The organism is Corynebacterium glyciniphilum AJ 3170, assembly GCF_007673095.1.
Lineage (GTDB): Bacteria > Actinomycetota > Actinomycetes > Mycobacteriales > Mycobacteriaceae > Corynebacterium.
The window spans coordinates 55,081-111,052 of sequence record NZ_VDYZ01000008.1 but is presented as its reverse complement, the minus strand read 5'-3'; the positions used below and the strand labels follow the sequence as shown (position 1 = coordinate 111,052).

The window sequence follows — 55,972 nt, the reverse complement described above, 5'->3', positions numbered from 1 at the left end:
CTGACCGACCTGCTCGCCGCCCAGGTGGGCGAGGTCGACAGCACCTTCGATGTCGAGGATCCCGCCACCGGCGAGGTGCTCGTCACCGTGCCTGACCGTTCTGCCGACGACGCGCTCGACGCCCTCGGCCGGGCCGTGGATGCCCAGAAGATCTGGGAGAACGTCCCCCCGCAGCGTCGGTCGGACGTCATCACACGCGTCTTCGACATCATCAACGAGCGCGCCGAAGACTTCGCCACCACCATGACCCTGGAGATGGGCAAGCCCCTCGCCGAGGCCCGCGGTGAGGTCACCTACGGCAACAGCTACTTCCGGTGGTTCGCCGGGGAAGCTGTCCGCATCCCGGGACGGTTCACCCAGGCACCCGCCGGCAACGGACACATCCTCGTCTCCAAGCACCCGGTGGGCCCGGTTCTCGCGATCACCCCGTGGAACTTCCCGCTGGCGATGGCCACCCGCAAGATCGCCCCGGCCCTGGCTGCAGGGTGCCCTGTGGTGGTCAAGCCGGCGAAGGAGACCCCGCTGACGATGATCCTCGTCGGCGAGGTCATCCGGCAGGCGCTCGACGAGGTCAGTGACGAGTTCGGGGACCTCTCCGGCCTGGTCACCATCGTTCCGTCGACCCACTCCGGTGCAATCTCCGAGACGCTGATGGCCGATGACCGACTGCGCAAGGTGACCTTCACCGGCTCCACGCCGGTCGGGGCGACCCTGGTCCGCCAGTCCGCCGACCAGCTGCTGCGTACCTCGATGGAGCTCGGCGGTAACGCGCCCTTCGTCATCGCCGCCGATGCTGACCTCGACCTCGCCCTGTCCGGGGCGATGGCGGCGAAGATGCGCAACGGTGGCGAGGCCTGCATCGCCGCGAACCGGTTCCTCGTCGACGCGTCCGTCGCCGAGGAGTTCACGCAGCGGTTGACCGAGTCGATGTCGCAGGTCACGATGGGGCACGGCATGGACGAGGGCACCACCCTCGGCCCGATGATCACCGCCAAGCAGCGTGACGGAATCGCCGAACTCGTCTCCGAGGCCGTCGAGGCCGGGGCGACGGTCACCACCGGTGGCGAGGTGCCGGACGGCCCGGGCCACTTCTACCCGGCGACCGTCCTCAAGGACGTCCCGAAGGACGCCCGGATCCTCCGCGAGGAGATCTTCGGCCCCGTCGCCACGGTCACCACCTTCGACACCCTCGAGGAGGGGGTGGCGATGGCCAACGACACCGAGTTCGGCCTGGCTGCCTACGGTTTCGCCAGCTCCCTGGAGAACGCCCAGTACCTGGCCGCGAACCTCGAAGCCGGCATGGTCGGCATCAACCGTGGTGCGATCTCCGATGCCGCGGCGCCATTCGGCGGCGTGAAGCAGTCCGGTTTCGGACGGGAAGGCGGCAGTGAGGGCATCGAGGAGTACCTGGAGGCGCGGTACATCGCGCTGAACTGAGGTCGGCGCGGGGCGTGCGCGACCGACGCCGGCTTTTTCCGAGTCTGCTGACGCTGGGTTCGCCGACTCGGCGCCGTAAGACTCGGAAACCGCCCCTTGCCGATGCCAGCGGCGCCAGCGATGCCAGCGCCGCGTCGGCGCAAAACCGGGCCCGGGGGCTGTGAGTTCGACCGTGACTCACGGCCCCCGGGCCCGTTCTCGTGCCTGGTGAACGGTGGAGTCTCATCGGTTAGGGACGAAGAAATATTGCTCACTAAGCGTTTATTCGCTAAGATACTTTGCGACCATCACCTGACGGAGAGAGTAGCCATGTCTGACGTGTCCACCGACCACCCGTACAGCCCCGCGAAACGGGCGGGCGATCACATCTACGTGTCCGGGGCATTGTCAGTCGATGCTGACTACCGTCCAGTTCCTGGTCGCAGAGAGTCGCTGGACGCTGCGCTGCGGCGTATGACGGAGCGATTGGCCACTGCTGGTGGGCGCCCTGATGATGTCGTGAAACTGACCTATTACGTCACTGACCTGTCGCTCCGGGAAGAGGCCAACCAGCAGTTCCGCGAGAACTTTGCTGCCACTGGGGCTGCCAGGACCTTCCTTGAGGTCTCCAGACTTCCTTACGGCGCCTCCGTCGAGATTGATGCAATTGCCGTGACATCGGAAGGCGGCGAATGAAGACTGAGGGGGCAGTGGACTATGTCGACCACATTGTCGACCAGTGGGGTGCTGTCGACCCCGGCCTCGACGTCAGTCCTCTCGAAGTATTCGGCCGTCTGCACCGGACCTACCTGCTTTACAGCCACATCATCAGTGAGACGTTCGAAGAGTACGGCATCAATCAGGCTGGCTTTGATGTCCTGGCGTCGCTGAAGAGAGCAGGTAAGGGGGCTTCTCTCACGCCGTCGCAACTGTCCGAACAGGCGTTGGTCACGTCCGGTGGGGTTTCCCTGAGGCTCAATCGGCTCGAGGACGCGGGGCTCGTGGAAAGGATACGCGGGCGTAAGGACCGCCGAGCTGTGAGTGTGCGACTCACGGAGTCGGGCGAGGAACTGATTGCGCGGGTGTCCCGCCGGCATTTCGCCAGGGAGGCGGAACTGCTTGAGGGGCTGGACGACGTAGACCGCGAACATCTGGCCGAACTGCTTCGTAAGCTCTTTGCGTCGCTTGACGGTGACGGGGACGAGTAGTCGGGCTGAACTTTTCACCCCTGGCCTATGTGGTCGTCCTATGATCGTCTGGGCGCTGCATCGTGAACTTCTGCTCACTGTCGAGACCGAAGTAGTCACCCGGTCCGCCCGCCCGTAGGACGGGTTTTGCCAGCGCTGTCTGGTAGATTCCGTCGACGAGCAGCTCCCGGGCGATGTGGATGCCGACAACTTCGCCGAAGACTACGCGGGTCTCCGTGACTGCGCCGGTCAGAGTCTGGAGGGGGATGACCTGTGTGGTCCGGCATTCGAAGACGACAGGGGACTCGGCGACGTGGGGTGCACCTACGATTCGTGAGGTGCAGGGCGTCAGCCCGGACAGTGTGAATTCGTCGACTTCCGGAAGAACTGGTGCCGAGGTGATGTTCATCGCCGAGGCAAGAGCGTCCGTCACGAGGTTCCAGCAAAACTCCCCCGTGGTTTCCGCATTGGCGAGAGTGTCTTTGGGGCCGTTGCTCGCGAAGCCGATGATCGGCGGTTCGTAGTTGAAAGCGTTGAAGAAGCTGAACGGCGCAAGGTTGAGGACTCCGTCGGTCGACTGGCTGGAAATCCAGCCGATCGGCCGCGGCGCGATGATCGCGTTGAAAGGTGAGTGGGGGAGCCCGCTGTCGGAACCTGGTTCATAAAAATGGGTGCCGCGGACCGCATCGGTCGAGCTGCCTGTCATCGCCTGTGCTTTCGTCGTCGACGCTGGACACCTGGTACCTGCACTGAGCAACGGTGCCAGCGGAGTTTACGTATACCGACAGTCGCATTCTACATTCCGGTGCCTGGGGACACGGATGACCATGGTTGTGCCCGGTGAGTTGGTGTACTTCCAGATCAGCGGGTACGGGCCCGGCGTCGCCCTGATGGACGACGTCGAACCGGGGGTGGAAGAAGGGGGTGATTCCCGACGATGGGGCAAATATTTCTTTCCGGTTAACATCTTAGCGCTGAACAGTACTTCTTAGGGGGAGCTGACCCTAAGAAGATGATTTTGGAGGGGCAATATATCGCCACCCCTATTGAGTGCCGTCGGTCACGCCAATAACATTGCGCAAAATAGTAAAGCGGTAAGTAATCAAGCGGATCTAAGAGGAGCTGACCACGTGACCACCACGACCGAGAGGACGAGCCAGGGGGCGGCCCAAGGGGTACAGCGCCTCGCAGCTCCGCTCGTCACTGATGCGTTCCGGCTGGGCGGTGATTGGGTCACCGGCGACGGCGGTTCATTCACGGTCATTGACCCGGCTACGGGGCAGGCAGTACAGACAATCCACCAGATCTCAGCGGACCAGGCCACGCAGGCCATTGATGCGGCTTCCGAGGCCTTCCTGCACTCCGGGTGGAAGGAGCTGTTGCCGCATGAGCGCGGTGGTTATCTCCGCGCGATCGCGGACCTCATGGTGGATAACCTGGACCGGTTGGCCACTATCCAGACACTGAATACCGGCAAGACCCTGTCGGAAACCCGCAAGCTCGTTGCCAGTGCTGCCGGTACGTTCCGTTACTACGCGTCGGCTGTGGAATCCCGCGAGGAGCCCGTCACGCCACGACGTGGCCCGTGGCAGACGGTGAGCGTTCTTGAACCGCTCGGGGTCGTCGCGGCGATCACCCCCTGGAACTCCCCGGTCGCCTCGGACGCACAGAAGATCGCGCCCGCACTTGCGGCAGGAAACGCTGTCGTCCTCAAACCGGCGGAGTGGACTCCGCTCGTTGCGATGGCCTTGATGGAGCTCGTGGTGGAGTCCGGGATACCGGAAGGCCTTGTCACGGTGCTACCAGGGAAGAGCTCAGTGATCGGTGACGCCATCACCAGCCACCCCGCCGTCGCCAAGATTTCCTTCACCGGTGGCACCTCCGCAGGCAAATTGATCGCGCATCAGGCAGCCGAGCGCCTTATCCCGACGACGCTGGAGCTCGGTGGCAAGTCCCCGACAATCGTCTGCGAGGACGCGGACATCGAACAGGCTCTCCAAGGTGTGCTGTTCGGTATCTTCTCGTCGAGCGGGCAGAGCTGTATCGCCGGATCACGGCTCTTCGTCCACCAGTCCCTCTACCGGGACTTCGTCGACGAACTCGTCCGTCGTACCCGTGCCCTGCACATTGGCCCTGGCATCGACCCGGCCACGGATGTCGGACCGCTCGTGCACCGTAGTCATCGGGATTCCGTGGCCTGGTACGTGGACAGAGCCCGCAGCGAGGGCGGCGCCATCCTGTGCGGCGGGAAAGCCCCTGACGATCCGGCACTTGCCGCCGGTACGTACTACGAACCCACCGTCATCGAGGGACTCGGCAATTCCAGTGCCACCTGCCAGGAGGAAATCTTCGGTCCGGTGCTCGTCTGCCTTCCCTACGAGAATGACGACGATCTCATCACTCAAGCCAACGACACTGTTTACGGTCTCGCGGTCGGCATCTGGACACCCGACTTCCTCCGCGCGCACCGACTTGCCGGCGCGATCGATGCCGGCACCGTCTGGATCAACACCTACAAGCAGTTCAGCATCTCCACCCCGTTCTCCGGGTTCAAGGAATCCGGGCTGGGGGTGGACAAGGGAATGGATGGCCTCGCCGAGTACTCGAAACGGAAGAGTCTCTACTGGGGACTCGAATCGACCCCCATGACCTGGGGAAAGCACTGAGTGACCAATCACCACCAAAGGAGACATCATGACTACCGCCTATCAACCACCCATCGCGCAGTTGCGAAAGGTCCGCTTCGTCGAGCTGCGCACCAGCGCACTCTCCGACTCCGCCGACTTCTACTCGGGCGCATGGGGACTCGACGTCGTTGAACAGGAGGAGGGGAGCTCCTGGCTCCGGGGAACTGGGTCCGAACACCACATCCTTCAGCTGACCGATGCTCCGAAGAACGGTCTGGGACGTATCTGCTTTGCCGTCGGGACTCCGGCCGAGGTCGACGAGGCTGCCCGCCGTCTCGAAGCGAGGAACATCCCGATCGTCTTCGGCCCCGGTCCTGCGGACAACGCAGGCGCAGGGTACAGCGTCAGCTTCCTCGATCCCGAGGGCCGCCTCATAGAGTTGCTCGCCGACTTCTGGGCTGTGCCGGAGAGGTATACCAGCGACGCGATCCCCAAGAATATCGCGCACATCGTGCTCAACACCGCGGATATCGACAAATCAGTGGACTTCTACCGCGATGTTCTGGGGATGAGGGTATCCGACTGGTCGGAGCATCAGATGGCCTTCATGCGATGCAACACCGACCACCACTCCATCGCCTTCAATCAGGCGGAGTGGGCGTCCGTCAACCACGTTGCCTACGAGATGCCGACCGTCAACGACTTCATGCGCGGTATCGGCAGGCTTAAGCAGACCGGTGTGACCCCACTGTGGGGTCCGGGGCGGCACGGTCCCGGGGACAACACCTTCTCCTATTTCGGTGATCCGGCAGGGCTGGTCTGCGAGTACACCTCCGAGATTGCCCAGGTCGACGAAGACCAGTGGTTGTGCAAGGTGTGGCGCCGGACACCGGAACTGTCCGACACCTGGGGCACCGCCGGCCCACCGAGCAAAGATGTCCGCTCCCACATGGCCGGCGTCCCTGACGAGGGTTCCTTCCACCTGCTACCAGCGGACAAAGCTAGTTGACGAAAGGATGACGACGATGACCACACATTCGGGTCCCTCCGTGAGGGAAGGCCCCCTTGGGATCCATCTCACGGAAACCGGTGAAGGAATCCCCCTGTTCATGCTCCATGGTATCGGGAGCTCCGGCGACGTGTTCCACGGCCAACTTCCGCTACTGTCTGATGAACACCGTGTCGTCACCTGGGATGCACCGGGATACGGACGGTCGGCTGATCCAGACAAACCCATGACCATGGATGACTTCGCCGATGCCACCGCTGAGTGCATCAGGGCATGTTTCACTGACGGTGCCCACATCGTCGGAATGTCCTGGGGCGGAGTCATCGCCACACGACTCGCACTGCGCCATCCTGATCTGGTCCGGGGCCTGGTCCTGGGCTCCTCGACTGTCGGTTCCGGAACCAGCGCGGAACAGGCTGAGAACATGCGCACGAGGCCCGACGATATCGAGCGCACCGGTGTGGAGGCGTTCTCCCGGCAACGGGCGGTCCGCCTCGTCTCCCCGGAAGCCAGCGAGATGATCAGAAATCGCGCGGTGTCACTCATGGCGAGCTCGATCCGTCTCCCCGGTTACCGGTATGCCGCCGAATCCATGGCGACGACCGACAACACCGACGACCTCGCTGGAATCACCAGCCCCACCCTCGTCCTGTGGGGTGAGAAGGACACCGTCACCGGACGGAAGGCGGCGGTCCCGCTCATTGCCGGGATCCCCGGGGCGGTCGGGGTGGAAGTCCGCGAAGCCGGGCACCTCGCCAACCTCGAAGCTCCGGAGAGCTTCACCACCTGGGTCTCCTCGTTCGCTCTTATCGCTGAACGAATGCGGGAATCCGAAAAATACCGCAAGTCAACCCCACTCGCTGCTGCAACTCCGTAACGGCGAACCATCAGAAAGGGCTCAAGACCATGACCTCCACTGCAGAACTCACCTACGACAACTCCAACCTCGAGGAGTTCACTGACTCACTCGTTCTCACGCGTGATTCCCGCTATGAAGACTGGGACACTCTCAATTTCCAGACGAAGGCGGGCGACCAGTTTGCCCGCGCCCAGATCCGCTACGTCGGCTCCGGTGCCACCGGTAACCACGACACTGATTCCCGGACGATCCAGTCCCGCGGGTTCACTTTCTCGAATATGCTGCTTCCGGCCGGTGCCGAGGGGCCCGAGCACACCCACAATGACGTTGAAGAGGCGTTCTTCGTCCTCGAGGGCGAGGTCGACGTCAGCGTCCACCGCGGTACCGACGTCGTGACGCGCACCCTGGGGTACCGGGACATGATCGTCGTCCCTGCCGGTGTGCCCCGCAGCCTGAAGAACAACACGGATAAGCCGGCCCTCTTCTGTGTCATCATCGGTGCACAGAAGCCGGAGATCCCCACGTACCCCGAGACATCCGCAATGTACGGGATCACCAGGGACTGAGAACGATGACGATTCCACGGACACTTCTCGTCACCGGAGCGGGGCGCGGCCTCGGACGGACAATCGCCCTGGATCTCGCCCGGTGCGGCTGGCATCTCTGGGTCGCCGATATACGGCAGGACGCAGTGGAAGACACTGCACGCCGGATTATCAACGCAGGAGGGTCGGCATCCCCAGTGGCCGTGGATATCTCGGACCCGGAGTCGGTCGCGGAACTCGGCAAAGATCTGAAGGAAGCGGGACCGCTTCACGGTCTCGTGAATTGCGCGGCACTGGCGGACGGAGTCGGCGGCTCTCCGGTACACGAGATTCCCATCGAAGACTGGGACCGCGTCGTGTCGGTGAACCTGCGGGGCACTTTCCTCATGACCCGGACCGTCGCACCGCTGATCATCGAGGCCGGTGGCGGTTCCATCGTCAACATCGGTTCAGACGCTGCGACGAACGGCTCCGCGAATCTTGCACACTACATAGCGTCCAAGGGTGGGCTCGCAGCTCTCACTCGCGCCAGCGCCACCGACCTCGGGCCGTACGGCATCACCGTGAATACCGTCTCGCCGGGGCTCACACACTCGGAGTCTGCTCTGAAGGTGCCGGAAAAGCGTCACGAGGAGTATCGCCGTCAGCGTGCACTGCCCCGGGACCAGGAACCCAATGACATCACAGGTGTCGTACGGCTTCTTCTCGATGACCAGGGAAGTTTTATTACCGGCCAGGAAATTCTCGTCAATGGTGGATTTGTCTTCCGCTGAAGCTTCGGCGGCTACCCGAAACAAAGAAAGGAGGGACAGACAATGGACCTGAATCTCAGCGGAAAGACGTTTGTAGTGACGGGAGGGAGTTCCGGCATAGGACTCGCGACCGTCGATGTTCTGACCAGGGAAGGCGCGAATATCGTCACCTGTGCCCGGAACCTCGAGAATCTGCGGCGCGCCCTTCCCACCCTGTCGAGACCTGACCTGGTGACCGCCGTTGAGTGTGATGTGCGTTCGGAAACCGACATGCGCGCGATGGCGGAGAAAGTCAGTGAGCGGTTCGGGATTCTCGACGGTGTGGTGAACAACGCCGGCGGGTCCCGGATGGTTCCGCTTTCTGACATGACCCCGGCGGACTGGCAGGACGAACTCTCGCTCAAGTTCACCCCGGTGCTCCACAGCGTTGAACACCTGATTCCGCTCATGGCGGAGGCGGAAGCTCCGGCAATGGTCAACCTCAACGCTGTGCTCGCCCGCCAACCAGAACCTGCGCTCGCCGCGACCTCCGCTGCACGTGCCGGGCTACTGAACCTTACGAAATCTCTCTCTCAGAGTCTGGCGGCTGATCGCATCCGTGTGAACTCAGTCTGCCTCGGTCTCATCGACACCGGCCAATGGCGGCGTCGTTTTGAACAGATGAGTGACTACCCCAGTTACGAGGCCTTTTCCCACGAGGTCGCCAACGACCGGGGCATCGTCCTCGGACGCTTCGGACGGGCCGACGAGGTCGCGCCCGTCATCTCATTTCTGTTGTCCCCCTGCGCGTCCTATATCACCGGTGCCACCATCGACGTCGCCGGAGGAGTAAATCGATATGTCTGATTCAATGTCCCCGACCACGTACCGTAACGGCGGTGAACTCCTGTCCGACGTCTTGGCTGATGCCGGGGTGGACACCGTGTTCGGTGTCATCTCCGTCCACAACCTCCCTCTGGTGGAAGAAGTGTCACGCCAGCTCCGGTTCGTCCCCGTCCGCCATGAAGCCGCGGCCGTCAACGCCGCAGACGGGTACGCCCGTGCCAGTGGCACCATCGGATGTGCACTGACCAGCACCGGTACCGGAGCCGGTAACGCAGCGGGATCATTGATCGAATCGCTGAGTTCGGCGACCTCGGTCCTGCACATCACCGGCCAGATTCAGAGCCGTTACCTGGGATCGGGACGGGGTTTCATCCACGAAACTCGGGACCAGAAAGGCATGCTGGATGCCGTCTCCCGGGCCGCCTACACGATTACCAGCGCTGATGAAGCAGCCTCCGTCCTTCGCAATGCGGCCTGTCTGGCAGCGGATGCGGTCGGCGGCCCTGTCAGTGTCGAGTGGCCGATCGATCTACAGTTTGCCGCGACGAGCGACCCGGGGACCCCGCGGGAGGACCTGCTCACCCCGGTCAGTACCCGTGACCCCGCCGACACCGATCTCGACCGTATGCTCGCAGTGCTCTCCTCCGCTCGTCGGCCCCTGCTGTGGCTTGGTGGTGGAGCTACCGGTCGCGATGCCCGTCGTCTCATCACCCGGTTGTGCGAGTCCTGGGGCGCGGGTGTACTTACCAGCAACTCCGGGCGCGGAGCGATCCGTGAGGACCATGACCTGTGTATCGGGAACTACGCTTCCAGTCCCGTGGGGCGCGAGCTGCTCGCGGAGGCGGACTGCCTCCTGACCATCGGAACCCACTTCCGGTCCAACGAGACATCAGATTATTCAGTGGAGATGCCCACCGTCCACGTCCAGGTTGACCAGGATGAGGACGCTATCGGGCGCGTGTACCCGGCGACCGCCGGTGTGCACGGTGACGCGGCGGCCGTCCTGGACTATCTCGTCGAGAACCGGGGCAAGCTCCACTCCGACAAGGACTGGCGGGGCCGTGTCACGGCAGCACGGCAGGAGTGCCGCAGTCGACAGCGCACTGCGATTGGCGCACATGCAGAATTCGTCGATGCAATTCGGGAGGTCGTTCCAGCGGAGTCTCCAATCGCCCGCGACGTGACTATCGCGTCCAGCTCCTGGGGCAACCGGCTGCTGCCTATGCCCGTCCCGGAGGTCAATATCTTTCCCCGCGGCGGTGGCATCGGGCAGGGGCTGGGGATGGCTATCGGGGCTGCAGCCGCTGTTCCCGACCAACCCGTCGTCGCCATCTGCGGTGACGGGGGACTGGCTGTCCACCTGGGCGAAATTCTGACCTTGGCACAGGAGAATCCCTGGCTGATCCTGATGGTGTTCAACGACTCTGGTTACGGAGTGCTGCGAAACATGCAGGACTCCATGGGCAATGAACGCGCCGGGGTCGACCTGACTACACCCGATTTCAGGATGCTCTCCGCGTCCTGCGGACTCGACTACGCCCGGATCAGCACACCGGCCGAGGTCCGTGAGGTCCTGCGTGACGCCGTGGCCCTGAAATCTGCCGTCGTTGTCGAGGTTGACCTCGCATCCTACGGGGACATGCCGGCGCCGTTCACCCCACCTGTCACCGTCCCCGATAACGAGTTGGCGGAGGTGGACGACGATGAGTGACCTGTGCACGATCCCGGTGATGATTCGCTCGATGCGAGTCGAAGCCGAAGGGGTGCTCTCCCTGGAGCTGATCCGGACGGACGGCAGCGATCTGCCGGAGTGGACGCCGGGCGCACACGTCGACATCGCGGTCGGCGACGGTCTGATCCGGCAGTACTCCCTGTGCAGCGACCCCGCCGACACCAGCCACTACAGGATCGCCGTTCTCAGGGAAGTGGTGGGCCGTGGAGGCTCCCGCCATGTCCACGACGTCTTGCGCCCCGGCGATGAGGTCGTGATCTCCGAACCCAGGAACAATTTCGAGGTCAGCGACAACGGTAAGCCTCTGATCCTCATTGCCGGCGGAATCGGAATCACCCCGATTCTGGCTATGGCCCGGGCCGCTGCCGCCAGTGGCCGGGAGTTCCACCTGCACTACGGCGGACGTAACAGGGCCTCGATGGCGTTCCTGGACGAGCTCAGCGAACTGTCCGGACGGTTCACCGTTACCTCCGACGACCGGGAAGGTGTGCTCGATCTCGACACCATCCTCGATGGCGCAGACAGCGGAGAACGGGAAGTGTACGTCTGCGGTCCCGGTGGCCTCCTCGACGCCGTCGAGAAGAGAGCAGACGACTGGCCCGCCGGCACCTTCCACTGTGAACGTTTCGTCGCCAGGACGATCGAGCCGCCGCCCGAGGGCGAGCGTGAGTTCGCGGTCCGCTGCATCGACAGTGACGTGGAGGTGAACGTCCCGGTCGGCTGCACCATCATGGAGCAACTCGAAGCCGCGGGCATCGACGTCCCTCACTCCTGCCGGGAGGGAACCTGCGGAACCTGCGAAACCGACGTCATCTCCGGTGTCCCCGACCACAGGGACTCTTTGCTGTCGTCGGAAGAGAGGGAATCCGGGGAGACGATGCTCCTCTGCGTGTCCCGGGCTAAAACCGACGTCCTTGAACTCGAGATCTGACAAACCACCCGCATCTGCCACCACCAACCACCACGAACCTGAAAAGGACTTCACGGCTATGACCCGATATCTCGAACCGACACAGGCCCGGGACGGTGCACCGTCCAACTATGAACTGCAGCTGGCGCACGCCGTCGAGCGCCTGTTCGCCGCCGGCTCCGATTCGCCCGAATCTCTGGCAGAAGGACTTAACGACGCTGACGTCCCGGGACCGGGCGGCGCCCCGTGGACTGTGGAGAGTTTCCGAAACGAAATGGCACGACTGGGAGAGTGAATGACCAATGGCCAACTACTACAGCCCCGAAATTTCCGAGGACTTCCTGTACAGAAACGGTCTCCGTGACCGCTGGTACGCGGTGTGCCCGTCATCCTTCATCGAGCCCGGACGGATTGAGAAGCTCCGCCGGCTCGGGCAGGACTGGATCCTGTACCGCGATACCGCTGGAAAAGTGAGCATGTTGGAGGACCGGTGTCCCCATCGTGGTGCTCCGCTGAGCCAGGCCACCCACCTGGGCGACCGCGTCGGATGCAAGTACCACGGTGTCCAGGTTGACGGCACCGGAACTGTGCGGGCAGTACCGGGCATGCCCGGATGCGAGATCGAAGGCCAGCGTCTGGTGACCGCTCCGGCTGTCCGGGAGCACGCAGGTGCGGTCTTCGCATGGTTCGGTACTGACGCCGACGCGGAACCCGCTGAACTGACCTTCCCTGACCCGCTCACCGACGACGGGATCTCCTCTTTCCTGTGCTACGCAGAGTGGGACTGCAACTGGCGCTTCGGCCTGGAGAACCTGCTCGACCCGATGCACGGGACATTCCTCCACCATGATTCGCACTCGATGTCGGAGGGCGATACGAAGGCGAAGTTCCAGATCCGTGAGTCTGATCGGGGGTTTTTCTTCGAGAAGACCGATCAGGTCGGCGTGAACTTCGACTGGGTGGAGTTGTGCGACACCGGTGCCGACTGGGTCGACCTTTCTATTCCGTACCCGCCGTCGGCCGGCCCCGGTGGTGCATTCGGCATCGTCGGGATGGTCATCCCGATCGACGCGACCAGCTGTGGAGTGTTCTTCTGGCGTTACCGGAAGGTCTCGGGTTGGCTCCGCGACACCTGGCGCTTCCTGTACAAGACCACCCTGGAGCCGCGGCACTGGGAGGTGCTCGAACAGGATCGGATCATGCTCGAGGGGATGGCGCCGGACGCCGATGCCGCCGAGAACCTTTACCAGCATGATCTCGGGGTGATGCGGATTCGCCGGCTGTTCCGGAAACAGGCGAAGCGACAGGCGAAGGCCATGGCAGGCAGCGGCTCGTCCAGCGGTGCTCGCGCGAGGCCTGCCAGGACCAGGAACACGACGGAAGCAACAGCTGCAACCGCTTAACAGGACAACCGGCGGATGACGACACCACCGGTTCCGGCAGACTCAAGGAGAAGAGAATGAAGACAGCAATCGCAGGTGGTGGTGTCGGCGGACTCGCGCTGGCACTGGGCCTGATCCAACGCGGCATGGACGTCGCGGTGTACGAACAGGCTCCGGAGTTCGGTCAGGTCGGTGCGGACGTAAACCTGACGCCGAATTCGACACGCGCTCTCGACGGGCTGCACGCCGAGGTCGGTGCGACGCTCCGGACCACGGGCGCCCGACCTCGGCGACGGTTGAGCCGTCGTTGGGACAGCGGAGAGGTCACATCGGATCTCCCGATGGGGGATTCGGCGGAGGAACGGTACGGGGCACCGCAGTTGACGGTGCACCGAGCCAGCCTGCTCGACGCCCTCCGCACATTGCTTCCTGATGATGTGCTCCACCTCGGGCATCGTCTTGACCATGTCGAGAACCTCGACGACTGCGTGCGACTGCACTTCAGCAGCGGCCAACCGCCCGTCGAGGCCGACATCCTGGTCGGAGCGGACGGTATCCACTCCGTGGTGCGTGACAGTCTGTTCGGGGAACAGGACGCCGAGTACACCGGACTCGTCGCCTACCGGACGGTCGTCCCGGGTTCCCGGCTGCCTGGTGTGCCGAACCTGGACTCGTTCACCAAGTGGTGGGGTCCGGACTCTGAACGGCAACTGGTCACGTTCCCTTTGAACCGTGGCCAGGATCTCTTCGTCTTCGCGACGGCCGGTGAGGAGGAATGGACCGCGGAGTCATGGACTACCACGGCCAACGCGACTGAGTTCCGTGAGCAGTACGCTGACTTCCATCCCGAGGTGGCGGAGATCCTCGGTGCCTGCGATCAGGTGATGAAGTCTGCACTGAGGGTACGCGATCCGATGCCACGGTGGAGCGACAACCGGGTCACCCTTCTCGGGGACGCATGTCACCCCATGACACCGTTCATGGCGCAGGGGGCCGGCCAGGCAATCGAAGATGCGGTGGTGTTGTGCCGGGCGCTGACTGAAGGGGGCGACATGCCGGTTCCCGCGTGTCTCCGTGTGTACGAGGAGGCACGTCATGAGCGCACCGCCCGTATCCAGTTGACCTCCCGTGCCAACGACTGGCTCAAATCCGGGGACGAGGCCGACTGGTTGTACGACTACGACGCATGGCACGTTCCACTCGCCCTGCTGGTGACAGAGAGGAGCGACCAGTGAAAGTCGTACGTGATCCTCTTTCCACTCCCAGTGCAGTCGGACTCGGCATCCTCGGTGTCGTCGGCAGCGGCCTCGTTGCCGAGGGCATCCTGCGGTCCGGCATCATCACCACCGAGGGGCTCCCGATCCCGAGCCAGGTCATCGGAGGCGCGATCGAACTCTTACCCGATTCCGGGTTCTGGAGCGAAGTCCTGTTCACCTTGGGGGAGTGGGGGTTGGGGATGCTCCTGGCCTGCATTGCCGGTGTGGTGCTGGGGGGTCTGATGGGTGCCTTCTCAGCGTGGCACACGGCCTTTGAATGGCCGGTGGAGGCGTTCCGCGTATTGCCGTCGGTCGCGCTGGCGCCGATCCTCGTGCTTCTCGCCGGACGAGGGATGATGTCCCTGTCCATTGCCGTTGCACTTGCCTGTGTGTGGCCGATCCTGCTCAACACGATGTACGGGGTGCGTGGGGTGGACCCCACGTCAGTGAACACCGCCCGTACCTTCGGCCTCACCAGCATGCAGATCCTGGCGAGGATCAAGATCCCCGCCGCACTCCCTTTCGCGTTCACGGGCATCCGCATTTCAGCATCTATCGGTTTGCTCGTCGCGGTGTCGGTTGAACTCCTCGTCGGGGACGGGTCCGGCATCGGCGGCTTCATCCTTACCCAGTCGGCGAATGCTGTGAACCTGGACGCGGTCTACGCGGCGACCGTCATTGCCGGCATCATCGGCGTGATCGTCAATCTGGTGCTCGCGCAGGCCGATTCCCTCCTGTTCGCCTGGAAGAGAGGACTGGAACAATGACCGATCTCAACACGCCCCCTCGGACGACAGGGAACCCACACGTCGGGACAGGAACGATGGAGGTGACACCGGGACGCGCAGACGGCCGGAGGAGTCCGGCTGAAGCGTCCCCGCAGTCACAGACGTCGGGCGGCCCTCGGTCCCGGACGGCAGCTGCGGGACGAACGGTGTTGCTACGGCTCAGCGTGCCGGTCCTCATTGTCGTCGCCTGGTGGATAGTTTCACTGGGAGAGACCAGTGGGCTCTTCGTCCCCACCCCCTTCGAAGCGGTCCAGACATTCTGGAACGAATTCATCCTAGGCACCGCGGTGGTGGACCACACTCTTCCAAGCCTCTACCGTGCGCTCATCGGACTCGGCTTGGCGATCATCGTCGGCATCGTCGTCGGTGTGGCGCTGGGCATGTCCACGATCCTCACCGGACTGTTCCAGCCGCTGGTGCACCTGGGGAGGTCTTTGCCGTCCCCTGCACTCCTGGGAGTGTTCTTCCTGCTGTTCGGCATCGGGGACGCGCCAAAGATCTTCCTCATCGCATTCGCCGTAGTGTGGCCGATTCTGCTCAACACCATTGACGGTGTCGGTGCGGTGGGAGAGGCACGGTCGCAAGCCGCACAGGTCTTTCGTATCCCGGCTTACCGGGTGCTCATCTTCATCGTCCTTCCCGGTGCTGCACCCAAGATCTTCGCCGGAATCCGTACCTCCATGTCCTACTCGTTGATCATGATGATCATCTCGGAATTACAGCGTTCGGAGAACGGGCTTGGCTTCCTGCTCATCCAGTCTCAGCGCAACTTCGATTTCGGAACCTTCTTCGCCGTACTGATCATGCTCGTCATCATCGGTGTGGTCTTCAACGTCATCTTCAAGACCATTGAACGCCGCGTCCTGGCGTGGCACAGAGGAGTCACTGCTCAAAATGACTGACACAACTGCTACAACGGCAACGACCGCCCTGGCTCCTCCGGAGCTTGAGCTGGACGGTCTGTCCAAACAGTACGGAGATAACCTCGCGGTGCGGTCGATTACGGCCACTGTCCCCGCCCACAAGATCACGGTGATCGTCGGCCCGTCCGGGTGTGGGAAATCCACGCTGTTGCGGATGATCTCCGGGTTGGAGAAACCCAGCGAGGGCACCGCCGTCTTCGAAGGAGAACAGGTCAACGGGGTCCCCGAGGGGCTGGCGATGGTTTTCCAGGACTATTCGCGTTCCTTGTTCCCGTGGATGCGCGTCGACAAGAACATCGCGTTCCCGATCCGCAGCCTGCCCGCCGAGGAGCGGAACAGAAGGGTCCGGGAGAGCATCGATGCCGTCGGACTCGCGGGAAAGGAACAGCTTTACCCGTGGCAGATGTCCGGTGGCATGCAACAGCGGGTGGCAATAGCCCGCGCTCTCGCCTCACAGCCGAAGTTACTGTTGATGGATGAACCCTACGCCTCCGTGGATGCGCAGACCCGCGCTGACCTGGAGGATCTGCTGATGACCATCCAGGCCCGGTTGGGGGTCACTGTCCTGGTCGTCACCCACGATATCGACGAGAGCGTCTACCTGGCGGACCAGATCGTGGTGTTGTCGAAACCGCCGAGCGTCGTGGCGGAGGTGATTGACGTCGGCCTGGAGCGCCCACGGGATCATCTCAACACCAAGACCTCGAAGGAGTTCATCGACATTCGTGCACGCGTCACTTCACTGCTCCGCCCGTCGGCTACTGCGGCGGAGATTCGTCACACCTGATCACACTCGCGACTTGCGGTCTTCTGTATGTCGCATCGACTTTGGAGGAAGAATGTTCAAGACAACGAGAGCGGTCGGTGCGATGGGCGCGGCGACTCTTCTGATCACCGCATCTGCATGTGGAGGAGGAGCTGATTCCTCGACGGGAGGCGCTGGCCCCAACGGTATCGAGCAGACCGATATCAGTGTCGGTGCGCTGCCGCTCGCCGACTTCTCCACGCTGTGGTGGGCCGAGGAGAACGGGTTCTTCGAGGATGAGGGCCTCAACGTTTCCATCGAAGCTGTGCAGGGTGGGCCCGTGGGGGCACAGATGGTTGCCAGCGGCGAGCTCGATTTCACCACGTCGACCACGTTCAACACCGTGAGTGCTACCGACAATGGCATGCCGATCGAGACTGCGGCGCTTGTGAGTGGATCGGCTGACAACTCTATCGCAATGTATGTCGATTCGGATTCAGATATCAAGGGCATTGAGGATCTGGACGGAAAAACGATCGGTATCAACAACACCAACAATACCGGTGACGTGACGTTCAATGCGCTCGCAGATTCCCTGGGATTGGACGTGAAGCCCACATTCATCGAGGTTCCTTTCACCGAGATGCTCACCGGAGTCCAGTCTGGCGCGATTGACGTCGGCTACTCGCCGGAGCCGTTCCTCAGCGCAGCGTGGGGTGCTGGCATGCGTCAGATTATTGACCTGACCGACGGCCCGAACAATGAGATCGCCACGTCGAATATCGTCTCCAGCAAGAAGTTTCTAGGCGATAACCCGAAGACGGCGTCGGCGTTCGCACGTGCGTTGTATGACGCGAATGAAGACATTCTGGCGAATGAACAGGCCTGGAGAGACTGGATACCGTCTATCGCCAAGATGGATGAGGGGACTGCTCAGGACATACCGATGCCGGTCTTCTTCACTGAGATGGATGAGGAGGCGTTGCAGCACATCGCCGATCTGATGATCGACCAGGACATCATCAGTGAAGACTATGATGCCTCTGAATTTGCCTGGACGGCCGGGAAGTAGTCCTCTCTTGGACAGGCGCGGTATATCGCGCTGAACTGAGGTACGCGTGGGGCGTGCGCGAGCAACGCCGGCTTTTTCCGAGTCTGGTAACGCTGAGTTCGCCAACTCAGCGCCGTCAGACTCGAAAACCGCCCCAGACCGTCGGCGCCGGCGTCTGAGTCTCTCCTAGAGCCGGCGGCGCAGCCAGGCGGAGAACTGGTCCACGAGCACGACGAGAATGAGCACCATGATGATGTACGTGAACATCTCGTCGAACTGGAAGGTCTTGATCGACCGGTTGATCAGAAGCCCGATCCCGCCGGCGCCGACGAGCCCGAGGACCAGCGAACTGCGGACGTTCACGTCGAAGCGGTAGAGCAGGAGGCCGGTGATCTGCGGCAAGGACATCGGCACTGTGGCGTGAGTGATCTGCTGCAGGCGGGACGCCCCGGCGGTGCGTAGTGCGGTCTGGGGACCCTGGTCGGTGTCTTCGACAGCTTCGGCCCAGAGTTTGCCCATCACTCCGGTGTTGTGGAGGATCAGCGCCATGACCCCGGCGAAGGGGCCGAGTCCTACCGCGGTGACGAGGATCAGCGCGAAGACGATGTCGGGTACGGCGCGCAGGAAAGACAGGATGCTGCGGCACGCCTGGTAGATGATCCTGTTGGACGTCACGGTGCGGGCGGCTCCCATGGCGAGCACCGCGGCGAAGGGGACGGAGAATGTCGTGCCGAGCAGGCCGATCCACAGTGTGGTGAGCAGGCCGTCCAGTCCCGGCCGGATGACGTTGTCCCAGTCGAGGTCCGGCGGGACGGCTTCGGCGAAGAAGCTGACGATATTCGACCAGCCGGCGGCGAGCCGTTCCAGGTAGAAGTCGGTGCTGCTGACCGCCACCCAGTGCACGGCCACCAGGGCGAGGAGCCCCACTGCCCAGCCGATGTTCCTGCGGGTGTTGTCCTGTCGGGGCACGGGAGAGGACGTGACGGGGGAAGGGGCTGTGGTGGTCATCGCTGGTTCTCCGGTTTCCCGTCGGTGGTGTATAGGCGTGAGATGGTGTCGAGATCGGTCAGCGTGGACGGTTGGTTGAACGCAACCCGTCCCTGGTGCAGCCCGATGACGGAGTCGCAGTAGTTCAGTGCGAGTTCCGGTTGATGGACCACCGCGATGCAGGCGACGTCCGCGTCACGGGTGATGTCACGGAGCAGTTCCATGACCTGGTGGGCGGCGGTGGGGTCGAGAGCCGAGGTCGGTTCGTCGGCGAGGATCACCGAGGCGCGTTGACACAGTGCCCGGGCGACGGCGACGCGTTGCTGCTGACCACCGGACAGGGATCCTGCCCGGTGGTGCGCACGGTCGGCGAGGCCGACACGCTCCAGGCAGCCCATCGCTTCCTCCTTGAGTGAGGTCGGGAAGGTCAGTGGTGTCAGGCTGCGCCAGCCGGGGACGTGGGCGAGGCCGCCTGCACAGACGTTGTCCAGGACGGTCCGGCGTGGGACGAGGTGCACCTTTTGGAAGATCATCGCGGTGCCGACACCTGCGGGGACGGAGACGTCGCCGCGGTCATGGGTGTCGAGGCCGGCCATGATGCGGAGGGCCGTCGACTTTCCGCTGCCGTTCGCCCCGAGCAGGGCGACCATTTCGCCGCGGTGGGCGTCCAGCGAGATGTCGTGCAGGACGTGGTTGTCACCGAAGCACTTGGAGATGTGGGTGACACGGACGAGACGTTCGGTGGTGAAGTCGGTGGGATGGGGCATGGTGGCGGCTGTCTGGTCGGTCATTCGACGTCCTCAGGGGTCATGCCGAGTTCATCGGCGAGGTGGAAGAGCGAGCGGTAGTCGTCCTTGGTGACGGTGACGAGAGGGCCGGGAGGATCGACGTCGAGGAAGGCGGCGACCTCGGTGACGGTCTCCGGGCTGAGGCTGGTGAGCGCTTCACGGAGATTCTTCTTGAGCTCGGGGTTGGCGTCGCCGGGGATGGTGATCGGGTCGTTGGGGATCGGGTCGGATATCCAGATCCGGCGGAAGTCGTCGGGGTTGAAGGTGCCTTCGGCGGTGGCGCTGGTCAGCGTCTGCGAGTTGATCTGGGCGGCGTCGACGGCACCGTTCTTCAGTGCGAGCAGTGCCTCGGGGTGCCCGCCGGTGTAGTCCATGGTGAGGTCGTCCTCGGAGAGGCCGGCTTCAGAGACGGCCATGCGGGGCAGGGCGTCGCCGGAGGTGGAGCCGACTCCGCCGAGGGCGAGTTGCCGATCCCGTAGATCTGCGATGCTCTGGACGGGGGAGTCTTTCGCCACCCAGATTCCGGCGGTGTAGGTGGAGAGCTTCCCTTCGGCGTCCCCGAAGGAGACGATGGGTTCGGCATCGGCGATGCGGTCGGCGAAGACGTACCCCAGGGGCCCGAACTGGCCGAGGTTGAGCGAGCCGTTGCGCATGGCGAGTACCTCGGCCGAGTAGTCTTCGACGATCTGGACGTCGACCTCGCAGTCGAGGGTGTCGCTGAGGTCGTCGGCTATGACCTGGTAGGCGGGTTCGAGTTTGTCGGGGGCTTCGTAGGGTTCGATGCCGAAGGCGATCTTGCCGTTCGGGCAGACGGGATCGTACGGCCCGTGGCCGCCGGGGGCGCAGGCGGTGGTGGCGAAGAGGGCAGCGAGCACAGTGAGCACAGTTGCGGGGACGGTGGCGCGGCGTACGGTCGGCATGGTGGTGCCTTTCACGGGGGGCGGTTATTTCCCCGGGGCGTCGGCCCCGGTGAGGATGAGGTCGGCGATGCCGAAGGAGAGGGTCATGCCGATGCCGGAGGTGACCACGGCGACGGTGGTGCGGTCGTCCGGCCGGTGCAGGACGAGGTTCGTCGAGGGGGAGTCGGCGTACCGCCCCTTCCAGCGTTGACGCACGACGGGCCGTGAGATGCCGAGGTAGCGGGTGGTCCGGTCGAGCAGCAGGTCGGACTGTGCTGCGTCGATGAACGGGTCGGGGGAGGTGTCGTAGTCGTGGGAGTCGCCGACGAGGATCCCGTCGGGAACGGCGGTGGCCATGACGTTGGCGATGGCCTCGGTGAGGGCGGGTTCACGGTCGACGAGTTCATGCCGGAGATCGTCGACCGAGGGCATCGCGGCGATTCCGTCGTACCTGGTCATGGAGGTGCCGGTGAGCATCGCGAGGTCATCCGGTGTGCCGGAGGGGCGGTCGATGAGGGCCATGGTGAGCGTGCAGGTACGGATGTCGTGGTCTGTGACGAGGCCGGGATGGGTGTCGTTGAGGTGTTCACCGGGGCAGACGACGATCTGCGGTGCGCGGAACACCCCGCGGCTGGTGAACGCTTCACCATCCCCGACGGCGTGCACGGAGGTCCGCCAGCTGAAGCGCACGCCCCGGGTCGCGAGGTGTCGGGCGAGCGCGGGCGCCGCCTCGCGGGGGTTGACGCGCATGTCCCGTGGCAGGTGGGCGCCTCCTGCGCAGTCGAGGTCTGGATTGCCGAGGAGGCCGCGGACGGTACCGCGGTCGATGAGTCGGACGTCGTCACCACGGTGGGCGTGGAACTCCTCGAGGACCTGCATTTCTGTCGGGGTGACGGCGGGCAGGACGGTGCCGGGACGGGTCGCCCGGAAGCCGGCGTCGGCCGCGGCGGCGGCCCAGCCGTCGGCGGAGACGGCCCCGAGGTCCTGGAGGTCGTCGGCCTGGGCGGTGAAGCAGGCGTGCCCGAAGTTCTGGATGGATGCTCCGACGGGTCGGTCGGCGCGGTCGATGACGTGGACGGAGAGTCCGTGACGGTGTGCTCTCCAGGCCGTGGCCAGGCCGAGGATGCCGGCGCCGACGACGATGAGGTCTGCTGTGTCGGTCATGGTCTTCATTGTGGGGCGGTGGGCGGGGCCTGTCCACACTTGTACGTACAAGTTCATGAACAGTTCACGTGTTCACTGTCCATTCACGACCTATTCCCCGCAGGTTCTCCCGCTGACGGGGACATTATGCAGGTGGATGCTGCTAACCTCGACGACCATGTACTCCGACCGTGCTCCGAACTTGCACGTACAACTCCAGGACTATCTCCGTGACATGATCACCTCCGGTGAACTACGCCCCGGCGACCCGATACCCAGTGAGGCTGAACTCTGCCGTCGGTTCAACTCGTCACGCAGCCCCGTCCGGCAGGCCGTCACGGCACTGCGGCACGAGGGCCTGTTGTCCGGCGGGCAGGGCCGTCGCTCGATCGTGCAGTCCCGCGCCAGTTCACAGAGCTTCACGACACTGCTCTCCTTCACCGAGTGGTGCCGCTCGATCGGGGCAGTGCCGGGACAACGAACCCTGGAACTGGCACGGCGTCCCGGGGAGGACGAGGCCACCGCGTCATTCGGACTGGAGCCCGGTTCCTCCGTCGTCGAGGTCCTGCGGCTGCGCACCATGGACGGTACGCCTGCGATGCTCGAACGCGCAGTCTTCCCGCCGGAGGTCGGACGGCATCTCTTCGACTTCGACACGGACACCGGCTCGATCTACGAGCACCTCACCGGCCGTGGCGTGGAACTGTACCGGGCGGAGAACCGCATTGACGCCCTCGGTGCCCCGGACGCCGACGCCGACCAGCTCGGTGTGGCGCCGGGTGCCCCGCTGCTGCGGGTGCAACGCCGTACCAGCGACCCGCGGGGCCAGCTGCTCGAGATCGCCGATGACCGGTACCTGCCCGACAGGGCGGCCTTCACCGTGGTCAACACCCGTTCCGGAGCTGCGGGTCTCTCGCGGTTCCCCACCACCGACAGGACAGCATCATGACTCTCATCGTCTGCGACATCGCAGGAACCACCGTCAACGAGGACGGGATCGTCTACCGGCAACTCCGTGCCTGCGTGGAACACCGCGGTGTGGAGGTGACGTCCGACCAGGTCAACGCGGTCAAGGGGACCGAGAAGAGGTCGGCGATCGCCACCCTGCTCAGCGCGGGCGGGCGCGACACCTCCGACGGTGAGGTCGCCGAGGCGTTCGCCGACTTCATGGACGGGCTCCGTCATGCGTACGCTGACCAGCCACCGCGGCCCGTCGAGGGGGTTGAGGACGCCCTGTCACGGCTGCGTGCGGAGGGGGGCCGGATCGCGCTGACCACCGGCTTCCAACGGTCCATCGCCGATACGGTCCTGGAGGCGTGCGGGTGGGCCGTGGCGGGCACGAGCGGGGAGAGCGGAGCCCGCTTCGTGGTGGATGCGCTGGTCACCTCGGACACGGTGGCCGCAGGCCGTCCGGCCCCGTACCTGATCCACCACGCCATGGAGTTGACCGGCGTGACCTCGGTGGACGAGGTCGTCTCCGTGGGGGACACGGTTGCCGACCTGCAGGCGGCGGCGAACGCCGGGGTCCGCGGCATCGGTGTACTCACGGGGTCCGTGCCGAGGGAGACCCTGGCGGCGCAACCCCATTCACTGATCCTCGACAGCCTCGCCGACGTTCCCGAGCTGGACCAGGTGCCGCGGCAGAGGTGACCGCGGGACCCGAACTTCTCGCCCGGGTAATTCCCGGGTAACCCGGGGGAAACAGGGGGCGTCGACACTGTGTCCCATGACAACACCAGTGACACCGATCCCCGCGACCGTCACGGTTGAGGAGTTCAACCGGGTGGCGGCCGTCGACACCGCAGCGCTCGTCGACCGGCTGGCGGAACTCTTCGCCAGCAGGACACTTGCGGCAGCCCTCGTCGACGTCCGACCGTTCGCCACCGTCGACGCCCTGTGTGCCACAGCATCGGTCCTGCTCCAGGAACAGGACGAGGCGGAGATCCTGGAGTCGGTCAACGCCCACCCGCCCATCGGGGGTGCGGTCACCGCAGGGAGCCTGTCCGCCGCCGAGCAGACGGCAGCCACGGAACAGGGGTCAGCCGGAGGGGAGCTGCAGGCGGTCCGGAACCTGCAGCCCACCTACCGGGACAAGTTCGGGTGGAACTTCCTGGTCCGGGCAGCCGGACGGGACAGCCGGCAGATCCTCGACAACCTCGTCGAGCGACTCGCCCACGAGCCGGAGGAGGAGTGGCCGGTCGTCGTCGACAACCTGGACGCCATCAACCAGGTGCGGTTACGGGGTTTCGTGTCCGGCGCTGAGCGCGGTGAGGACGAGGCATGAGTCTGTCCACCCACGTCCTGAACACCGCCACCGGGGTCCCGGCAGCAGGGCTCACGGTGGACCTGTACGCCGGGCAGGCCACCCTGCTTGAATCCGGGGCCACCGACGCCGATGGCCGTCACCGCTTCGTCGCGGACCTGGAGCCCGGAGCGTACCGTCTGCGCTTCGACACCGGCGCGTATCTCGCGGAGGTCGGCACATCGTCGCTCTACCCCTACGTCGACGTCACCTTCCACGTCACGGCTGAGCGCGGCGGCGCAGACGGGCATCTTCACATCCCGTTGCTGTTGTCACCGTTCGGTTACTCGACCTACCAGGGAAGCTGAGGTCGCAGGGTGGAGAGAGCAGAGAGAGCAGAGAGCGTACAGAAGATCCCCGGCACGATCGGTGCCGTCTCGCCCGACGGCACCCACCCCGTCGACCAGCGTCCGCCACTGGTCAGGACGTTCATCCTGGGCCTTCAGCATGTACTGGCGATGTACGCCGGCGCTATCGCCGTCCCCCTCATCGTCGGCGGGGCGCTCGTCGCCGCCGGTGAGTTCGACGCCGGGGACATGCACCACCTCATCGTCGCCGACCTGTTCGTCGCCGGTGTCGCCTCGGTGATCCAGTCCCTCGGGTTCTGGCGGTTCGGTGCACGGTTGCCGTTGATCCAGGGTGTGTCGTTCGTGTCGGTCGCGCCGATGATCTCCATCGGGTCGGAACACGGCATCACGGCGATCTACGGGTCGGTTATCGCCACCGGCGTGGTCATGATGCTCGTCGCACCGTTCTTCGCCAAGGTCGTGAAGTACTTCCCGCCACTGGTCATCGGAACGATCATCACCGTGGTGGGGCTGTCCCTGCTGTCGGTCGCCGCCGGGTGGCTCTTCAACCAGAACGGGCCTGCGGAGGAACAGGGAACGGGCCAGAACTTCCTGCTGGCGCTGGGTACACTCGTCACCGTGATCTGCATCCACCGTTTCGCCCCGGCGGCGTGGACGTCGATGGCGGTGCTGGGCGGCATCATCGTCGGTACCGTCGCCGGTGTGTTCGTGGGGGCCAGCGACTTCTCGGCGGTGTCGAACGCGGACTGGGTCGGTGTTCCCGCGCCGTTCCAGTTCGGCACACCCACATTCGACATCGCCTCCATCCTCACTATGGTGCTGGTCGGCCTGGTGATCATGACGGAGACCAGCGGGGACATCGTCGCCGTCGGCGACATCACCGGTCGTCGTGCCACCGGACGCACCCTCGCGGACGGTCTGCGCGCCGACGGTCTGGCGACCTTCCTCGGTGGCGTCTTCAACACCTTCCCCTACTCCGCCTTCGCACAGAACGTGGGGCTGGTGTCGCTGTCGCGGGTCGCCAGCCGGTTCGTGGTGACGGCGTCCGGCCTGATCCTCATTGTTCTCGGTCTGCTGCCGAAGGTCGGTGAGATCGCCACCGGCATTCCGTCCCCTGTCCTCGGTGGCGCGGGTGTCGCCCTGTTCGGCATGGTCGCCGCGGCGGGCATCAGGACGCTGTCCACCGTGATCTGGACGGAGACCCGCGCACTGATCGTCGGTGTGTCCGTCGCCGTGGCGATGCTGCCCACCGTGTTCGACGGACTGTACGCGAATCTCCCGTCCGGCCTGGAGATGATCCTGGACAGCGGGATCACCGTGGGTGCAGTGACCGTGATCCTGCTGAACCTGCTGCTCAACCGGCAGGGCGGCGGTCACCTGGCGGAACCGTCCTTGCCGGACGGGGACGGTGCCGTCGATGTACCGGACGAGACGGCTGCGCAGGCGGTCCGATGACGGCCGGCACACGCCCGACCGTCGTCCTCGGTCACGTGGTCACCCCGACCACGTCCGGCACCGACGGTCTCCTCGACATCCCGTCCGGCGCGGTCGCCCACACTGACGGCACGATCCTGGACGTGGGCGACGTGCAGGACGTCCTGGCCCGGTACCCCGGTGCGCTGGTCGAGGACCACGGTGACCGGTTCATCGTGCCGGGTTTCGTCGACGCCCATGTGCACTATCCTCAGATCGGCATGATCGCCTCGCCAGGTCTGGAACTGCTTGATTGGTTGGAACGGTTCACCTTCCCCGCCGAGGCGCGCTTCGCCGACGACATCCACGCTGACCGGGTGGCGGACTTCTTCACCGACCAGCTCGTGGACAACGGTGTGACCACCGCCTGCGTCTACGCCACGGTGCACCCCGGGAGTGCGGAAGCGCTGTTCCGGCAGGCTCAGAGGAAGAACCTGCGGGTCATCACCGGCAAGGTGTGTATGGACCGTAACGCTCCCGACGACCTGCTCGACACCCCGTCCTCCGCGGTGGAGGACAGCGTCGCGCTGCTGGAGAGGTGGCACGGCGTCGGGCGTCTGGAATACGCGATCACCCCACGCTTCGCGCCGACGTCGTCGGACGCCCAGCTCACCGCCCTCGGCGAGCTCGCCGCGTCCTACCCGGACGTCGTGGTGCAGACGCACCTGTCGGAGAACACCGCGGAGATCGAGCAGGTGCGGAGTTTGTTTCCTGGTACACGTGACTACACCGACGTCTACGACAGGGTGGGGCTGGTCCGTCGGCGGTCGGTCTTCGGTCACGGGGTCCACCTGTCGGACCGGGAACTCCGATGTCTGGGGCAGGTGGAGGCGTCCGTGGCGCACTGTCCCACCTCCAACTTCTTCCTGGGTTCGGGCATGTTCGGGGTCGCCCGGGCTCAGTCGGTGACGGGCCTGCGTGTGGGCCTGGGGTCGGACGTGGGGGCGGGGACGAGCCTGTCCCCGCTGGCCACCCTCGGCTCCGCGTACCAGGCGTCGCGCATGCTCGGTGCGCCGTTGGGCGTCGGCCAACTGCTGCGCCTGGCGACCCTGGGCGGTGCCGAGGCGCTGGGGGTCGAGGCATCCGTCGGTTCGCTGGAGGCAGGCAAGGACGCCGACCTGGTGGTCCTCGACCCCTCCGGCCCGCAGAATTCGGCGATGCTGCGTAACCGGGTGGACGGGGCGGAGACCCTCGAGGAGATCCTGTTCGCCACCATGGTGCTCGGCGATGAACGCGCCGTGGCACGGACCGTCGTCGCCGGAGTCTGACGGTGTGGCCTAACAGACACCACGACGGGGGTGCAGGAAGAATGGTCCCGGACGGATAATAGTGTCATGAGCGAAAACAACGGCGCCATCCGCCTGACCGACGAAGAAGCCCTTGACCGTCTCTCCACCACCTCCCTCGGCCGTGTGGTCGTCAGTAGAAGTGACGACATCGACCTGTTCCCGCTGAACTACGTGGTGAACGCGGGGAAGATCTACTTCCGCACCGCCGAGGGAACGAAACTGTTCACCCTCACGCAGGTCAACTCCCGTGTCCTGTTCGAGGCCGACCACGTGGACGCCGATGGTGACGGTAACCCTGCTCAGGCCTGGTCCGTGATCGTGAAGGGGGAGGCTCGTGTGTTGACCAGTGCCGACGACATCCACGCCGCCGACGACCTGCCTCTGAAACCGTGGCTGCCGACGCTGAAGTACAACTACGTGGAGATCACGCCGTCCGAGATCTCCGGCCGTGACTTCTCCCTCGGAGAGGAACCGGAGCGTTACTGAGTCCTCTACCGTGGACGTTAGCGACCAACGGCGAGGACGACGGGGTAACCTGACTGCACATGGCAGAACGTGCAGACAGCCGCATCACCCCGATCTTCCGCGCCCAGTACCAGGCGGCAGTTGGCAGTAAGGTGCCCGCGCCGGTCCGGGTCAGTACAGCCGACGGCGAGTTGTGGATCCGTGCCGTGCCGATGCCGGGCGCAGGTGTGATGAACAGCGTGTTGTCCACGATCCACCTCGGTGACCGGGGAGTCACGGTCGTTGACCCGGGGTGGGCCGGCAGCAAGGCGAAGGACGCGGTGGGCAACGTCCTGCGCCCGCTGGACGCGTTCCTGCGCGAGCGGGGGAGACGTCTGGAGGAGATCACCGACGTGGTGGTGACCCATGCGCACCCGGACCATGTCGGAGCGACAGCGGAGATGCTGCAGGCGACCGGGGCGCGCTACCACCTGGGGGCGGTGGAACAGCGCACCGTGGACGCCGCGCGCACAGGACGTTCGCAGGACGACTACGCCGTGGAACGGCACACCATCGGAGCGCCGGACGGTGTGCTCGACAAGTTCCCTTTCCCACTGGCGGCGAAGGGGCTGCCACCGTTCATTCCGCGCCAGCGTCCGGACGTGACGAACGGGGACGGGGACTTTCTGCCGGATCACGGCATCACCGGGGAACTGGGCTGGCGTGCGGTACTGACGCCCGGGCATACCCCGGGGCACCTGTGTTTCGCCGACGACCGGCGGAAGCTGCTGATCGCGGCGGATCATGTGCTGCCGGAGATCTTCCCCGGCATCGGCCTGGGGGTGGCGTCCCTGGGCGGTAACCCGGTGAAGGACTACCTCGCGGCACTGGACCGGCTGGCGGAGTTCGACGACTACACGGTGATCCCCGGTCACGGGTACTGCTTCACCGGGTTGGCGGCCAGGCGACAGGAGACCCGCGAGCACGTCATGGAACGTGCCGATGAGGTGGCGCAGGTACTGGAGTGGAACCCGGAGATCAGCGTGTGGCGCCTCGCGGGACGTCTGACGTGGAGCGGCGGGTGGGAGTCGCTGGCGAACTCTCCGATGGTGTGGTCGGCGATCCGTCAGACGATGATGTACCGGGACCTGGTGCTGGAGAAGGCATGACACAGCGTTGGTCTCCAGCAGCTCGTCGGTGACCGGATGCCGCGAAGTAGGACGTGTGACTCAGGTGCCAGAACCGGTCGTGTCAGAGGCATTGCAGTGACCGATTCTGACACCTGAGTCACGCGGTGGGTGACTGCGGCCGGCCGGGAGTCCGCAACTGTTTACAGTGCCTTTTCTACGGCGGCGATGATCTCCGGCGCATCCGGGACGGTGGCAGGCCGGAAGCGGGCGAGCACCTCGCCGTCCTTACTGACGAGAAACTTCTCGAAGTTCCACTCGACGTCGCCTGCCTTGCCGTCAGCATCAGGAGTTTTCGTCAGTTCAGCGAAGAGCGGGTGGGCGTCCTCGCCGTTGACGTTGAGCTTCTCCGTCAGGGGGAACGTCACGCCGTAGGTGGCGGAGCAGAACTCCGCGATCTCCTCGGGGCTGCCGGGCTCCTGACCCATGAACTGGTTGCAGGGTGCGCCGAGGACCGCCAGCCCCCGGTCACGGTAGTCCTCGGCAAGCTTCTCGAGTGCGGTGTACTGCGGTGTGAGCCCGCACTTGGACGCCACATTCACGATCAGCAACGGGCCGTTGAAGTCCGTGAGATTGAGTTCACTGCCGTCCAGGGCGCGGACGGGGATCGTCTTGATGTTGGTGGTGTCGGTGCTGTCTGTGGAAGTCATGTGCGCGATGGTACGCGTCTGACGACGGAGGAGATCTGGGCCGTCACACGGGGCATAAAACCGCCGGTTCCTGCCCCCAGCGACGGCTCAGATCACACGGGGTCCGCAGTCCAGCCAGTCAACGCTTGTCCGGGCTGGCAGCACGGAACACCCAGAAATTCTGCAGCAGGAAGTTCAGCGTGGTGGCCACTCCCTGTGAGACGAACCAGGACCAGAAGATGACGCCGGGCAAGGATGGGAAGGTATGCCGTAGGAGCAGGTCGACGAGTACGGCGGCGGTGAAACAGATGACATAGGACGCTGCGGCGCGGGCCTTCTCCGCCAGGGACCGTTCACCGCTGAAGGTGAGGTAGCTGTTCAGGTAGTAGGCCACCGTGCTGCCGACGATGTAGCTGCCACCTCGAGCGAAGACGCCGGGCGCTCCGAGGTACAGCAGCAGCGTTCGGGTTGAGAGATCCACGATGGCACCGATGACGCCGACCATGCCGAAGCGCAGGATTTTCCGGTACAAGAGACTCCTCGGTCGGCGTGGTGTTTACTGGCGCCACCGGGTGGTGGCGACCCGACTACCGTACCGGGGAGCGTCCTCCGATTCGACCGAACGATCTGAGTCACCGCTCAGAACGATTATGCGCCCGGAATCGTTCTGAGCGGTGACTCAGTACCGTGGCGCGACCGGGAACCACGGCTCGTCGTCACGGTGCCGGCCCACGTTGCCGACCTCTTCGTGTTCGAAGGCCTGGAACCCGGCGAAGAAGTCCGGCCAGTTCTCCCTGGTGATATCCGTGGCGACGCGGTTGGCCAGGCGGGTCAGCCCCGCATAGATCCCGGAGAGCTGGTTGCCCGCCACTGCGTGGGAGGCCCGTGCCCCGGTGGACAGGTGGAACAGTCGGGGGATGTAGGACCCGGCATCGGGCGATGCGTCCTGTTTCGCCTGGAACTGGAAACCGTCTCCCAGGTACGGGCACCGGCCGAGCGGGTGCCCGGACGCTTGAGGGAACCGGTCGGACCACAGGGCGATGTCCGGCAGAAACTCGCGCAACTCGGGACGCAGTCCCAGGTCCACCGTGTAACCCGTCGCCGAGATCACGACATCGCCGACGTGCACCTTGCCGTGGTCGTCAGTCACCGTTACCTCAGCTCCAGCCGTACCGTCGTGTACGTCGGCAGAGACCCACCGCGTGTCAGTGAGCAGTCGGAAGTTGTCGTGGGCGAAGGCACGCCACACCGATGCCTGGGTCGGCGGCTGGGGCAGTCCGCCGTTGAACAGGGAGAACTCCCACTTCTCCTCGTCGCTGAGATCGAAGAAGTGCTCCTGCATGCCGGGGAACTCCATCCAGCGCAGCGAGTTCTGCCGGGGAATGTCCGCACGCCGGACGTGCATCTCCACGCTCGCGGCACCAGCTTCCAGCGCGGCGGAGGCATTGTCGAAACCACTGGCACCGCCGCCCAGCACGATCACCCGCTTGCCCCGCAGTGCGGCGAAGTCGATCGAGTCCTCCGTGTGCGCCCGGAACTGCGGCGGCAGTGCCTCTACCAGCGGCGGCAGGAACGTCCCGCCGCCGCCGACGAGTCCCATGGCGAAAACGATGCGGCGGGCGCGGTAGGTCACGGACGTACCGCCGTGCACAGCCGCGACATGGAAGTATCCGTCGTCGTCGGGCCTGGTCACCCCCGTGATACGGGTGTGGAAATCCACGTCGGCACCGATGGTCTCCCGGTACCAGGTGAGGTACTCGTTCCAGTCCTCACGGGGAGTCAGGTCGGTGGCGGCCCAGGCTTCGGCACCGTACTTCGCCTCGAACCAGCGTTCGGTGTGCAGCGAGGGGATGTCGAGTTCGATGCCCTTCATGTTCTTCGGGCTGCGCAGCGTGTGCATCCGGGCGTAGCGGGTCCAGCAGCCGGCCTCCTGCGGCGGGCCGGCCTCCAGCACCTTCACACCGTCGATCCGGTGTCGCGACAGGGCGAACGCCGTCCCGAGACCTGCCTGGCCACCACCGATCACCAGCACGTTCCAGGCACCTTCTGCGGGAGCAGGAACCCAGTCATGGTTGTGGCCGGTCAGCGCCATGTCGGCACGTGCCTGCGCGGCCAGGGACTCCAGGTTCGCCTGGGCCACGTCCTCCGGCAGAGGTGCCGGACGGTGGCGTCGGGGGATCACACGGGTCATCGGTCGATCGGCTCCGTTCTCGTCGTCGGCGCCCGGAGTGGGCGGCTGTCAGAAACGAGAGTCTAGGAACCGGCTGTTTCGACGGAGTTTCGCGGAGATGTTCCCGTTGTTCCGAAGGGAAGCCAGAGGGGATCCAGAGGGGAAGAGCCCTTTTACCAGCGGCTTTCGATGTCGAGTTGGCCGTTGTCGGTCAGCTCGCCCCACACGCGCAGCCGGGAGATACCCCCGTCGGGGTAGACGTCGGCACGCACGGCGACGATCGGCGTCGGTCCGGTGGTGCCCTCGGCGGTGTCGGACACGGCGAAGCGGTGCCGGGTGTCCGGCAGCACCCTCGTCTTACCGACGAGTTCGACCTCTTCACCGTCGGCGGTGATGCCGGTCAGCTTCACGTCACCGGGGGCGTTGAACACGAAGTAGGACGTGTCGAACTCGATCCAGCGCACGCGCCCTTCCCCGGCGAGCTGGACGGTGACCGAGTCGTTGCCGTCGTCACGACGTCGCGCATTCTCCCAGCCGCCGCCCATGTTGTGGGCGCGTCCGATCGAGATGATCTGGTTCGGGTGTGAGTAGAACATGTTCGTGCATTCGGTGACCCGTCCACCGTTCTCCACGGCAGCCAGGTCGATGGTGCCGGTGATGAAACGCGGGTCCGGTGCGGGTTGCCCGTGGACGCGCAGGCGGGAGATACCGCCGTCGGGGATCATCTCGAGCTTCACGTGCGTCACGCGACGGGCGGCGGCGTCTCCTGCGGGGAAGATCTCGACGTGGTGCTTGTGGTCGCCCTTGGCGTCCATGGGGGCGACGAGGGTGAACCAGCGGTCGTCGGGCAGGGCGGCCAGCTCCTCGCCTGTGAGGTACTCGTCGCAGGTCAGTCCGTGCACGGCGATCTGGGGCGGGTAGTTCCCCTTGAACCAGGCGGTGTCGACGACGATGCCTTTGATGTGGCCCGGGACGCCGAGGCGAACGATGGCGGCGTCATTCTCACCGACCTCGTCGTGGCGCCGGCGCCGGGTCTCCCACCCGTCGTAGACCTTGCCCTTGTTGCCGAACTCGTTCGGGTCGAAGGCGGGCTCGTGCGGCATGATGAGGTTCTCGCGCTCGGCGAAGGATTCGTCGGACGCCCACACCACGGAGCCGGCCAACGCGCGGCTGGCGAGGTCGGGGTAGGACAGGAAGTCGTAGTGCTCGGTCATGGTGATCCTCAGGGTCGGAGGGTGAAGGGGCGGACGTCGGCGGGGAAGACAGCGTCGTCGTCCAGCTCGACTGCGGGGACGTGCGGGGTGGCGGGGCGGACGTAGACGGGCTTGCCGCCGATCCAGGTGCGGGTCACGACACCGGCCAGGGCCCGTTGGGCGTAGGCGGTGACCTTGTTGCGCTGGTGCAGTTCATCGGGCAGGACGACGAATGCGTCGTCGGCGCTCACGGTGGCCAGGTCGGCGCGGCGGCCTTCCTGGATGGCGCCGCGGTCGTGCAGCCCGGCCCATTCCGCCGGGGCCTGGCACATCCAGCCGATGACGTCCGCCAGCGACAGTCCGCGCAGCCGGGCCTGGGACCACACCACGGGCAGCCCCAACTGGACTGACCCGATGCCGCCCCACGCCTCGCCGAAGGAACCGCCGGATCCGCGTCCGTCGGCACCGCCGGCACCGAGGTCGTTGCCGGTGGCGGCGAGGGCGGAGAAGGCGGTGAGTTCATTGCGCTCATTGGCGGACGCCTGGGCGTCGGCGACCTCGGCGAACTTCTTCAGTTCCGCGGTACAGGGGGAGTGGTCGGAGACCACGGTGGAGATGACTCCGTCCACGAGGCCTTTCCACAGGCGTTCACGGTTGCCGGCGGTGCGTACCGGCGGGCAGCACTTGTACTGGGTGGCGCCGTTCTGGATCTCCTCGGAAAACAACGTCAGGTAGTGCGGGCAGGTTTCGGCGGTGATGCGCACCCCGCGGTCCCGGGCTGCGGCGATCTGGTCGATGGAACCGGAGTCGGACAGGTGCAGGATATGCGCCCGGCATCCGGTGGCCTCGGCCGCCTCGATCACCGTGGCGATGGCCTTCGCCTCCGCAGAGGACGGCCGGGACGCCAGGAAACTGTCGAAGGTTTCGTCGATGCCACCGGCGGCGTCCACCTTCGCCTCACCGGTGGCGATCTCGTCGGCGTCCTCGGCGTGGACGATGAGCAGACCGTCGAACTCGGCGATCTCGGTCATCGCCTGGCGCAGTTGCCCGGTGGACAGGGGCTGGAACTCGTCCACCCCGGAGTGCAGCAGGAAGCACTTGAATCCGAACACGCCCCGCTCCCACAGTGCGCGCAGGTCTCCGGTCCCGAGGTTCTCCGGTACCACACCACCCCAGAAGCCGACGTTGACCTTGGACTTCGGGGCGGCGACGTCCTGCTTGGCGTCCAGGGCATCCACGGTGACGGTGGAGGGGATCGAGTTCAGCGGCATGTCCAGCAGCGTGGTCACTCCGCCGGCGGCGGCCGCCCGGGTCACTGAGGCGAACCCCTCCCACTCGGTGCGCCCGGGCTCGTTGACGTGGACGTGGGTGTCGACCAGTCCGGGGATGAGGACCTGGTCGTCGGGCACGTCCACCACCGTGGCGTCGGTGTAGGTGAACTCGTCGGGGAGCTCGGCGTCCTGCTCGTCGAAGACGGCGGTGATCTGTTCCCCGGAGACGAGGACGGTCGCGGGTCCCTGGACCGGGGTGTGCTCGTCCTCCGGCAGGTAGACGGCGTGGGCCGCCCGGTAGATCGTGGTGATGTCTGTCATGGGTTCGCTCCTTAGTCTCCTTAGTCTCCTTAGACTTCTCGCAGTCGTCCGCTCACCTGGAGACTACGCAACTGGTCGTGGTCCGCTCCCGTGAGTCCCAGTTCCCGGTCGGTGACGGCACCGCAGGCCCGGGCCCGCAGCAGGTAGCCGGCCATCGCCTTCGCGGTGGCCGGTTCGTCCATCCACCGGCTGGTGTCCCCGGCGATGTAGGCACGGAGCCGTTCGGCGCTGAGCCGCCAGTCGGCACGGAAGTACGCGATGGTGGTCAGATGACGTGTCACCAACTGGTGGGCGTGCAGGTCCCAGCCCTGCCGGATACCACGGCGCAGGTGACGTGCCACCAGCTCGTGGTGGATACGCCACCCCTCCATGATCTCCGCACGCGTGCCGACGGGGATGCGGTTGGTGGAGCCGTCCGAGAGCTCCACGCCGACGGCGGTGGTGGCCACCTGCAGGACGTCCTTCGCGTGGTCGGCGACGGGGTGGTCCATGGCCTGCTCAGCGGCGTCGACCCCCAGAGACGCCGAGTAGTCGTAGGTGCCGTAGTGCAGCGACAGGACGCGGCCCTGGCCGGCGGCGATCAGTCGGGCGGGTTCGTTCGCCCCGTCGGCGGCGAGAATGGCCTGCGGGGTCTCGACCTGCACCTCGAAGGGGATCTCCGGCAGGTCGAGTGAGGACTCCAGGGCACGCAGGACGTCGACGAAGGCCTCCACCTGTCGGTGGTGCTGCACCTTCGGGAGCGTCAGCCGTAGCGCACGGCGGTCATTCTCCAGCACGTCGCGCAGGACGTTCCGCTCGGCGAGTCCTTCCAGGACGATGACGAGGGTGCGCAGTCCACGGTCCCGGACAGCCGGGTCGAAGGACTTGAACCGGATACCGGCGAAGGCCGGAGCGCTGCTGTCCGGAGCGCTGAACCAGGTGGCCAGGACCTCGGCGGCCTGCTGTGCCCTGGCGTCCTCGTCGGCGTCGCGGTCGGTCTGCGGGACGCCACGCTGGGTGAAGCCGTCCTCGAAGTCGATGCGCAGATCCTCGATCGGCTCGCGCAGCAGTTTCTCCCGGGTGAGTTCGCCGACGGTGTCGGCCTCCTCGTCGGCGACGCCGAGGTCCCGGGCGAGTTCTGCGGGGTCACCGTATGCGTCGAGGGCGGTCAGAGCATCCGAGGCCCAGCGTCGTGGGAGGTCCGCGCCGGGTGTGGCGTCGCCGACGACGAGGTGGGCGGGGACGTACACGGTGTGGACGGGTTGGCGCCACGTGACCGGCGTCGCCCAGCGTCCGGCGACCAGCGGGTCGATGTCCGCCAACGTCGTGTCGGCGAGGGCGGTGATGTCTGTCAGGACGCTGGGGTCGACGCTGGGGGCGGGCAAGGATGCTCCTCGACTGTACGGGGTGGTTCCTCCGGATGTTACGTCATCGGGCGCTGGTGGACGGGCAGTTGCCCCATTTCCCGGCCGTCACGGTGCACTCGGAGGATGAATCCGGCCGGCGTGTGTATCGAGGTCCTCGCCTACAGGTGCCGGGAAGGTGAATTCCGTCACCACCAGCACCTACGGTGTTGTAACTGTAACGGACGTTCGGTACAGTTCGTCAGCGTGCACAACACGTGCGGAACAACCCAGAACATCCGGAAACACCGGAGCGACTGGAATACACAGGAGGTAGCGAACGTGAGCCACACGACGACAACGACGGGACGGACGCCCGGGCGTCCCTCCGGAGGCGCCGGCGGCACGGATGGTCGGGGCGTCCGCGCCGCCGCCACCTCCACCACTCCTGCCCAGCGCTGGAGCTTCCTCGGCATCATCAGCCTCGGGTTGTTCCTCGTCGGCGCCGACAACTCGATCCTCTACACGGCGCTGCCCGTACTACGCGACGAACTGCACACCACGGCACTGCAGGGGCTGTGGATCATCAACGCCTACCCGCTGGTGCTGGTGGGACTGCTGCTCGGCACCGGCACCCTCGGGGACAAGATCGGCCACCGGGTCATGTTCCTCACCGGTGTGAGTGTCTTCGGAATCGGCTCGTTGCTTGCGGCGTTCTCCCCGAACGCGTGGATGCTGATCGCCGCCCGCGCCGTCCTCGGATTCGGTGCTGCCACGATGATGCCCGCTACCCTGGCTCTGATCCGGCAGACCTTCACGGACGTCCGTGAGCGCAACACCGCGATCGGCATCTGGGGGTCGATCGCGGTGGTCGGTGCAGCATCCGGACCGGTGCTCGGCGGTTTCCTGCTGGAGCACTTCCACTGGGGCACGGTGTTCCTCATCAACGTGCCGGTCGTGATCGTGATTCTCGTCGCGACAGCCGTGTACGCCCCCGCGAACCAGGCAGACCCGTCCCGCCACTGGGACGTGCTGTCCTCGGTGTGGGCGATGCTGGCCATGGTCGGTGCGGTGATGGCGATCAAGGAGATCGCCAATTCAGCCGGCAGCACGAACCTTGTCCTGACCTCCGTCGGTGTGGCGGTCATCGGCGGCGCACTGTTTACGCACCGTCAGGGTCTGCTGCGTCGCCGGGGCATGCCCGCGCTGCTGGAGTTCGGGATCTTCCGTGACCGTATGTTCACAGGTGGCACGCTGGCAGCGATGTTCGCGATGTTCGTGCTGGCGGGTGCGGAGCTGATGACCACGCAGCGGTTCCAGACCTCGGGTGGTTTCAGCCCGCTGGAAGCCGGCCTGTTGGTCGCCTCCGCGGCGGTCCCGGCTATCCCGGCCTCGATCCTCGGCGGCATGAACCTGCACCGTCTCGGTTTCCGGACGTTGATCACCGGCGGTTTCATCATCGGTGCCGTGGGCATGGCCACCGTGGTCTGGGCGGTGCCTGACCAGCCGATGTGGCAGGTGGTCATCGGCCTCGGCCTGGTGGGCGTCGGCTCGGGATGTGTGATGTCGGTGTCGTCCTCGGCGATCATCGGCTCGGCACCGGAGAGCAGGGCGGGTATGGCGTCCTCGGTGGAGGCCATCTCCTACGAGTTCGGCACCCTGTTGTCGGTGGCGATCCTCGGAAGCCTGATGCCGATGTTCTACGCGATGAACGCCCCCTCGGCAGTCTCCGGTGACGTCGACCACGGCGTGGACCACCCGGTCTTCGGTGCGGCAGCTGCGGACGCCTACGACACCGGCTATCTGCTGGTGCTGGTGATTGCGGGTATCGTCGCTGTCGTCGCAGCCGCGGTCACGGCATGGTGCTTCCGCGGCAACCCGAAGGAGGCGGACTACTCTGCGCACGAGTAAGAAAGATGTGATCCTGCGCGCCGCTGTCGGCATCATCGAGTCGGACGGACTGGACGCGGTGACCTACGAGTCACTCGCGGACGCGTCCGGGATGTCGAAGTCGGGGCTGATCTACCACTTCCCGTCCCGCCATGAGCTCATGCTCGGGGTGCACCGCTTTCTCGCGGAGCAGTGGGAGGAAGAGCTCGAATCCGCCGCCGGCGGTCCGGCAGGTGAGGTGTCACCGGCCGGGAGATTGCGGGCGATGGTGCTGTCGTTGAGCAGGTCGGCGACGCGTGCCGACCTGCTGCTGCAGGTGGATTCCCGGACCCACCGCGATTTCGTCGAGGTGTGGCGGGACGTCGATGAGCGGTGGCTGCCGCCGGTCGACGGGGTCGACGGTGACGGGGAGGACGCTGCCCTGAAGCGTGCGGCGTACCTGGTGCAGATTCTCGCCGACGGACTCTGGATGCATGATCACGTGCACGACCATGCGCTGACCGATGCGCAGCGTAAAGCACTGACGTCGGCGATCCTGGAGCTGATCCCGTAACTGGTGCGGTGCGGACGCGCCGTCGTCCGGTCGCACGTCATGGATTACGCCGAGTCTCGATCTCGCGCTTCGATATCCGCAGTTCAGAGGGCATTGCCCGGAGTACGATGATCGCCGACGGCGTAATCCGTGACGTCTCCGGGACATGCGTCGGAAAGGTAGGATCCGGTCATGTCGAAGACTCACCCGCACATTGTTTCCCCCGGCCCTGAACAATTGGCGACTCTCGTTGAGGAGCGGCCGGAAGCGCTGACCGTGATCTATCTCGGTCTGCATCAACTGGTGACGGAAGCGCTGCCGGACGTCGTGAACTCTGTCGACACCGTTGACGCGAGTATCGGGTACGGGGCCCATCAGTACGGGTACAACGGCTGGGGAATGGCAGCGGTCACACCGTACAAGAAATGGGTGTCGCTGACGCTTCTGCACGGTGCTGATCTGGAAGATCCGTCAGCGTTGCTCACCGGTACGGCGACGATGCGGCACGTGAAGTTGGCCAGCGAGGAGGAGTTCGAGGCGAATCGGGCGGCGATCATCGCTCTGGTGCGTAGCGCCGCGGAGCTCCATGAGGCGCCGGTCACGAACAACGGAGAATGATGGAACACCCGCACGGTCACGACCACGATTCCTGTACCCCCGACCTCGACCGCGACCTTGCGGTCACAGGGATCCGGGCCCCACGGGAGAGCCCGGAGAGCCCGGCCCGGCCGGCCCCGGGCGAGAAGGCCGCGCCGTCCCAGGTTGTTGAGCCGGTTGTCGAGGTCACGCCGTTGTCCCTGGAGCCTGAGGTCATCGCCCGCTCGTCCCAGGTGCCGGTGGTGGTGCTCATCGGCTCAATGGTCGGCCCCGGGGCCTCGGCGCTGCGGCGCGACCTGGAGAACCGTGCCACCGGACTGCGGTGGATCCTCGGCGTGGTGGACGCCGACCGGTTCCCGCAGGTCGTCCGCGCCTTCCGCCCGGCGACACTGCCGTCGGTGACCGTCGTGGCAGGAGGCACCGGTGTCGGCACCTGGACTCCTGCGGACGGCGTAGAGGTGGACTGCGGGGACTGGATCGAGCAGGTCGTCGCGACGGTCGAAGGTCGGCTCGACGGACTTCCGCAGGACGCGGTGACCGGCGGCGTTGACCAGGGGACCGCAGCCAGCTCCCTGACCGCGGATCCGAGGCTGCAGGAGGCGGCGGAACTGGTCGGCCACGGGGATGCCGAGGCCGCGTTGGTCCTCTACGACCGTATGCTCGCCGAGTACTCCGATCCTGCTGCGGCGTCCACCCTGCACCGCGCGCGGACTGCCGTCGCTGTCCTGGCCCGAACGGGGAACATGGACCGCTCGGCCGTGTTGTCGGCGGTGGCGGACGCCCGTCGGGGGCCGCAGGGTACTCAGGGGGACGCCGACACTGTGCTCCGCGCCGCGGACGTCCTGGTGCTCCTTGACCGGCCGTCCGAGGCGGTGGAGCTGCTGTCGGGGTCGTTGGCGACTGTGCAGGACGGAGACGGTGCGGGGGACCGTGTCCGACGCCGACTCCTGGAGTTGCTGTACCTGCTGGAGCCGGACGACCCGGTGGTGACGCTGGCCCGCCAGCGGATTGCTGCGGCGGTGTTCTGACCCGGTCAGAGACACCCGTACATCACCGGACCAGGCCCAGGGCCTCCGTATCGGTGAGCATGGCTGCCTCCAGCTTCCGGAGCAGCTCAACGCCGTCGAGATTCACCCCGATGAGCACCACCTCGTTGCCTGGCTCCAGACCGGCGGCGTTCCAGGAGGTGGCAGGTCGGATCGACAGGTCCGGCCCTGCCTGGTGCCACACCTGGGCGAACTCGAGGCGGTCGGCGAACCAGCAGTAGCCTTTCGAACGGACCAGCCCGGCGGTGGAGCGGAGAGCCTCGAGAACCCTGCCCCGGTCGAGGGGGCGTTCTCCCCGGAAGACGACGGAACTGATGCCGTACTCCTCGGTCTCCGGGGTATGGGGGTTCGCCAGTTCTTCGGCGTAGCCCTGGTAGGTCCGTGCGGTGGCTTCGTTGTACAGCTGTGCGCCGAGGATCTCCTCGGTTGCGGGACGTCCGTGGACCAGCCCGTCCACCATCACGTCGATACACGCCCGTGGGTTCATGCGCCGGACCAGTGACAGTGTTGCGGCAAGTCGGTCGGCGGAGACCAGGTCCGACTTGGTGACGTAGATGCGGTCGGCGAATTCGACCTGGTCGACGAGGAGATCGGCGACGGTACGCTCGTCCTCGGGGGTGGCTGCGCGGTCGGCGTCGCGTAGGTCGACGCGGGTGCCGAGCCCGTCGAGGAACTGCACGGCGTCGACGAGGGTGACCATCGTGTCGATCGGGGCGAGATCCGCCAGTCTTGTGCCGTCGTCCCACTGCCACTCGAAAGTGGCGGCCACGGGCATCGGTTCCGAGATACCTGTCGACTCGATGAGAATGTGGTCGTAGGTGCCGCGGCGGGCGAGAGCCCCGACGGACTCCACGAGGTCGTCGCGCAGTGTGCAGCAGATACAGCCGTTGGTCAGTTCCACGAAGCGGTCTTCACCCCGGGTCAGGTGGCCCTCGCCGGCGATGAGGGCGGCGTCGATGTTGACCTCGGAGAAGTCGTTGACGATGACAGCGATGCGGCGTCCGTCGCGGTTCGCGAGCACCGCATTGAGCAGGGTTGTCTTGCCGGAGCCGAGGAACCCGGACAGGACGGTCACCGGGGTGCGACGGCGTGCGGGGGTCATACCGGCTCCACCACCCGTCCGTGGTCGAGGACGATGACCCGGTCCGCACTGTCCGCCTGGTGACGGTGGTGTGTGGCGATGACGACCGTGGTGCCGGCCCGGCTCTCCTCGCGGACGGCCGTGTCGATCATGGTGACGGTGGCGGTGTCCACGGCCGACAGGGGTTCGTCGAGGAGCAGCAGCGGGGCCTGCTGTGCCAGTCCCTGGGCGATGAAGGTTCGTTGGCGCTGTCCGCCGGACAGGTCGCTGAGGGTGCGGTCGGCCAGGTCGGTGATCCCCATGCACGCCATGGAGGTGTCGATGACGGCCCGGTCGCGCCGGGTGAGGGGCCGGAGCAGTCCACGGTGCCGCCATCGTCCCATGGACACGGTCCGACGGACGGTGACGGGGAACAGGTCGGGCGCGACGCTGTGCTGGGGGACCAGGGCGGTGTTCTCCGGAACGCCGGTGACGGTACCTGACGTGGGACGAAGGGTGCCGGCGAGGATACCGAGCAGGGTGGATTTCCCGGAACCGTTGCCGCCGACGAGCGCGGTGACGGTTCCGGGTTCAACGGTGAGAGTGACGTCCCGGAGGGAGGGGACTCGGGCGTAGTGGTGGGAGATGCCGGTGAGGCGGGGCGGTTCACGCATTCCTTCATGGTAATGATAATCATTATCAAATGGAATTCCTGACAGCCCCGTTCGAGATCTCATTCGTCCTCCGGGCCCTGCTGGCCGGTGGGTTTGCCGCTGTGCTCTGCGCCTGCATCGGTACCTGGGTCGTGTTACGCGGTCTCGCGTTCTTCGGCGACGCGATGAGTCACGGCATGTTGCCCGGCGTGGCGGTGGCGGCGCTTGTCGGCGGGAACCTCATGCTCGGGGCGGCGGTCAGTGCGCTGGTGATGTCCCTGGGGGTCGTGACGGTCAGTCGCACGTCACGGTTGTCGCAGGACGTGAGCATCGGCCTGCAGTTCATCACGATGCTGTCGCTGGGAGTGGTGATCGTCTCGCATTCCGGATCCTTCGCCGTCGATCTCACAGCCTTCCTGTTCGGCGACGTCCTCGGTGTTACCCGCGGCGATGTCCTGGTCATCGCTGTCGCTGCCGTGGTCGGCGGGTTTGCCTGTCTTGTGCTGCACCGACCGTTCACTGCGTTGACGTTCGACGAGCGTAAGGCCCACACTCTGGGGCTGCGCCCGGGGGTGGCGCACGTGGGGATGCTGGTTCTCGTCGCGCTGGCGACGGTGGCGTCGTTTCAGGTGGTCGGCACACTCCTGGTTTTCGGTCTGTTGATCGGGCCACCGGCGACGGCGTTGCTGCTGGTCCGGGGAATCGGGCGGGTCATGGTGGTCGCGGCGGCGATCGGGGTGGTGCAGGTCTATGTCGGTCTGCTGGTCAGCTGGTATGCGGAGACCGCTGCCGGGGCGACGGTGACCCTCCTGGGCGGGGTGGGCTTCCTGGTCGTGTTGGCGGCAAAGGCGGTTCTGTGTAGAGTCAGCTCTCGTACTGCAAATGATAATCATTATCAGTAGAGGAGAATGATGACGTTACAGCGCAGAACACGCGCCCGACCGCCCGTTCCGTCCGGTCGTCCTGCCGCCGTCCTCGCAGCTCTTGCCGTCCCGTCCCTGGTCATGGGACTGGCTGCCTGCGGTGCCGAGGACTCCGGATCGGAGTCGGCCGCCACCTCTGGTGCGACCGACACGCCACACGGCTATGTCGAAGGTGCGGAGGAAGCCACCGAACCGCAGCTGAGGCTGGCGGCCGTCGACGCAGACAGCGGCGGAACCACACTGGTCGACCTGCTGACGGGTGACCCGGTGGATGCACCGGCGGAGCCCGACGGGGAGGAGCCCGCCGTGCTCAAGGAGTCTGACGGTCGGTTCCTGTTCACCGCGGACGATGCAGGCGTCACCGTCACGGACACCGGCGTATGGACCGTCGACCACGGCGACCACAACCACTACTACCGGTCCGACCCGTCCCAGGTGGGCACAGTCGACGGCGACACGCCGGGCCACGTGGTCTCCAGTGCCTCGCAGGTCGCGATGTTCTTCGACGGCGACGGCGCGGTGAAGGTCTTCCCGCGGCAGGGGCTCGGCGACGGGGAACTGGCCGAGGACATCTCCTTCGAGGTCGGCGCGCACCACGGGGTTGCGGTTCCCTTCGAGGACCACGTCCTGACCACGGTCCCCGGCGGGGACGACCAGGAGCTTCCCGGAGAGATCTCGCTCTACGACGGCAGCGGTGGGGAGGTCTCGGACGACCTCACCGGTGAGACCACCTGCCCCGAGATCCACGGGGCGGCAGGTCTCCGCGACCATGTGGCCTTCGCCTGCGGGGATGGTCTCCTTACGGTGAACGACGACCTCACCGGAACCGTCACCCCGTACCCGCAGGACGCCGCCGGACGCGCGTGGTCGCTGGTGGCGGGTCGGGACCTCGTGGCAGCGCCGTTCGAGGACGGCGGCCTCGGAGTCCTCGACCCGGAGTCCGGTGAGTGGCAGGTTGCGGAGACCGGTGCTCCGGTGGTCTCCGCTGCGGTCGCACCGGATGACTCGACCGTCTTCGCCGTCGATGAGGACGGCGTGGGCTATGTGGTCGATGCAGATTCCGGCGAGGTCACTGCACAGCGACAGCTGGTGGACGGCGGTGGCGACACGGCTCCGTCGGTTGTCCTCACCCGGGAGCGGGGGTACGTCTCCGACCCGGTGGCCGGGACCGTCGCTGAACTCGACGTGCGTGACAACCTGCGCGAGGCCCGCCGGATCGACGTCGGTGGGCACCCCGCAGCGATCGCCGTGACGGGGGACAAGTGATGAGACACCTCCGGATCCTCACCGCGACACTGGTCTCCGGAGTGCTCGCCTCCGTCCTCGTGGCCTGCGGCAGTGACGGCGAACGCCCCAGCATCGTCGTCACCACGAACATCCTCGGTGACGTCGTCTCCCGGCTTGTCGGCGACTCCGCGGACGTCCAGGTGCTGATGAAACCCAACGCTGATCCACACTCCTTCGGTATCTCCGCCAGGGAGGCCGGGGACATGCAGCAGGCCGACCTCATCGTCGCCAATGGACTGGGACTGGAGGAAGGTCTCGGATCGAACCTCGACAACGCCCGCGAAGAAGGCGTCGACGTCCTCGAGGTCGGTGAAGAGATCGACCCGTTGCCCTATGCCTCAGGCGAGGACGAGGGTGATCTCGACCCGCACTTCTGGACGGACCCCGGTCGTATGGTCACTGCCGCAGGAATCATCGCGGACCACCTGGCGGGTGCCGTCGACGGTGACGTCGGCGAAGAGATCCGGTCCTCCGCCGAGGCCTACCGCGCGGAGTTGGACAATCTTGATACCGAGGTGACAGAGCTCCTGGGCTCTGTGCCGGAGGACCGCCGGAAGCTGGTGACCAACCACCACGTGTTCGGCTATCTCGCCGACCGCTTCGGCTACGACGTGATCGGCACGGTCATACCCGGCGGCACGACTCTGGCAGCACCTTCGGCTGCCGACCTGCGGGACCTGAGCACCACCATCCGTGACAACCGTGTCCCGGCGATCTTCGCCGATTCCTCCCAACCCCAACGCCTCGCCGATGTGCTTGCTGACGAGGCCGGAATAACCGTCGATGTCGTCCCCCTGTTCACCGAATCGCTCACCGAGCCGGGCGGTGAGGCAGGGACCTACATCGACATGCAACGCACAAACGCCGAGCGCATCAGTGATGCGCTCAGCTGACACCTGACTTTCATCTGACTCTCGAGAAGGAGACCCATCATGTCCCCAACGTCCCTGATCCACAACCCACGCCGGATCCGCCACATCCGACGCAGTGCGACCGCTGCGGTGGCGGCGAGCCTCTCCGCCGTCCTGGCACTGTCCGCCTGCTCGTCCGACGACGGCGGCAGCAGTGAGAACACCTCATCCGAGGAGTCGTCGCACGAAGGCCATGATCATGGAGATGAACCTGCTGCCGAAGCGCAGGAGGTCGACGCCGCCGAGCCCCGTATCCTGACCACCTATGACGGCGGCTACCTCACGCTGGACGCCAACACCCTGGAGGTGATCTCGGACGAGAAGATCGACGGTTTCAACCGCCTGAACCCGCTCGGCGACGGTCGTCACGCCCTGTTGTCCACCGGTGACGGCTTCCAGCTCATCGATGCCGGCGTCTGGACTGAGCCGCACGGTGACCACACCCACAGCTACGCCGGTGACCCCGTGCTCACCGACACCGTCTTCGGCACCGACACCCCTGGTCACGTGGTCAGTCATGACGGCAACGTCGCCTTGTTCGGCGACGGCGACGGTAAGATCCAGCTGTTCAAGGCCGAGGATTTCCTCGGCATCTCCGGTGGTGACGGTGACGATGTCCCTGAGCCGACGGTGAAGGAGACGGACGATCCCCACCACGGTGTCGCCGTCGAACTGTCGGACGGGACCCTGCTCCACACCGAGGGGACGGAGGAACACCGCGACACTGTGGTGGCCCTCAGCTCCGATGGCGAAGAGATCGCCTCCAGCAATGACTGCGAAGGGGTCCACGGTGAGGCGACGGCGGCCGGCGAGGCGGTCTCCTTCGGCTGCGAGGACGGCGTGCTGGTCTACAAGGACGGCGAGTTCACCAAGATCGACGCCGAGGACAGCTACGGGCGTACCGGTAACCAGTCCGGCTCCGATGAGTCACCCGTTGTCCTGGGTGACTACAAGGTGGAGGAGGACGCGGAACTGGAGCGTCCGACCAGGATCAAGCTGACGAACACCGAGGACAACACCGCACAGCTCGTCGAGCTGGGGACGTCCTACAGCTTCCGCTCGCTGGCCCGCGGGCCGGAGGGTGAAGCGCTGGTGCTGGGCACGGACGGAAAGCTGCACGTCATCGACCCGGAGACCGGTGAAGAGACCGACTCCTGGGACGTCATCGACGAGTGGGAGGAGCCGGTGGAATGGCAGGAGGCCCGCCCCACCCTGTTCGTGCAGGGGGACCGGGCCTATGTCTCTGAACCGTCCAGCAACGAGTTGCATGTGGTCGACCTGTCCAACGGCGAGATCCTGACCTCCGCCGAACTGCCAGAGACCCCGAACGAGCTGACCGGCGTGACCGGTTAGGAGGGGCTCTCCCTACCGACGGCGCAGCAGGACGATCCGGTCCGGGTGTCCGCCGATCTCGCCGTCGAAGCCGATGATCGTGCGCTCCACCGTCTCGTCCCGGACAAGTTCCCAGGCGTCCTCTTCGAAGCCCAGTGCGTCGACCGCACCGGATTCCTCGGGCGCGGCATCCGGCATGACGTGGGAGAGGATGAACAGGTGGCCGCCGGGTGCGACCAGTTCGCCGGCGCTGAGGAGCAGTGAGGAGCGACGGTCCTGTGAGGGGGCGTGCAGGTAGCTGGCGGTGACCAGATCGAAGGTGTGGTCACCCGCTGACTCGAGCAGGCCGACCAGACCTGTGTCGGTGAAGGTCACACCGTCGACACCTGCGGCGGTGGCGGCGTCCCGTGAGCGTCGGGCAGCGGTGGCGGACACCTCCACGCCGAGGGCGTCCCACCCTTGTGTGGCGAGCCATATGGCGTCCGCGCCCTCTCCGCTGCCGATGTCGACGGCCCGGCCTCGCGGCGTCCCGAGTTCTTCGGTGAGCACGCGCACCAGGGCAGGGTTCGGACGTCCCGACCACCGGGGCGGGGCCTGCGAGTAGGTGGTCTCCCAGAATTCGTCGTCGGCGATGTCGGGCCAGGCGTCGTGGGATGCCGGTGCCGTCAGCGCGTGCACCGCGTTGTCGGTGTCCTCGGTGACCAGCGTGTGGTTCAGCATGCCGGCCGTCATGGACGCCTGTCCCATCGAGGACGGAACGTTCGCCCGGGGGTCGATGACATTGCCGGCCGCCCACACACGTGGGTGGCTGGTCTGCCCGAAAGCGTCGACGGTGAGGAAGGAACCGATGCCGGGGGTCTCGGTGCGCTTCAGGTCGAGTGGGGCGAGGAAACCGTCGCGGGGACGGGACTCCGGGTGAATCCCCAGGGCGTCAACGGGGTGGACGGTGTCGTCCTCGGTGCGTACGCCGGTCAACGTCCCGTCGGTGGAGACGATCTCGGCCACCGGGGAGGTCACCAGCGTGATCCCGCGGGCGTCGAACCGCTGCCGTGTTGCGTCATCCACCTGGGCGGCGACGTCGGCGTCGGTCACGAAGACCGTGAGGTCCCCGGTCCAGTTCCGGACGAGCTGGGCGTACTGGAGGAGCATGGGGGACGACGCCAGCACGCCGATGCGCTGGTCGCGGTGCTCCCACCCGTGGCAGTAGGGGCACTGGAACACGGCGTCGCCCCAGTGGTCTGCGAGACCGGGGACGTCGGGGAGGACGTCGTCGATACCGCTGGCGACGAGGACGGCGCGGGCGTATTCGACGGTGCCGTCGGTGCACGTGACCTTCAGGCCACGGACGACCTCCGTGACGGACTCGGTGCTGTTGGTGGTGACTGTGACGCCGTAGGCGTCGAGTTCGGCACGACCCTTCTCCAGGAGCTCCAGTGGGGGAAGACCGTCGTGGCCGAGCACGCCGTGCATGTTCGGGGCGAAACGGTTGCGGGGTGCGGCGGAGTCGATGACGAGGACGTCGCGACGGGCGCGTCCCAGGAGTTCGGCGGCGCTGAGTCCGGCCGCGCCGCCACCGATGATGATGATGTCGTGTGCTCTCATGCTCCCGATCATCCTGCCCCGTCGGCAGGGCGGCAACACGCGTTGCCGGAACGGCACGAAGGGGAATCACACCGGGGAATGCTGCCGCGGACCATGGCAGGGCACCGCCTACCGCGCGTAGCGTCGATGACATGACGGAACAGAATTTCTACCAGTACCTCATTGTCGGCGGCGGCATGGTTGCCGACAGCGCTGCGCGGGGTATCCGCGAGGTGGATCCTGACGGGACTATCGGCATCGTCGCTGAAGAGCAGACACCTCCGGTGGCGCGCCCTGCCTTGTCCAAGAAGCTCTGGACCGACAGTTCCTTCAGCTTCGACGACGTGTGGCTCAACACCGAGGACGACACCGGGGCAGTCCGGTACCCAGGTGACCGTGCTGTGGCGGTCGACCGCGATGCGCAGACCGTGCGCACCGAGAGTGGCGTGATTCTCACCTATGGAAAGCTGCTTCTCGCAACGGGCGGAGCCCCGGCTACCCTCGGTCTCCCCGAGGACGACCGTATCGTGTTCTTCCGTACGCTCGACGACTATGAGCGGTTGCGCCGTCATTCCGGCGACCAGCGCCATGTGGTCGTCGTCGGCGGCAGCTTCATCGGTTCCGAACTGGCGGCTGCGTTGGTACAGAATGACACTGCCGTCACGCTCGTCTTCCCTGATGATGTCCTGTTCGGCGGTGTTTTCCCGCCGGACCTCGCCCGGTACTTCCAGTCCCGGTACGAGGACGCCGGCGTGACCGTCATGCCCGGTGTGTCGGTGGAGTCCGCCGATGTGCAGGGGAGCGGTCATCTCGTCCTCGCTCTCTCGGACGGAACCTCCCTCGAATGCGACGCAGTCGCCGTGGGTGCGGGTGTCTCCCCGAACAACGAGATCGCCAGTGAGGCAGGATTGTCTGTGGATGACGGAGTGCTTGTCGACGAGTTGTTGCGCACGAGCGACCCCCGGATCTTCGCGGCCGGTGACGTGGCGTCCTATCCGGATGCCATCCTGGGCCGCCGTCGGATCGAGCATGTCGACAATGCCACGACGATGGGCCGGCAGGCCGGTCGCAACCTCGCGGGGGCGGACGAACCTTACACCCACACGCCCTACTTCTACTCGGTGGCGTTCGACGACCGGTATGAGGCCGTCGGCACCCTCGATGCGTCGTTGGAGACTGTCGACGTGTGGGACGGAGACCGTGGCGTGGTCTATTACGTCGACGGCAGCAAAGTCGTCGGAGTGCTGCTCTGGAACATCAACGGGCGCCGCGATGATGCCCGGGAGGCCGTCGATCACGCCGACGGTTCAGACCACGCGGCCCTCCGTTCGCGCATCCCCACCGAGGACGGCGACCCCGAGCAGGACGACAGGAACTGAGGAGTGTAAATCATGGATCTCGAGATGTCCGGACGAACGGCACTGATCACCGGCGGCGACTCCGGCATCGGCTGGCACACGGCCGCTGCCCTTCTCGCGGAGGGCGCCACGGTGGTGCTGACCGACAAGGATTCTGATGAACTGCAGAAGGCGGCGTCTGCGCTGGAGGCAGACTCCGGGCGACTGCACACTTTCGCTGCTGACCTCACCCGGCTCGATGACATCGAGGCACTGCGTCGGCACGTCGCGGAGGCCGCGGGTCATGTGGACACAGTCGTCCACTGTGCCGGTGTGACCGGGGCGCAGGGACTCTTCCACGAGATCGATGACGAGGGCTGGGTCGCCACTCTCGAGATCGACCTGCTGGCGGCGGTACGGGTCGCGCGGGCGTTCCTCGACGACCTGCGGGCGAGTGGCAGGGGCCGTCTGGTCTTCCTCTCCTCCGAGGACGCGGTACAACCCTACGACGACGAGTTGCCGTACTGTGCCGCGAAGGCCGGTGTGCTGGCTTTCTCGAAGGGCCTCTCGCGAACTTACGCGCATGAAGGGCTGCTGGTGAATACGGTGTCACCTGCCTTCATCCACACACCCATGACGGACGCGATGATGGACAAGCGGGCCGCGGAGCTCGGGGTCGACCGCGACAGGGCGATCGACACATTCCTCGACAACAAGCGACCGTATCTCGCGCTCAAGCGACGGGGCGAGCCGCAGGAGGTCGCCTCGGTCATCGCTTTCCTGTGTTCCGACCGGGCGTCCTTCATCAACGGGGCGAACTACCGTGTCGACGGAGGGTCAGTCGCCACCGTCTGACGCCTGCTGCGCGGCCTGCCGCCACACCGGCGCATTTTTCTCCCTACCGTCGACCAATGGGGACGGACAGCACCAGGACAGCAGCCCCGCAGACGGTGACGACGACCCACCCGGCAATGCCACCTGCGGTGATACTACCCGCGACGGCGACACCGAGAGCCGTGCCCACCTGCCGTGCGGTCGACGTGAAACCACCGGCCACCCCGGCGCGTTCCGACGGCAGACTGTTGACGGCGGTCGTGGTGACCGGGGCGCTCGACAACCCCACGCCGGATCCGATGAGCAGGTAGGCGACCAACAGGACCGGGACGCCCGTCCCCTGCGTGGCGACGGTGAAGACCATGAGCAGGATTCCGCCGAGCACCAGACATGCTCCGGCGGCCAGGAGGGGGCCACGTGGACCGGAGTCGGCGACGAACCATCCGGACAACGGGGCGAACACGACGGCCCCACCAGCCATCGGAAGTGTTGCCGCTCCCGCCGCCACTGGCGACCATCCCAGGGTATTCTGCAGCAGCAGTGTCGTGGACAGCAACGTCAGGCTGAATCCGGCGAACACCACGACAGCGGAGATGACGGCAGCGGTGAACGCAGGTATCCGGAACAGTCCGGGATCGACCAACGGCTCGCCTCGGTGTCTCTCCACGTGGTGGAAGCCTGCGGTGGCCAGCAGGAAGACGGCGCAGCCGATCAGGACCGGCGCAGACCCCCACTGGGTGCCCTCAGCGCCGGAGCCTTCGATGAGAATCGTGACAGCGGTGGCCAGAATCAGCACGAGCAGGATCTGACCGGGTATGTCGAGGTGGCGGGGGTGGGCGGATCGTGACTCGGGGACAAGGAGGGAGACGAGCAGGAGTGTCGTGAGGACCAGGGGGCCGTTGATCCAGAACACTGCACGCCAGTCAAGTGCGGTGACCAGGAGGCCGCCGGTCACTGGTCCGGCGGCCATGCTCATGCCGAACATCGCGCCCCACACGCCGATGGCGCGGGCGCGTTCCCGTGGGTCAGGCATGGCGTTCACTACGATCGCCAGGGCGACCGGGGTGAGCATGGAGGCACCGGTGCCCTGCACGATCCGCGCGGTGATCAGGAGTTCTGCTGACGGTGCTACGGCACAGGCCAGCGATGCGAGGCCGAAGACGATGAGGCCTGTCCGGAACACCCGGCGGCGTCCGAAACGGTCGGCCAGGGCGCCGGCGGTAATCAGCAGGCTGGCGAAGGGCACTGTGTAGGCGTCGACCACCCAGGCCATGCGGGCATCCCCGACGTTGAGCCCGTCGCTGATATGCGGCAGGGCGACGGTGACGATGGTGGTGTCCAGTCCGACGAGGAACAGGGCCGACGCACAGATCGCGAGGACGGCCCAGCGCCGGCGCAGAGACAGTGGTTCATTCTGGTGTTTCACGTGAGGATCGGTCGGTGTATCCACGGCGGGCTCCTTCATGGTCGCATCTGCCGTTTATCGTCAGGGTCGGGGACTGCACGTGGGGAGCCTTTTTGCGGATTCTGCAAGAATGAAGCGATGGACGCACGAAAGGACGGCAGCGACGGTAGCGGCGGCAGCAACAGCGGCGCAGCCGAGATTATTGCCGCCGTCGGTGCTCGTCTACGCCGGATGCGTACGGCCCGCGGCATGACACTGTCTGCGGTCTCCGGGCGGACCGGCCTGTCGGTCAGTGCCCTGTCCCGCGTGGAAACCGGCAACCGGCAGCCGACGCTGGATATCCTCATCCCGCTGGCGCAGGTCTACGAGGCCACCCTCGACCAGCTCGTCGCACCTCCGCAGACCGGGGACCCGCGCGTGAACCTGAGACCGCGTTCCCTCGCAGGTGGGGGAACCATCGTCCCGTTGACCGGTTACCCCGGTCGGGTGCAGGTGTTCAAGCATGTGCTCGGCCCTCGGACACCCCACCTGGTCAGCCACCCGGGGCATGCCTGGCTCCACGTCCTGGCCGGTCGGCTGAGACTTCTCCTGGACGACGACGAGTACATTCTGGTTCCCGGTGAGACCGCCCAGTTTGATCCCGTCACGCCGCACTGGTTCGGTCCGGCGGATGAGGGGACCGTGGAGATCCTCCACCTCTTCGGGCCGCAGGGGCAGCGCCCGGTCGACCGGATCTCCCACTGAACGCCGGACGGTCTACTGGGTCTTCTGTGCCTTCTGCCGCCACACCGACGAGGTGGTGACTGCGGCGATGGCCGTGGTCAACGGCACGGCGGCTACCAGCGCCAGGGAACCGGTCGCCGAGCGGAGGATCTCCGTGGCCATGATGTCCGAGGTCAGGATATGCCCGATGTCGCGGCCGGACACGCTGAGTAGCACCAGCAGGGGCAGGGCGGCACCGGCGTAGGACAGCACCAGGGTGTACACGGTGGAGGCCAGGTGGTCGCGGCCGACACGCATGGCGGTGCCGAACAGGCGCAGGTTCGACGCGGTGGGGTCCAGTTGGCGTAGCTCGGCGATGGTCGAGGCCTGGGCCACCGTCACATCGTTGAGCACGCCGAGGGTACCGATGATGAACCCGGCCAACAGCAGCCCGCTGATCGACAGGCCCGGGAGATACAGCATGATCTGCATGTTGTTCTCGTCGGCGAGGCCGCGTAGCTGGTTCGTGTCGATCGCCAGCCACGCCAGGGTGGTGCCCACCAGCATTGCCGCCAGGGTGCCGCCGAGGGAGGACGCCGTCTTCCAGTTCATGCCGTGGACCAGGAACAGCGCCAGGTACAGCACGGCGGAGCAGGCGGTCACCGCCAGCAGGACGGGGTCGCCACCGCGTGCCAGGGCAGGCAGCAGGAAGATACCGAAGATCCCGAGCGTCACCCCGAGACCCAGGATGGACCGGAAGCCGCGCCACGCCCCGACCACGACGATCGCCACGAGGGTCAGCAGCAGCCACACCCACACCGGGGTGGTGCGTTCATAGTCCTGGAAGCCGTAGGTGCGGCTGCCGTCCTCGGAGGTGCCGGTGGTCATCAGGATGTCCTGCCCGACAGACAGATCGGGAGAACCGTCGGCGTCAGTCACCGCCAGCAGGGTGCGTCGCCCCTCCTCCGGCCCGGAGGTGATGTCCACGATGACCTGCGGACATGAAGCGTCTTCACCTCCCGCGGCGCTGGGATGGCCGGTGGGCGGCGAGGTGTCGAAGGAGCGCCCGATCGCCGGCGAGTTGCAGGACCCGGTGGTCTCCAGGGCGACGGTGCCGGACGAGATCTCCTGGGCCAGCCCGGAGGTCTGGTGGAAGTCGTCGCCGGTGGACGGTTCACCCTGCGGCCACTGCAGGGCCACGGCGACCGCCGTGGCCACGAAGCCGATGACCAGGGCGATGAACAGGATCGACCGGGGCAGGGTCCACTCGATCCGGCGTGGGTCGAGGTTGCGCGGGTGCAGACGTTCCGCCAGCGGCCGGTCGTCGGACGGGCCGTGGCTGTGAGCGTGACTGTGCCCGTGCTGCGCTGCGGCGGCGAGGGGGTCGGACGGTGCGGGGGCGTGGTGGCGTCCCAAAGCAATGCTGCTTTCTGTCGGAGATGGTGCGGGGTGACGCACCTGAGGATAGCCGGGACGGGCCGTTGACACGCAGGGCTGAACAAGTGTTCAATGTTAAACATGCGTTCAACCGAGATTCTTGAGGCCGCCATCGGCGAGTTCGCCGCCCGCGGATTCGCCGGAGCCACGGTGCGCGGTATCGCCCGTGCCGCCGGTGTGTCCCCGGGCCTCGTGCTGCACCACTTCGGGTCCCGCGACGGATTGCGCGAGGAGTGCGACAACCATGTCTTCGTGGCGATCACCGAGGCGAAGAAGGCCAACGCCGACCGTGGCACCGCCGCATTGCCCACCATGTTCGCCGACCCGCGTATGCGGGTCTACGTGGACTACCTGGTGGCCTCGCTCGTCGACCCGTCGGAGCACGGTCAACGGTTCTTCGACCACTACGTGGACACCGTCGAGGAGATCCTCGACGACGGTTTCGCCGGCTACACCTTCCGCCGCACGGGCGGGGAGGCGGGGGAGGCTGGCGCAACGCCTGCCGACCGACGTGCCAGGGCCTGTGCCGTCGCAGTGCTGGGGCTGGCACCGGCGCTGCTGCATCAGCGTGTCGGCACGGTCCTCGGCACAGCGGACATGCCCGAGACCCTGTCCCGGCTCGGGCCGCAGCTGTTCGACATCTACCTGCACGGACTCATCGAGGAGAAACCATGACCGCTTCCGCCCGCGCCACAGACTTCACCTCAGCCCCCGCCGTCGATCTCCGCGGCGTCACCAAGAAGTTCGGCCACGTCACCGCCCTCGACGGCCTCACCCTCCAGGTAGGGAAAGGGGAGGTCCACGGGTTTCTCGGCCCGAACGGTGCCGGGAAGTCCACCGCCATCCGCATTCTCCTGGGGATCCTCCGACACGACGGCGGCCAGGTCCGTCTGCTCGGTGGCGACCCCTGGAAGGACGCCGTCGGGCTGCACCGTCGTCTGGCCTACGTCCCGGGCGACGTCGAGCTCTGGCCGAACCTCACCGGAGGCGAGGCGATCGACCTGTTCGCCCGCCTGCGGTGCGGCCGCGGCGGCGCCGGTGCCGTCAACACCCGCCGTCGCGACGAGCTCATCGAGCGTTTCCAACTCGATCCCCGAAAGAAGGGGCGCACCTACTCCAAAGGAAACCGGCAGAAGGTCGCGTTGATCTCCGCGCTGGCGTCCGACGTCGACCTGCTGCTGCTCGATGAACCGACGTCCGGTCTGGACCCGCTGATGGAGGCGGAGTTCCAGGACTGCATCCGCGAGGCGGTCAGAGACGACGGACGCACCGTCCTGCTGTCCAGCCACATTCTCGCCCAGGTCGAGGCCCTGGCCGACCGGATCTCGATCATCCGGGACGGACGTGACGTGGAGACCGGGACCCTGGACGATCTCCGGCACCTGCAGCGCACCGCGGTCTCCGTCCGCACCGACCGGCCGCTGGAGAGCTTCGCCGACCACGAGGGTGTCCACGACCTGACCGTGGACGGCGGCGGACACGTGCACTTCGCCGCGGATACCTCAGCCCTGCCCGGCATCATGGGCGAGCTGGCGTCACACGGTATCCGGACGATCACGGCCACACCACCGACACTGGAACAGCTGCTGTTGCGGCACTACGGGGATGCGTCATGATCGGGCAGTCGACCGGTCAGCTGACCGGCACCTGGACACTGCTGCGGCTCATGCTGCGCCGTGACCGCGTCCGCCTGCCCGGTTGGGTGCTCGGCATGGCGGCGCTCACGGCGTACTTCGCCAATGCGCTGGGGGCGGTGGTGGACGAGGAGTCCCTGGCAGGACTGGCATCCCTGGCCACCACGCCGGTGATGGGCCTGATCGGTGGGCCGGGGTACGGCTTCGACGACATCACCCTGCCACGGCTGTTCGCGGGAATGTACGGTCTCTACCTGATGATCGGCGCGGCACTCATGGCGATGACGACCGTGTCCCGCCACACCCGGGTCGAGGAACAGACAGGACGGGCCGAACTGCTGCGCGCCAACGTCGTCGGACGACACGCCCAGCTCGTCGCAGCACTGCTCCTGTCGACGCTCATGTCCGTTCTCCTGACGGCGGTCATGTGGATTGTCGTCCAGTTCTCCGTGATGGAACCCGGCCCGACGTCGGCGAATCTGATCTTCGTCGCCAGCGTCGGTGCGGTCGGCCTGGTGTTCACCGGAGTCGCGGCGGTGACGGTGCAACTGTCCCCGTTCTCCAGGGTGGGGTCATCGGTGGCCGGAGCCGTGCTGGCGGTCGCCTTCGTCATCCGGGGGCTGGGGGACATGTCGGCACTGCAGCAGGGCCACGACGGTGGGGTGGCCTGGTTGTCCTGGCTCTCCCCGCTGGGATGGTCGCAGCAGACCGCGCCCTACACCCTCGACCGGTGGTGGCCGTTGCTGTTCTCGGTCGGCACCACCGTCATCCTGACCGGCGCCGGCGTGGCACTGCAGTCGCGCCGGGACCTGACCGCGGGACTCGTGGCCGACCGTCCCGGCCCCGCGACCGCCGCGACGTGGTTGGACAGTCCCGTGGCACTCGCGTTCCGGCTGCAGCGGGCGTCGCTGGTGGGATGGTCCGTCGCGATGCTGGTGGCCGGGGTCATCTTCGGTGCTTTCGCCGGGCCGATGGCCGACGGCGCAGACTCGATGCCGCCGGAGATCATCGAGGTGCTCGGCGGAACGGCGGGAGTCGTCGAGGGCTACCTCGGGTTCATGGGAATCTACTTCGCGGT

Annotated in this window: 56 protein-coding genes (2 of these 56 running past the window's edge); 40 read left to right on the top strand and 16 right to left on the bottom strand. The window is 65.9% G+C overall.

Annotated elements, in window-relative coordinates; all coding sequences use genetic code 11:
* The 3 genes from FS507_RS09370 to FS507_RS09360 all read left to right on the top strand — a co-directional run.
* Positions 1-1,437, top strand: partial view of an NAD-dependent succinate-semialdehyde dehydrogenase gene (locus FS507_RS09370; RefSeq protein ID WP_145942513.1) — the 3' portion only. Its footprint begins 27 nt before the window's first position; only the last 1,437 of its 1,464 coding nucleotides appear in the window; its start codon lies off the left edge, out of view; the stop codon is at positions 1,435-1,437.
* 309 nt (positions 1,438-1,746) lie between these two features.
* Positions 1,747-2,112, top strand: a complete 366-nt coding sequence (locus tag FS507_RS09365) for a RidA family protein (protein ID WP_145942512.1) — start codon at positions 1,747-1,749, stop codon at positions 2,110-2,112.
* Positions 2,109-2,624, top strand: a complete 516-nt coding sequence (locus tag FS507_RS09360) for a MarR family winged helix-turn-helix transcriptional regulator (RefSeq protein WP_145942511.1) — start codon at positions 2,109-2,111, stop codon at positions 2,622-2,624. Before FS507_RS09365 ends, FS507_RS09360 begins: the two co-directional genes overlap by 4 nt.
* A 25-nt stretch (positions 2,625-2,649) precedes the next feature.
* Here FS507_RS09360 and FS507_RS09355 read toward each other — a convergent pair whose 3' ends face one another.
* On the bottom strand, positions 2,650-3,309 hold the full coding sequence (locus FS507_RS09355; RefSeq protein WP_145942510.1) for a flavin reductase family protein: 660 nt from the start codon (positions 3,307-3,309) through the stop codon (positions 2,650-2,652).
* A gap of 511 nt (positions 3,310-3,820) precedes the next feature.
* On the opposite strand from FS507_RS09355, the gene FS507_RS09350 reads away from it, so the two are divergent.
* The 15 genes from FS507_RS09350 to FS507_RS09280 all read left to right on the top strand — a co-directional run bounded on the left by FS507_RS09350 (position 3,821) and on the right by FS507_RS09280 (position 18,028).
* Complete coding sequence (locus FS507_RS09350; RefSeq protein WP_145942589.1) at positions 3,821-5,269, top strand: aldehyde dehydrogenase; 1,449 nt, start codon at positions 3,821-3,823, stop codon at positions 5,267-5,269.
* A gap of 28 nt (positions 5,270-5,297) precedes the next feature.
* Positions 5,298-6,239, top strand: a complete 942-nt coding sequence (locus tag FS507_RS09345) for a VOC family protein (RefSeq protein WP_145942509.1) — start codon at positions 5,298-5,300, stop codon at positions 6,237-6,239.
* Between the two features lie 100 nt (positions 6,240-6,339).
* Complete coding sequence (locus FS507_RS09340; RefSeq protein ID WP_260853268.1) at positions 6,340-7,116, top strand: alpha/beta fold hydrolase; 777 nt, start codon at positions 6,340-6,342, stop codon at positions 7,114-7,116.
* A gap of 29 nt (positions 7,117-7,145) precedes the next feature.
* Complete coding sequence (locus tag FS507_RS09335) at positions 7,146-7,664, top strand: cupin domain-containing protein (RefSeq protein WP_038545550.1); 519 nt, start codon at positions 7,146-7,148, stop codon at positions 7,662-7,664.
* Positions 7,665-7,669: 5 nt separating this feature from the next.
* Positions 7,670-8,416, top strand: coding sequence for an SDR family NAD(P)-dependent oxidoreductase (locus tag FS507_RS09330; protein WP_145942507.1), 747 nt, complete (start codon positions 7,670-7,672; stop codon positions 8,414-8,416).
* Between the two features lie 42 nt (positions 8,417-8,458).
* The gene (locus FS507_RS09325; RefSeq protein ID WP_145942506.1) at positions 8,459-9,241 is read left to right on the top strand and encodes an SDR family oxidoreductase; all 783 of its coding nucleotides are present in this window, start codon (positions 8,459-8,461) and stop codon (positions 9,239-9,241) included.
* Complete coding sequence (locus FS507_RS09320) at positions 9,234-10,931, top strand: thiamine pyrophosphate-binding protein (RefSeq protein ID WP_260853266.1); 1,698 nt, start codon at positions 9,234-9,236, stop codon at positions 10,929-10,931. Before FS507_RS09325 ends, FS507_RS09320 begins: the two co-directional genes overlap by 8 nt.
* The gene (locus tag FS507_RS09315; protein ID WP_260853265.1) at positions 10,924-11,883 is read left to right on the top strand and encodes a PDR/VanB family oxidoreductase; all 960 of its coding nucleotides are present in this window, start codon (positions 10,924-10,926) and stop codon (positions 11,881-11,883) included. The genes FS507_RS09320 and FS507_RS09315 overlap by 8 nt, the downstream gene beginning before the upstream one ends.
* 58 nt (positions 11,884-11,941) lie before the next feature.
* A complete protein-coding gene (locus tag FS507_RS09310) occupies positions 11,942-12,157 on the top strand; it encodes a recombinase-like helix-turn-helix domain-containing protein (protein WP_145942505.1) in 216 nt (71 codons plus the stop codon).
* A gap of 7 nt (positions 12,158-12,164) precedes the next feature.
* Positions 12,165-13,265: an aromatic ring-hydroxylating oxygenase subunit alpha gene (locus FS507_RS09305; RefSeq protein ID WP_145942504.1), complete on the top strand. Its 1,101-nt coding sequence runs from the start codon at positions 12,165-12,167 to the stop codon at positions 13,263-13,265.
* Positions 13,266-13,321: 56 nt separating this feature from the next.
* The gene (locus tag FS507_RS09300) at positions 13,322-14,479 is read left to right on the top strand and encodes an FAD-dependent monooxygenase (RefSeq protein WP_145942503.1); all 1,158 of its coding nucleotides are present in this window, start codon (positions 13,322-13,324) and stop codon (positions 14,477-14,479) included.
* Entirely contained in the window at positions 14,476-15,267 is a 792-nt protein-coding gene (locus FS507_RS09295; protein WP_260853264.1) for an ABC transporter permease, read from the top strand. Before FS507_RS09300 ends, FS507_RS09295 begins: the two co-directional genes overlap by 4 nt.
* A 56-nt stretch (positions 15,268-15,323) precedes the next feature.
* On the top strand, positions 15,324-16,190 hold the full coding sequence (locus FS507_RS09290) for an ABC transporter permease (protein WP_145942501.1): 867 nt from the start codon (positions 15,324-15,326) through the stop codon (positions 16,188-16,190).
* Complete coding sequence (locus FS507_RS09285) at positions 16,183-16,998, top strand: ABC transporter ATP-binding protein (protein ID WP_145942500.1); 816 nt, start codon at positions 16,183-16,185, stop codon at positions 16,996-16,998. The genes FS507_RS09290 and FS507_RS09285 overlap by 8 nt, the downstream gene beginning before the upstream one ends.
* A 52-nt stretch (positions 16,999-17,050) precedes the next feature.
* Entirely contained in the window at positions 17,051-18,028 is a 978-nt protein-coding gene (locus FS507_RS09280) for an ABC transporter substrate-binding protein (protein WP_145942499.1), read from the top strand.
* 165 nt (positions 18,029-18,193) lie between these two features.
* Here FS507_RS09280 and phnE read toward each other — a convergent pair whose 3' ends face one another.
* The 4 genes from phnE to FS507_RS09260 are packed head-to-tail and all read right to left on the bottom strand — an operon-like array spanning position 18,194 to position 21,845.
* Positions 18,194-19,015, bottom strand: coding sequence for a phosphonate ABC transporter, permease protein PhnE (gene phnE, locus FS507_RS09275; protein WP_145942498.1), 822 nt, complete (start codon positions 19,013-19,015; stop codon positions 18,194-18,196).
* On the bottom strand, positions 19,012-19,785 hold the full coding sequence (locus FS507_RS09270; protein ID WP_222121405.1) for a phosphonate ABC transporter ATP-binding protein: 774 nt from the start codon (positions 19,783-19,785) through the stop codon (positions 19,012-19,014). The genes phnE and FS507_RS09270 overlap by 4 nt, the downstream gene beginning before the upstream one ends.
* On the bottom strand, positions 19,782-20,702 hold the full coding sequence (locus FS507_RS09265; protein WP_145942585.1) for a phosphate/phosphite/phosphonate ABC transporter substrate-binding protein: 921 nt from the start codon (positions 20,700-20,702) through the stop codon (positions 19,782-19,784). The genes FS507_RS09270 and FS507_RS09265 overlap by 4 nt, the downstream gene beginning before the upstream one ends.
* A 24-nt stretch (positions 20,703-20,726) precedes the next feature.
* Positions 20,727-21,845, bottom strand: coding sequence for a TIGR03364 family FAD-dependent oxidoreductase (locus FS507_RS09260; RefSeq protein ID WP_145942497.1), 1,119 nt, complete (start codon positions 21,843-21,845; stop codon positions 20,727-20,729).
* Positions 21,846-22,002: 157 nt separating this feature from the next.
* On the opposite strand from FS507_RS09260, the gene FS507_RS09255 reads away from it, so the two are divergent.
* The 8 genes from FS507_RS09255 to FS507_RS09220 all read left to right on the top strand — a co-directional run bounded on the left by FS507_RS09255 (position 22,003) and on the right by FS507_RS09220 (position 28,809).
* Positions 22,003-22,773 (top strand): GntR family transcriptional regulator, encoded by a 771-nt coding sequence (locus tag FS507_RS09255; RefSeq protein ID WP_145942496.1) that lies wholly within the window; start codon positions 22,003-22,005, stop codon positions 22,771-22,773.
* A complete protein-coding gene (locus FS507_RS09250; protein ID WP_145942495.1) occupies positions 22,770-23,474 on the top strand; it encodes a phosphonatase-like hydrolase in 705 nt (234 codons plus the stop codon). Before FS507_RS09255 ends, FS507_RS09250 begins: the two co-directional genes overlap by 4 nt.
* Positions 23,475-23,550: 76 nt before the next feature.
* The gene (locus FS507_RS09245; protein ID WP_145942494.1) at positions 23,551-24,108 is read left to right on the top strand and encodes a 2-oxo-4-hydroxy-4-carboxy-5-ureidoimidazoline decarboxylase; all 558 of its coding nucleotides are present in this window, start codon (positions 23,551-23,553) and stop codon (positions 24,106-24,108) included.
* A complete protein-coding gene (gene uraH, locus FS507_RS09240) occupies positions 24,105-24,434 on the top strand; it encodes a hydroxyisourate hydrolase (RefSeq protein ID WP_145942493.1) in 330 nt (109 codons plus the stop codon). Before FS507_RS09245 ends, uraH begins: the two co-directional genes overlap by 4 nt.
* Positions 24,435-24,443: 9 nt before the next feature.
* Entirely contained in the window at positions 24,444-25,889 is a 1,446-nt protein-coding gene (locus FS507_RS09235) for a nucleobase:cation symporter-2 family protein (RefSeq protein ID WP_260853263.1), read from the top strand.
* A complete protein-coding gene (gene guaD / locus FS507_RS09230) occupies positions 25,886-27,175 on the top strand; it encodes a guanine deaminase (RefSeq protein ID WP_145942492.1) in 1,290 nt (429 codons plus the stop codon). Before FS507_RS09235 ends, guaD begins: the two co-directional genes overlap by 4 nt.
* Before the next feature lie 66 nt (positions 27,176-27,241).
* A complete protein-coding gene (locus FS507_RS09225) occupies positions 27,242-27,682 on the top strand; it encodes a pyridoxamine 5'-phosphate oxidase family protein (protein WP_145942491.1) in 441 nt (146 codons plus the stop codon).
* Positions 27,683-27,741: 59 nt separating this feature from the next.
* Positions 27,742-28,809: an MBL fold metallo-hydrolase gene (locus FS507_RS09220; RefSeq protein ID WP_145942490.1), complete on the top strand. Its 1,068-nt coding sequence runs from the start codon at positions 27,742-27,744 to the stop codon at positions 28,807-28,809.
* A 161-nt stretch (positions 28,810-28,970) separates the two neighbouring features.
* Here FS507_RS09220 and FS507_RS09215 read toward each other — a convergent pair whose 3' ends face one another.
* The 6 genes from FS507_RS09215 to FS507_RS09190 form a co-directional block, all read right to left on the bottom strand.
* On the bottom strand, positions 28,971-29,477 hold the full coding sequence (locus FS507_RS09215) for a glutathione peroxidase (protein WP_145942489.1): 507 nt from the start codon (positions 29,475-29,477) through the stop codon (positions 28,971-28,973).
* Between the two features lie 118 nt (positions 29,478-29,595).
* The gene (locus tag FS507_RS09210; protein ID WP_260853262.1) at positions 29,596-29,988 is read right to left on the bottom strand and encodes a GtrA family protein; all 393 of its coding nucleotides are present in this window, start codon (positions 29,986-29,988) and stop codon (positions 29,596-29,598) included.
* A 147-nt stretch (positions 29,989-30,135) separates the two neighbouring features.
* Positions 30,136-31,647 (bottom strand): NAD(P)-binding domain-containing protein, encoded by a 1,512-nt coding sequence (locus FS507_RS09205; protein ID WP_145942488.1) that lies wholly within the window; start codon positions 31,645-31,647, stop codon positions 30,136-30,138.
* Positions 31,648-31,799: 152 nt separating this feature from the next.
* The gene (alc, locus tag FS507_RS09200; protein ID WP_145942487.1) at positions 31,800-32,840 is read right to left on the bottom strand and encodes an allantoicase; all 1,041 of its coding nucleotides are present in this window, start codon (positions 32,838-32,840) and stop codon (positions 31,800-31,802) included.
* 8 nt (positions 32,841-32,848) lie between these two features.
* Positions 32,849-34,411 carry an allantoinase AllB gene (gene allB, locus FS507_RS09195; RefSeq protein ID WP_145942486.1) on the bottom strand — a complete coding sequence of 521 codons (1,563 nt, stop codon included), beginning with the start codon at positions 34,409-34,411 and terminating at the stop codon, positions 32,849-32,851.
* Between the two features lie 29 nt (positions 34,412-34,440).
* The gene (locus FS507_RS09190; protein WP_145942485.1) at positions 34,441-35,775 is read right to left on the bottom strand and encodes a DUF6986 family protein; all 1,335 of its coding nucleotides are present in this window, start codon (positions 35,773-35,775) and stop codon (positions 34,441-34,443) included.
* A 432-nt stretch (positions 35,776-36,207) separates the two neighbouring features.
* Between FS507_RS09190 and FS507_RS09185 the strand changes: the two genes are divergently transcribed.
* From FS507_RS09185 to FS507_RS09170, 4 genes are all read left to right on the top strand, one after another.
* Positions 36,208-37,644 carry an MFS transporter gene (locus FS507_RS09185; RefSeq protein ID WP_260853282.1) on the top strand — a complete coding sequence of 479 codons (1,437 nt, stop codon included), beginning with the start codon at positions 36,208-36,210 and terminating at the stop codon, positions 37,642-37,644.
* On the top strand, positions 37,631-38,176 hold the full coding sequence (locus FS507_RS09180) for a TetR/AcrR family transcriptional regulator (RefSeq protein WP_145942582.1): 546 nt from the start codon (positions 37,631-37,633) through the stop codon (positions 38,174-38,176). Before FS507_RS09185 ends, FS507_RS09180 begins: the two co-directional genes overlap by 14 nt.
* A 171-nt stretch (positions 38,177-38,347) precedes the next feature.
* Positions 38,348-38,773 carry a DUF1801 domain-containing protein gene (locus FS507_RS09175; RefSeq protein ID WP_145942483.1) on the top strand — a complete coding sequence of 142 codons (426 nt, stop codon included), beginning with the start codon at positions 38,348-38,350 and terminating at the stop codon, positions 38,771-38,773.
* Positions 38,770-39,780: a tetratricopeptide repeat protein gene (locus FS507_RS09170; RefSeq protein ID WP_145942482.1), complete on the top strand. Its 1,011-nt coding sequence runs from the start codon at positions 38,770-38,772 to the stop codon at positions 39,778-39,780. Before FS507_RS09175 ends, FS507_RS09170 begins: the two co-directional genes overlap by 4 nt.
* Before the next feature lie 22 nt (positions 39,781-39,802).
* Here the strand turns inward: FS507_RS09170 and FS507_RS09165 are convergent, their stop codons facing one another.
* Complete coding sequence (locus FS507_RS09165) at positions 39,803-40,900, bottom strand: GTP-binding protein (RefSeq protein ID WP_145942481.1); 1,098 nt, start codon at positions 40,898-40,900, stop codon at positions 39,803-39,805.
* Complete coding sequence (gene aztA / locus FS507_RS09160; RefSeq protein ID WP_145942480.1) at positions 40,897-41,532, bottom strand: zinc ABC transporter ATP-binding protein AztA; 636 nt, start codon at positions 41,530-41,532, stop codon at positions 40,897-40,899. The genes FS507_RS09165 and aztA overlap by 4 nt, the downstream gene beginning before the upstream one ends.
* A 29-nt stretch (positions 41,533-41,561) precedes the next feature.
* Here aztA and aztB point away from each other — a divergent pair, with 29 nt between their 5' ends.
* The 4 genes from aztB to aztD all read left to right on the top strand — a co-directional run bounded on the left by aztB (position 41,562) and on the right by aztD (position 45,985).
* Complete coding sequence (aztB, locus tag FS507_RS09155) at positions 41,562-42,413, top strand: zinc ABC transporter permease AztB (protein ID WP_145942479.1); 852 nt, start codon at positions 41,562-41,564, stop codon at positions 42,411-42,413.
* Positions 42,414-42,419: 6 nt separating this feature from the next.
* Positions 42,420-43,700, top strand: coding sequence for a hypothetical protein (locus tag FS507_RS09150; RefSeq protein WP_145942478.1), 1,281 nt, complete (start codon positions 42,420-42,422; stop codon positions 43,698-43,700).
* Positions 43,700-44,614 carry a zinc ABC transporter substrate-binding protein AztC gene (aztC, locus tag FS507_RS09145; protein WP_145942477.1) on the top strand — a complete coding sequence of 305 codons (915 nt, stop codon included), beginning with the start codon at positions 43,700-43,702 and terminating at the stop codon, positions 44,612-44,614. The genes FS507_RS09150 and aztC overlap by 1 nt, the downstream gene beginning before the upstream one ends.
* 84 nt (positions 44,615-44,698) lie before the next feature.
* On the top strand, positions 44,699-45,985 hold the full coding sequence (aztD, locus tag FS507_RS09140; RefSeq protein WP_145942581.1) for a zinc metallochaperone AztD: 1,287 nt from the start codon (positions 44,699-44,701) through the stop codon (positions 45,983-45,985).
* Between the two features lie 12 nt (positions 45,986-45,997).
* On the opposite strand, the gene FS507_RS09135 is transcribed toward aztD, so the two are convergent.
* Entirely contained in the window at positions 45,998-47,566 is a 1,569-nt protein-coding gene (locus FS507_RS09135; protein WP_186314626.1) for an SAM-dependent methyltransferase, read from the bottom strand.
* A 131-nt stretch (positions 47,567-47,697) separates the two neighbouring features.
* Here FS507_RS09135 and FS507_RS09130 point away from each other — a divergent pair, with 131 nt between their 5' ends.
* Positions 47,698-48,924, top strand: coding sequence for an NAD(P)/FAD-dependent oxidoreductase (locus tag FS507_RS09130; RefSeq protein ID WP_145942475.1), 1,227 nt, complete (start codon positions 47,698-47,700; stop codon positions 48,922-48,924).
* A 12-nt stretch (positions 48,925-48,936) separates the two neighbouring features.
* Positions 48,937-49,737, top strand: coding sequence for an SDR family NAD(P)-dependent oxidoreductase (locus FS507_RS09125; RefSeq protein WP_145942474.1), 801 nt, complete (start codon positions 48,937-48,939; stop codon positions 49,735-49,737).
* Between the two features lie 43 nt (positions 49,738-49,780).
* On the opposite strand, the gene FS507_RS09120 is transcribed toward FS507_RS09125, so the two are convergent.
* Positions 49,781-51,166 (bottom strand): MFS transporter, encoded by a 1,386-nt coding sequence (locus FS507_RS09120; protein WP_260853260.1) that lies wholly within the window; start codon positions 51,164-51,166, stop codon positions 49,781-49,783.
* A 93-nt stretch (positions 51,167-51,259) separates the two neighbouring features.
* Between FS507_RS09120 and FS507_RS09115 the strand changes: the two genes are divergently transcribed.
* A complete protein-coding gene (locus tag FS507_RS09115) occupies positions 51,260-51,865 on the top strand; it encodes a helix-turn-helix domain-containing protein (protein WP_145942472.1) in 606 nt (201 codons plus the stop codon).
* 12 nt (positions 51,866-51,877) lie between these two features.
* Here FS507_RS09115 and FS507_RS09110 read toward each other — a convergent pair whose 3' ends face one another.
* Positions 51,878-53,239, bottom strand: coding sequence for a YibE/F family protein (locus tag FS507_RS09110; RefSeq protein WP_145942471.1), 1,362 nt, complete (start codon positions 53,237-53,239; stop codon positions 51,878-51,880).
* 102 nt (positions 53,240-53,341) lie between these two features.
* On the opposite strand from FS507_RS09110, the gene FS507_RS09105 reads away from it, so the two are divergent.
* The 3 genes in view from FS507_RS09105 to FS507_RS09095 are tightly spaced (each overlapping or abutting the next) and all read left to right on the top strand, a layout consistent with a single transcriptional unit that may run on beyond the window.
* Positions 53,342-53,935: a TetR/AcrR family transcriptional regulator gene (locus FS507_RS09105; protein WP_222121404.1), complete on the top strand. Its 594-nt coding sequence runs from the start codon at positions 53,342-53,344 to the stop codon at positions 53,933-53,935.
* Entirely contained in the window at positions 53,932-54,876 is a 945-nt protein-coding gene (locus FS507_RS09100; protein WP_145942469.1) for an ABC transporter ATP-binding protein, read from the top strand. The genes FS507_RS09105 and FS507_RS09100 overlap by 4 nt, the downstream gene beginning before the upstream one ends.
* A protein-coding gene (locus tag FS507_RS09095) for an ABC transporter permease (RefSeq protein ID WP_145942468.1) crosses the window boundary here: on the top strand, positions 54,873-55,972 show its 5' portion. The gene runs 538 nt beyond the window's last position; 1,100 of the gene's 1,638 nt are visible here — the first part of the coding sequence; it begins with the start codon at positions 54,873-54,875; its stop codon lies beyond the right edge, outside the window. The genes FS507_RS09100 and FS507_RS09095 overlap by 4 nt, the downstream gene beginning before the upstream one ends.

What these genes read in the sequence shown, in the direction of transcription:
- FS507_RS09365 (WP_145942512.1), top strand. Translation starts at nt 1,747, where the DNA reads ATGTCTGACGTGTCCACCGACCACCCGTACAGCCCCGCGAAACGGGCG.
- FS507_RS09360 (WP_145942511.1), top strand. Translation starts at nt 2,109, where the DNA reads ATGAAGACTGAGGGGGCAGTGGACTATGTCGACCACATTGTCGACCAG.
- FS507_RS09355 (WP_145942510.1), bottom strand. Translation starts at nt 3,309, where the DNA reads ATGACAGGCAGCTCGACCGATGCGGTCCGCGGCACCCATTTTTATGAA.
- FS507_RS09345 (WP_145942509.1), top strand. Translation starts at nt 5,298, where the DNA reads ATGACTACCGCCTATCAACCACCCATCGCGCAGTTGCGAAAGGTCCGC.
- FS507_RS09340 (WP_260853268.1), top strand. Translation starts at nt 6,340, where the DNA reads ATGCTCCATGGTATCGGGAGCTCCGGCGACGTGTTCCACGGCCAACTT.
- FS507_RS09335 (WP_038545550.1), top strand. Translation starts at nt 7,146, where the DNA reads ATGACCTCCACTGCAGAACTCACCTACGACAACTCCAACCTCGAGGAG.
- FS507_RS09330 (WP_145942507.1), top strand. Translation starts at nt 7,670, where the DNA reads ATGACGATTCCACGGACACTTCTCGTCACCGGAGCGGGGCGCGGCCTC.
- FS507_RS09325 (WP_145942506.1), top strand. Translation starts at nt 8,459, where the DNA reads ATGGACCTGAATCTCAGCGGAAAGACGTTTGTAGTGACGGGAGGGAGT.
- FS507_RS09320 (WP_260853266.1), top strand. Translation starts at nt 9,234, where the DNA reads ATGTCTGATTCAATGTCCCCGACCACGTACCGTAACGGCGGTGAACTC.
- FS507_RS09315 (WP_260853265.1), top strand. Translation starts at nt 10,924, where the DNA reads ATGAGTGACCTGTGCACGATCCCGGTGATGATTCGCTCGATGCGAGTC.
- FS507_RS09310 (WP_145942505.1), top strand. Translation starts at nt 11,942, where the DNA reads ATGACCCGATATCTCGAACCGACACAGGCCCGGGACGGTGCACCGTCC.
- FS507_RS09305 (WP_145942504.1), top strand. Translation starts at nt 12,165, where the DNA reads ATGGCCAACTACTACAGCCCCGAAATTTCCGAGGACTTCCTGTACAGA.
- FS507_RS09300 (WP_145942503.1), top strand. Translation starts at nt 13,322, where the DNA reads ATGAAGACAGCAATCGCAGGTGGTGGTGTCGGCGGACTCGCGCTGGCA.
- FS507_RS09290 (WP_145942501.1), top strand. Translation starts at nt 15,324, where the DNA reads ATGGAGGTGACACCGGGACGCGCAGACGGCCGGAGGAGTCCGGCTGAA.
- FS507_RS09285 (WP_145942500.1), top strand. Translation starts at nt 16,183, where the DNA reads ATGACTGACACAACTGCTACAACGGCAACGACCGCCCTGGCTCCTCCG.
- FS507_RS09280 (WP_145942499.1), top strand. Translation starts at nt 17,051, where the DNA reads ATGTTCAAGACAACGAGAGCGGTCGGTGCGATGGGCGCGGCGACTCTT.
- phnE (WP_145942498.1), bottom strand. Translation starts at nt 19,015, where the DNA reads ATGACCACCACAGCCCCTTCCCCCGTCACGTCCTCTCCCGTGCCCCGA.
- FS507_RS09270 (WP_222121405.1), bottom strand. Translation starts at nt 19,785, where the DNA reads ATGACCGACCAGACAGCCGCCACCATGCCCCATCCCACCGACTTCACC.
- FS507_RS09265 (WP_145942585.1), bottom strand. Translation starts at nt 20,702, where the DNA reads ATGCCGACCGTACGCCGCGCCACCGTCCCCGCAACTGTGCTCACTGTG.
- FS507_RS09260 (WP_145942497.1), bottom strand. Translation starts at nt 21,845, where the DNA reads ATGACCGACACAGCAGACCTCATCGTCGTCGGCGCCGGCATCCTCGGC.
- FS507_RS09255 (WP_145942496.1), top strand. Translation starts at nt 22,003, where the DNA reads ATGTACTCCGACCGTGCTCCGAACTTGCACGTACAACTCCAGGACTAT.
- FS507_RS09250 (WP_145942495.1), top strand. Translation starts at nt 22,770, where the DNA reads ATGACTCTCATCGTCTGCGACATCGCAGGAACCACCGTCAACGAGGAC.
- FS507_RS09245 (WP_145942494.1), top strand. Translation starts at nt 23,551, where the DNA reads ATGACAACACCAGTGACACCGATCCCCGCGACCGTCACGGTTGAGGAG.
- uraH (WP_145942493.1), top strand. Translation starts at nt 24,105, where the DNA reads ATGAGTCTGTCCACCCACGTCCTGAACACCGCCACCGGGGTCCCGGCA.
- guaD (WP_145942492.1), top strand. Translation starts at nt 25,886, where the DNA reads ATGACGGCCGGCACACGCCCGACCGTCGTCCTCGGTCACGTGGTCACC.
- FS507_RS09225 (WP_145942491.1), top strand. Translation starts at nt 27,242, where the DNA reads ATGAGCGAAAACAACGGCGCCATCCGCCTGACCGACGAAGAAGCCCTT.
- FS507_RS09220 (WP_145942490.1), top strand. Translation starts at nt 27,742, where the DNA reads ATGGCAGAACGTGCAGACAGCCGCATCACCCCGATCTTCCGCGCCCAG.
- FS507_RS09215 (WP_145942489.1), bottom strand. Translation starts at nt 29,477, where the DNA reads ATGACTTCCACAGACAGCACCGACACCACCAACATCAAGACGATCCCC.
- FS507_RS09205 (WP_145942488.1), bottom strand. Translation starts at nt 31,647, where the DNA reads ATGACCCGTGTGATCCCCCGACGCCACCGTCCGGCACCTCTGCCGGAG.
- alc (WP_145942487.1), bottom strand. Translation starts at nt 32,840, where the DNA reads ATGACCGAGCACTACGACTTCCTGTCCTACCCCGACCTCGCCAGCCGC.
- allB (WP_145942486.1), bottom strand. Translation starts at nt 34,411, where the DNA reads ATGACAGACATCACCACGATCTACCGGGCGGCCCACGCCGTCTACCTG.
- FS507_RS09175 (WP_145942483.1), top strand. Translation starts at nt 38,348, where the DNA reads ATGTCGAAGACTCACCCGCACATTGTTTCCCCCGGCCCTGAACAATTG.
- FS507_RS09170 (WP_145942482.1), top strand. Translation starts at nt 38,770, where the DNA reads ATGATGGAACACCCGCACGGTCACGACCACGATTCCTGTACCCCCGAC.
- FS507_RS09165 (WP_145942481.1), bottom strand. Translation starts at nt 40,900, where the DNA reads ATGACCCCCGCACGCCGTCGCACCCCGGTGACCGTCCTGTCCGGGTTC.
- aztA (WP_145942480.1), bottom strand. Translation starts at nt 41,532, where the DNA reads ATGCGTGAACCGCCCCGCCTCACCGGCATCTCCCACCACTACGCCCGA.
- aztB (WP_145942479.1), top strand. Translation starts at nt 41,562, where the DNA reads ATGGAATTCCTGACAGCCCCGTTCGAGATCTCATTCGTCCTCCGGGCC.
- FS507_RS09150 (WP_145942478.1), top strand. Translation starts at nt 42,420, where the DNA reads ATGATGACGTTACAGCGCAGAACACGCGCCCGACCGCCCGTTCCGTCC.
- aztC (WP_145942477.1), top strand. Translation starts at nt 43,700, where the DNA reads ATGAGACACCTCCGGATCCTCACCGCGACACTGGTCTCCGGAGTGCTC.
- FS507_RS09135 (WP_186314626.1), bottom strand. Translation starts at nt 47,566, where the DNA reads ATGAGAGCACACGACATCATCATCATCGGTGGCGGCGCGGCCGGACTC.
- FS507_RS09130 (WP_145942475.1), top strand. Translation starts at nt 47,698, where the DNA reads ATGACGGAACAGAATTTCTACCAGTACCTCATTGTCGGCGGCGGCATG.
- FS507_RS09125 (WP_145942474.1), top strand. Translation starts at nt 48,937, where the DNA reads ATGGATCTCGAGATGTCCGGACGAACGGCACTGATCACCGGCGGCGAC.
- FS507_RS09115 (WP_145942472.1), top strand. Translation starts at nt 51,260, where the DNA reads ATGGACGCACGAAAGGACGGCAGCGACGGTAGCGGCGGCAGCAACAGC.
- FS507_RS09105 (WP_222121404.1), top strand. Translation starts at nt 53,342, where the DNA reads ATGCGTTCAACCGAGATTCTTGAGGCCGCCATCGGCGAGTTCGCCGCC.
- FS507_RS09100 (WP_145942469.1), top strand. Translation starts at nt 53,932, where the DNA reads ATGACCGCTTCCGCCCGCGCCACAGACTTCACCTCAGCCCCCGCCGTC.